The organism is Myxococcus dinghuensis (genome assembly GCF_024198235.1).
Classification (GTDB): domain Bacteria; phylum Myxococcota; class Myxococcia; order Myxococcales; family Myxococcaceae; genus Myxococcus; species Myxococcus dinghuensis.
Window position 1 is genome coordinate 1 of record NZ_JAKCFB010000011.1, and the last position, 57012, is coordinate 57012.

Sequence of the window (57012 nt, forward strand, 5' to 3'; positions counted from 1 at the left end):
CTCCGCCCGCCGTCGTGGCGGAGCCCACGCCCGCGCCCGCCGTCGCCCCGCCGGAGCCCGTGGCGACGCCCGCCGCCGCCTCCACCGCGCCCACGACGGTGGCCCAGGCCGCCGTGGCCGGCAAGGGTGAGCTCGACATCACCTCGCCCGCCCTCTACGGCGAGGTCTGGGTCAACAACCGCCCCTACGGCTTCCCTCCCCTCATCGCGCAGGACATCCCCGCGGGCACCGCTCGCGTGGAGGTCCGCGTCAACGGCCAGGTGAAGCGACGCATGAGCGTCGCCGTCGAGCCGGGCCGCCGCGTCGCCGTGCGCGTGCGCTGACCCACCCCCCAGCGCACCGCGACATCCCTTCCCCGTTGGACGAGGGCCCCCCGCCGCCCACGCCCCGTCCATGTCCCGAGGTCCCCTGAATGCGTCTCACACCCTGGTCTCGTCGCTCCTTGTTGCTGATGCTCCTCGCGGGCGCGCCTCCCGCCCTGGCACAGTGGGAGGACGTCCCGCCGCCCGCGGCCGCCCACCCGCCGCCGGCCGCCACGACGCCCGCCGCGACGACGCCCGCAGAGGGCACCGCGGAGACGCTGCCGCTCGAGGAGGACGCGGACGTGCACAGCCAGGTGGCGTCGTTCGCCATCACCAAGCTGCGGGACTCGCCGGCGGTGGTGACGTCGATGACGTCGGAGGAGATCCGCAACTCCGGCGCCCGCGACCTGATGGACCTGCTGCTGCAGATTCCGGGCTTCTTCTTCGGCGTGGACACGCAGGGCGCGGTGGGCCCGGGCTTCCGGGGCCTGTGGGGGTACGAGGGCAAGGTGCTGCTGGTCGTGGACGGCAAGGAGCTCAACGAGCAGCTCTACTCCACGATGCAGCTGGGCAACGAGCTTCCCATCGAGCTCATCGAGCGCATCGAGGTGGTGCGCGGCCCCGGCTCGGTCATCTACGGCGGCAACGCGGAGCTGGCGGTCATCAACGTCATCACCCGCGGCGTGCAGGGCAGCAGCGACCTGATGTTCGCGGGCACCTACGGGCAGCTCGAGTCCACGAACGGCCACCGCAGCGTGACGCTGTCGGGCCGCAAGGTGTTCGAGTCCGCGCCGGGCCTGAGCGTGTTCGCGTCCGCGTCGCTGGGGCAGGGCCAGCGCAGCGACGCGCGGTTCCAGGACTTCTTCGGCAACACCGCGGAGATGGGGGGCAACACGAAGCTGGACCCCACCACGGTGCAGGCGGGCGTGGGCTACAAGGACTTGCAGTTGAGCGTGCTGTACCAGCGCTTCAACACGTCGGCCATCGTCGCCTATGACGAGGTGCTGGCCGCGCCCGCGAAGACGGACTTCGAGTCGTTCCACGCGGAGCTGAGCAACCGCTTCCGTCCGAGCGACCGGCTGGAGATCATCCCGCGCTTCAACCTGACCATCTCCGAGCCCTTCCGCGACGCGGACCAAGCCTCCGAGTACTACTACCAGAAGCAGGTGCGGCGGATTCGCGGCCGGACGATGGCGCGCTGGGCGGCGCTGGACTGGCTGCAGTTGACGGGCGGCGTGGACGTCGCGTCGGACCAGGGCGAGCTGAAGGGGCCGGCGGGCGTGGGACTCCAGACGGCGTTCGGCGCGGACGAGGAGGAAAGCGTCTCGTACCTGAACGTGGCGGGCTTCGTGGAGGCGTTCTCGGAGAACCCCATCGTCACGGTGGTGGCGGGCGCGCGCTACGAGAACCACAGCGAGTTCGGCAGCTCGTTCGTGCCCCGGCTGGTGCTCCTGCGCGGCTTCGGGCCGTTCAGCGCGAAGGCGCTCTTCAGCCGCGCGTTCCGGGCGCCGGGCATCGAGAACATCAGCCTGGGCGCGGACGTGAAGCCGGAACGGACCACCGTGTACGAACTGGAGGGCACGCTGCGCTTCGGCGAGGGGCACGCGGTGAGCGCGAACGTGTTCGACGTGGCGGTGTCCGACCCCATCATCTACTCGTACGACGCGGTGGCGAACGAGGAGCTGTACCGCAACCTGGGGCGCCTGGGCAGCCGGGGCGTGGAGCTGGACTACCACCTCAAGGGGAGCTGGGGACGGCTGGGATTGAGCTACTCGTTCTACGCGCCGTCGGGCCGCAACGACGTGGCGGACTACCAGGTGCCGGGGCACTCCAACGCCTTCACGGGCATGCCCACGCACAAGGCGTCGGTGACGGGCAGCTTCAAGGTGTTGCCCTGGGTGACGGTGAGCCCCACGGCGGCGCTGGTGGGGCGGCGCTTCGCGGTGGACGTGCCGGATGACGACGGCGTCTCCGCGGTGGAGGAGCTGCCCACGCAGGTGCTGCTCAACCTCTTCGTGCGCGCGGAGAACGTGGGCACGCAGGGCCTGGAGATCGGCGCGGGCGTCTACAACATCACCGGGACGAACTTCCGCATCGCCCAGCCCTACAACGGCGGCCACGCCCCCCTGCCCGTGTTCTCCCGCGAGTTCATGGTGAAGCTCAGCTACCTCTTCGAGCCAGGCTACACCGACCTGGGAGAGTGACGTCCCCGCGAGCCCGGGGACCTCACGCTCCCGGGCCCGCGTCTTCCTTCGCCGCGAGCTTGCGCTCGGTCTCCGCCAACCACTCGCGGAAGCCCTCGAGCTGCGCCTCCCGGTAGGCGGGGTCCTTCCCTCGGATGTCGCCGTCCGAGAGGTAATGGTAGAAGTGCTCGTCCAGCGCCTCGTGGACCTCGGGCGTGGCGGTCTTCAGCCGGCGAATCAGCTCGAGCGACGCCTCCACCCACGGCCCGACCTGCGCCTTCGTCGTCGGGTCGCGCTCCAGCAGCGACCGCACCCGGCGAAGCAGCTCCTCCAAATCCATCGTCGTCGTCATCGCTCCTCCCAGCCGGACCCCGTTTCAGCACGGAGGCGCCGGAGGGACGAGCAGCTTCTTCTCCCGACGCCGCGTGCATTTGGACCACCGCGTCAAGAAGACAGACATCCACGCTTGCTTGCATTCGCGCCGACGTCGCTGGTACTTTCTTCGTCACTCGAACGAACGCGATTCACGTTCGTGACGGAATGACGGTGGGCCCCGGGGGTGTGGGCGGATGGGCACGGCGTGATTCACCGCATTCTCCTCTGACGCAGAACGACGCTCTTGACGCACCGCTCCACGCGGTCCCTGGACGTGTGCGCCTCGCGGTTACTTCGCAGTACGAACGAAGTTTTCCAGCAAGGGAGGGGAAGTCCCATGCAACACCCCAAGCGTTTCGCCTGGTCGTGGGCCGTGGCGGGAGTGGTCGCCGGAGTCACGCTGCTCGGAGCCTGTGATCCGGAGGACGAGGGGAACGACCCCCTCCCCGACGCGGGCACGCAACCCGACTCCGGCACGAAGCCCGACTCCGGCACCCCCGACTCCGGCGCACCGGACTCCGGGACACCCGACTCCGGCGCGCCCGACTCCGGCACCACGCCCGACGGGGGCGGAGAGCCCGACTCCGGCACCACGCCCGACTCCGGCACGCCCGACGCGGGCCCCACCGTGAAGCTGCCCCTGCCGGTGGACGGCACCTGGATTCCCGGCGGCTACATGGGTGACGGCGCGAGCAACCTCGTCACGGATGAAGTCGAGTGCGCCGCGACGCGCCCCGGCACCGGCAAGGGCACCTGCCACAAGTTCACCTACACCGCGGGCGGACAGAACTGGGCCGGCGTCTGGTGGCAGTACCCCGAAGGCAACTGGGGCGACCTGCCCGGCTTCGAGGTCCCGGATGGCGCGTCCGTCCTCTCCTTCTACGCGTGGGGCGCGTCCGGCGGCGAGGTCGTCAAGTTCCTGGTGGGCCTGAGCACGAAGGCCGACGGATTCACCATGGATACCGGCGACATCACCCTCACCGCGGAGCCAAAGGAGTACACAATCGACGTCAGCCGCGTCCGGTATCGGAAGGTGGCGGGTGGCTTTGGCTGGGTGACGGGGGGCAGGACGACTCCCATCGTCTTCTTCCTCGACGACATCCAGTGGCGGTGACCACCCGCCTTCGCTTCCGCGCGGCGGAACGGAGCGTACGAGGACGATGAAAGTGGGAACGGCGGCACTGACGGTCGACGCGGCGGGCATGCGGGCGCAGAACAGCAGCCTGTTGCTCAACATGATCTGGCGCGAGCGTCAGATCTCCCGGGCGGAGATTGCCCGGAGGACGGAGCTCAGCCCGTCGACCGTGTCCGCCATCGTCGCGGACCTGGAGCACTCCGGCCTGGTGCGCAGCATCGGCGCCGGGGTGTCTCGCGGCGGCCGTCGGCCCACCCTCATCGGCTTCCGGGATGACGCCTTCAACATCATCGGCGTGGAGCTGGGCGCCACCCACGTCACCGTGGTCCTCACCGACCTGCGCGGCCGCGTGCGCACCACGCGCAACTCGCCGCAGCAGGTGCGCAACGACCCGGAGGGCACGCTGAAGGCCGTGCGCGCCCTGGTGCAGGAGTGCCTGGACGCCGAGCGCGTGCCCAAGCGCTCCGTGGTGGGCATGGGCGTCGCCGTCCCCAGCCCGGTGCACCCGTCCGCGCCGGGGAAGATGTCGCCGCTCATCCTGCCGGCGTGGCGCGGCTACGACGTGCAGGACGCGCTGCGCGGCACGTTCGACATGCCCGTGTTCGTGGACAACGACGCGAACCTGGGCGCGCTGTCGGAGTGCTACTGGGGCGCGGGCGTGGGGGGCGAGGACCTGACGTACATCAAGCTGGCCACGGGCATCGGCTCCGGCCACATCATCCACGGGGACGTCTACCGCGGCGCCGGCGGCACCGCGGGGGAGATTGGCCACATCGCCGTGGACTCGGCGGGCCCGCCGTGCCTGTGCGGGCTGCGCGGCTGCCTGGTGACGCTCATCGGGTCGGGGGCGCTGGTGGAGCGCGCGCGCGAGCTGATGGGCTCCAAGGGCCGCAAGGCGCCCACCATCCGCGAAATCGTCGAGGGCGCCCGCGCGGGGGACCCGGCCGCGCGCACCATCATCGACGGGCTGGGCCAGTACCTGGGCATCGCCGTGGCGGGCCTGCTCAACCTGCTCAACCCCGCCATCGTCGTGCTCGGCGGGGAGATTTCGTCCGTGGGAGACCTCCTGCTGGACCCCTTGCGCGCGTCCGTGCGCAAGCGCGCGCTGTCCACCTCCATGGCGGAGACGCGCATCGTGACCTCCGCGCTGGGCGACAAGGCCATCGCGGTGGGCGCCGCCACGCTCGTGCTCCAGGCCGCCCTGCGCAGCCGGGCGCTGTTCCCACCCCAACACGTCGGAAGGACTCCTGCATGACGACCCGCCGCCTTCTCCCGTGGCTCGCGGCCCTGGGGGCCCTGGCCTGTGACCCGGCCCGGAACGGACGCGCCGACCCGCCCCCCACCACGGCGCAGCCGTCCCACGCGGACTGGCGGCTGGTCTGGCAGGACGAGTTCGACGGAGCCCAGGGCAGCCTGCCCTCCCCCGAGCGGTGGCAGGCGGACGTGGGCGGCGACGGTTGGGGCAATGGCCAGTACGAGCACAACACGGCCCGGGCGGAGAACGCGTCGTTGGATGGTGAGGGGCACCTGCTCATCACCGCGCGGCGCGAGCAGTACGGCGGCAACGACTTCACCTCCGCGCGCATCAACACGCGCGGGCGCTTCGAGCCCACCTACGGCCGCTTCGAGGCGCGCATCCAGCTGCCCACGGGCAAGGGCATCTGGCCCGCGTTCTGGATGCTCGGCGCGGACTTCCAGAAGGTGGGTTGGCCCGCGTGCGGTGAAATCGACATCATGGAGCACCGGGGGCAGCTGCCCGCCATCGTCCGCGGCTCGCTGCACGGCCCGGGCTACTCCGGCGGAGAGAACCTGGGCGCCGAGCACGTCGTCAGCGGCGGCAAGCTGTACGAGGACTACCACCTCTACGCCGTGGAGTGGGACCCGGAGCGCATCCGCTGGCTGGTGGACGGCGTCGTCTACTTCGAGGTGACGCCGAAGGACCTGCCCGCGGGCAAGCGCTGGGTCTTCGACCATCCCCACTTCCTCATCCTGAATGTCGCGGTGGGCGGCAACTTCGTGGGCCCCATCGACGGCACCACGCAGTTCCCCCAGGTGATGCGCGTCGACTACGTGCGCGCCTACACGAGGGTGGAATGAGCTCCGCGCGCTGGCTGCTCCCGCTGCTGGCGCTGTTCGCCACCGGGGGCTGCGAGCTGGAGCCACGGCCGCGCCCGCCGGGGACGCTGTTCGTCTCCGTCGAGCAGCGCAGCGCGTGGGTGCGCAACTTCAACCCGCTGTTCGCGGGCGCCGGCTCGCGCTGGCCCACGCGCGCGGGCGTCTACGAGTGCCTGGAGCTGTACACGCCCTCCACCGGCGGCTACCAGCCGTGGCTCGCCACCGGCCACACGTGGTCAGAGGACCGCCGCACGCTGCGCTTCACCCTGCGCGACGGCGTGCGCTGGTCCGACGGCCGGCGCTTCACCGCCGAGGACGTGGCGTACACGTTCCAGCTCCTGCGCAAGCACGCGGCGCTCGACGCGGGCGGCGTGTGGCGCTTCCTGTCGGAGGTGCGCGCCGAGGACGAGCACACGGTGGCCTTCACCTTCTCGCGCGTCTTCATCCCCGGCTTCGGGGACCTGGCCGCGCAGCCCATCGTCCCGCGCCACGTCTGGGAGAAGGTCGGGGACCCCGTCACGTTCACCAACCCGACCCCGGTGGCCACCGGCCCCTTCACGGAGGTGAACGTCTTCCGCAACCAGGTGTTCGAGCTGGGGCGCAATCCCTACTACTGGCAGAAGGGCAAGCCCGCCGTCCGCGCGCTGCGCTTCCTGGCCTTCCCCACCAACGACCAGGCCAACCTCGCGTTGGTGGAGGGCGAGGTGGACTGGGCCGGCAACTTCATCCCGGCGGTGGACCGCACCTTCGTCTCGAAGGACCCGGCGCACCACGCCCGCTGGTTCCCGCTGTTCGGCAGCACCGTCTTCCTCTACCCCAACACCACCCTGCCGCCGCTGGACGACGTGCGCGTGCGCAAGGCGCTGAGCATGGCGCTGGACCGGGAGCGGCTCGTCGAGATCGCGATGTACGGCTACACGCGGCCGGCGGACGCCACCGGGCTCAACGACGCGTACGCCACCTGGCGCGACGCGGACGTGGCCGACGACGCGTGGGTGCGCCACGACGCGAAGGAGGCCGCGCGCCTGCTCGACGAGGCGGGGCTGAGGCTCGGCGCGGACGGCGTGCGGCGCCGGCCGGACGGCTCGCCGCTGGCGTTGGACATCGAGGTGGTGGGCGGCTGGTCGGACTGGGTGCGCGCCGGACAGGTGGTGGCGCGGGACCTGCGCAAGCTGGGCGTCCAGGCGCACCTGCGCACGTACGAGTTCGGCGCGTGGCAGGAGCGGCTCCAGAAGGGCGAGTTCCAGCTCTCCATCTCCTGGTCGCTGGACGGGCCCACGCCGTACACCTTCTACAAGTGGATGTTGTCCTCGGCCACGGTGCGGCCGGTGGGCGAGGTGGCGGCGTCCAACTGGCAGCGCTTCGGCGACCCGGAGACGGACGCGCTGCTGGAGCGCTTCGAGGCCACGGACGCGCGCGCGGAGCAGCAGGCGCTGATGGTCCAGGTGCAGCGGCGCTTCTCGGAGACGGCGCCGGCCATCCCCCTGTTCCCCAACCCGTCCTGGGGCGAGGCCAACTCCAAGCGCTTCACGGGCTTCCCCACCGAGACGGACCCGTACGCCCGGCTGTCGCCGCACGCCGAGCCGGACAGCCTGCTCGTCCTCACGCGGCTCGCCCCGAGGAGCCCCTGACCATGCACTACGTGCTCCGCAGGCTCGGCTTCTACCTGCTCGCGGCCTGGGCGTCGCTGACGATGAACTTCGTCATCCCCCGGCTGACGCCCGGGGACCCGGCGACGGCGATGTTCGCCCGCTTCGAGGGGCGCCTGTCGCCGGACGCGCTCGTCGCGCTGCGCGCCGCCTTCGGCTTCACCGAGGCGCCCTGGCACGTGCAGTACCTCACCTACCTGAAGCACCTGCTCACCGGGGACATGGGCCTGTCGTACGCCTACTACCCGTCGCCCGTGACGGAGGTCATCGGCACGGGGCTCTTGTGGACGGTGGGGCTGGCCGGGTGCGCGGTGGTCATCAGCTTCGCGGTGGGCACGACGCTGGGCGTGCTGGCGGCGTGGAACCGGGGCGGGTGGCTGGACTCCGCGCTGGCGCCGGTGCTGGCCTTCCTGGGGGCGTTCCCCTACTTCTGGCTGGCCATGCTGGCCCTGTACCTCTTCGGGTTCGGGCTGGGCTGGTTCCCGCTGCGGCACGCGTACTCGCACGACCTGGAGCCGGGGCTGACGCTCGCGTTCCTGGCGGACATGGGGCGGCACGCGGTGCTGCCGGCGACCTCCATCGTCGTGGCCACGCTGGGCGGATGGATGCTGAGCATGCGCAACACCATGGTGGCGGTGCTGGGCACGGACACGCTCCGGCTGGCGCACGCCAAGGGCCTGCCGGCCCGACAGGTGATGTGGCGCTACGCCGCGCGCAACGCGCTGCTGCCCAACGTCACCGGCTTCGGCATGGCGCTGGGCTTCGTGCTCAGCGGCTCGCTGCTGACGGAGATCGTCTTCTCGTACCCGGGCACCGGCTACCTGCTCATCCTCGCGGTGCGCAACCAGGACTACCCCCTGATGCAGGGGCTCTTCCTCGTCATCACCCTGGCGGTGCTCGCCGCGAACTTCGCCGTGGACCTGCTCTGCCTCTGGCTGGACCCGAGGACCCGCGCCCATGCGTGACGCCATCCGACGCCTGCTCCGCCAGCGCAAGGCGGCGGTGGGAGCCAGCATCCTCCTGGGCTTCCTCGTGCTCGCGCTGGTGGGTCCGTTCTTCGTGCAGGACCCGACGGAGCTGCTGGGCCAGCCACACCAGCCGCCCTCCGGCGCGCACCTGCTGGGCACGACGGGCCAGGGCCAGGACGTGCTCGCGCAGACGGTGGTGGGCGCGCGGGAGACGCTGGCCATCGGCTTCACGGTGGGGGCGCTCGTCACGTTGGTGGGCGCGCTGGTGGGCGTCACGGCCGGCTACCTGGGCCGACGCGTGGACGACGCGCTGACGCTCACCACCAACGTGTTCCTGGTCATCCCCGGCCTGCCGCTGGCCATCGTGCTGGGGGCCTACCTGCCCTCCGGGCCGCTGCGCATGGTGGTGGTGCTCACCTTCGCGGGCTGGGCGTGGAACGCGCGCATCTTCCGCTCGGAGGCGCTGTCCCTGCGCGGCCGGGACTTCGTCGCGGCGGCGGTGGTGGCGGGCGAGAGCCACGCGCGCATCATCACCCGCGAGCTGTTGCCCAACATGGCGTCGCTGGTGGCGTCGTCCTTCATCGGCAACACGCTGTACGCGGTGGGCGCCCAGGTGGGCCTGGAGTTCCTGGGGCTGGGCGACGTGGGCGCGGTGACGTGGGGCACCAACCTGTACTGGGCCGGCAACGACGCGGCGCTCCTGACGCGCTCGTGGTGGATCTTCGTCCCCACGGGCCTGTGCATCGCGCTGGTGGGCTTCTCGCTGACGCTGCTCAGCTCCGCCATCGACGAGCTGACCAACCCCGCCCTGCGCCTGCCGCCCCGCGCGCCCGAGGCCCGGCCCGCCGCCACGCCCGTGCACCTGGCCCCGGAGGCCGGCGCGCTCCTGAGCGTGCGCGAGCTGAGCATCGAGTTCACGACGGAAGGCGGCCTCACGCGCGCGGTGGACCAGGTGTCGCTCGACATCGCCCCGGGCGAAATCCTCGGCCTCGCGGGGGAGTCCGGCAGCGGCAAGTCCACGCTGGGCTCCGCGCTGCTGCGCCTGCTGCCTCCGGCCGCGGCCATCACCCAGGGGCGCGTGTTCTTCGAGGGCGTGGACGTCACCGCGTTGTCGCCCGAAGCGCTCCGCGCTTTCAGGTGGAGCCGTGTGTCCATGGTGTTCCAGAGCGCGATGAGCGCGCTCAACCCGGTGCTGCCCCTGGGCGAGCAGTTCCACGACACGCTGGCCGCGCACGACCGCACCGGTTCGCGGGCCGCGTCCTACGCCAGGGCCCGCGAGCTGCTGGCCATGGTGGGGCTGAAGCCGGAGCTGGTGGACGCGTGGCCGCACCAGCTCTCCGGCGGCATGCGCCAGCGCGTGGGCATCGCCCTGGCGCTCGCGCTGGAGCCGCGGCTCATCGTCATGGACGAGCCCACCACCGCGCTGGACGTGGTGGTGCAGAAGGAGCTGCTCCAGCGCGTCGTCGAGCTGAAGGCGCGCCTGGGCTTCGCGATCCTCTTCATCACCCATGACCTGCCGCTGCTGCTCGCGCTGGCGGACCGCGTGGGCATCCTCCAGGCGGGGAAGCTGGTGGAGGTGGACACCGCGCAGCGGCTGCGCACGGAGGCCCGCCACCCGTACACGCGACTGCTCCTGTCGTCCTTCCCCCACCTGGGCGCGGACGACGTCCCGCCGCCGGCCGCGGACGTGCTGGAGCAGGCGACCGCCACGAACAAACCCGGCCTCGCCGCGCTGCCCGGAGGTCGTCGATGAACACGCCCCTCCTCGAGGCCCGCCGCCTCACGCGAAGCTTCCCCGTGGGAGGCCTGCTGTCGCGCGAGCGGCGCACCGTGCTCCGCGACGTGTCCTTCACCCTGGAGCGGGGCGAGACGGTCGCGCTCGTCGGGGAGTCCGGCAGCGGCAAGAGCACGCTGGCCCGGCTGCTGGCGAGGTTGGACACGCCGGACGCGGGTGACCTCCGCCTGGGCGGAGAGGACGTGCTGGCCCGCAGCGGGCGCGCGGCCTCGCTGGCGTACCGGGGGCGGGTGCAGATGGTCTTCCAGGACCCGTTCGCCTCGCTCAACCCCGTGCACACGGTGGCCTACCACCTGGAGCGCTCGCTGCTGCGCCACCGTCGGGCCTCGGGCGCGGACCTCACGCCCCGGGTGCATGCGCTGCTGGAGTCGGTGGGGCTGACGCCCGCGGAGCAGCTGGCGCGGAGGTTCCCCCACGAGCTGTCCGGCGGGCAGCGTCAGCGCGTGGCGGTGGCCCGGGCGCTGGCGGTGGAGCCGGAGGTCATCATCGCGGACGAGCCCACCTCCATGCTGGACGTGTCCACGCGGCGCGGGGTGCTCCAGTTGCTCAAGGGCCTGACGCGCGAGCGGGGCATCGGCATCCTCTTCATCACCCACGACCTGGCGAGCGCGCACCACCTCGCCGACCGCGTGCTCGTGCTCTACGCGGGCAGCGTGGTGGAGACGGGCCCCACGCGCGAGGTGCTGCGCACGCCACGTCACCCCTACACGCGGCTGTTGCTGTCGGCCGTGCCGGACGGCGCGGACTTCCTGCGCACGCCCCTGCCCGCGCGCACGCCGGCGGGGCCCGCGCCCCCCCTGGGGTGTGCCTTCGCGCCCCGCTGTCCCCACGCCGACGTGCGCTGCCACGACGCGGCGCCCCCCCTTCACCTTCCCGCGGCGGAGCACCTCGTCCGCTGCCACCTCGAGTCCTCGAAAGGAGTCGCTGACGATGCGGCAGTTCCCTCATGACTTCGTGTGGGGTGTGGCCACCTCCTCGTACCAGATTGAAGGCGCCGTCGACGAAGACGGTCGCGGTGAATCCATCTGGGACCGGTTCTCCGCCACGCCGGGCAAGATCGCCGACGGCACCTCCGGTGAGGTGGCGTGCGACCACTACCATCGCTGGCGCGAGGACGTGGAGCTGATGCGGTGGATGGGCCTGAAGGCCTACCGCTTCTCCATCGCGTGGCCTCGCATCCTCCCCCTGGGGCGCGGACGGGTGAACCCGGCCGGGCTCGACTTCTACTCACGACTGGTGGACGGCCTGCTGGAGGCCCGCATCGAGCCGGTCGTCACCCTGTACCACTGGGACCTGCCGCAGGTGCTCCAGGACCAGGGCGGCTGGGCCTCTCGCGACACGGTGGGCGCGTTCGTCGAATACGCGGACATCGTCAGCCAGAAGCTCGGCGACCGGGTGAAGCGCTGGATTACGCACAACGAGCCGTGGTGCATCAGCGTCCTCGGCTACGCCAACGGGGAGCACGCGCCCGGCATCAAGGACTGGAGCCAGGCGCTGGCGGCGGCGCACCACACGCTGCTGTCCCATGGACAGGCGGTGCCCGTCATCCGCTCGAACGTGCGGGACGCCGAGGTGGGCATCACCCTCAACCTGGTGCCCGCGGAGCCCGCGTCGCCCAGCCTGGAGGACCTGGACGCGTGCCGGTCGTTCGACGGCGGGTTCAACCGCTGGTACCTCGACCCGCTCTACGGCCGGGGCTACCCGAAGGACGTCGTCGCGGACCACGTCGCGGCGGGGCGGCTGAAGTCGGACGTGTTGCCGTTCGTGCGCGAGGGCGACCTGGCGGACATGGCCACGCCCATCGACTTCCTGGGGGTCAACTACTACAACCGCGCCGTCCTGCGCAGCGACCGCATCCCCGAGTCGCAGAACGCGCCGCGCACGGTCCACGTCTCCGACGACAAGACGGACATGGACTGGGAGGTGTACGCCAGCGGGCTCACCCGCCTGCTCGTGCGGCTGCACCAGGACTACGCGCCGGGCCGCCTCTACGTCACGGAGAACGGCGCCGCGTACGCCACCGGGCCGGACGCGGACGGCCGCGTGCGTGACACCAAGCGCGTGCACTACCTGCGCACGCACCTGGAGGCGTCGCTCGAGGCCATCCAGCAAGGCGTCCCGCTCCATGGCTACTTCGCCTGGTCGCTGATGGACAACTTCGAGTGGGCGTGGGGCTACCAGAAGCGCTTCGGCATGGTCTACGTCGACTACGCCACCCAGAAGCGCATCCCCAAGGACAGCGCGCACCTGTACCGCGCCGTGGTGGCCCAGAACGGGCTGGATGTGGAGCTGGCCGCATGAGACTGCCCTTCCTCACCCCCCTCCTCGTGGTCGCGCTGCACCAGACACCCGCCCTCGCCGGGCAGGCGGCCGCGCCCACCACGCCCACGGCCCAGCCCGCCGGGGGCCAACCGCAGGTGGCGCCGGTGGAGTCCACCCAGGCGCCCGCCGCGCCGCCCACGGGCGCCGCGCCCCCCACGGCGACGCCCGCCAGCGTCACGCCTCCGGAGCCCACGCCCGCGACCTCCGCGCACCAGCCGCTCACGCTCCCGACGGTGGACGTGCAGGCCGGCACGGAGAAGGCGCTGGTGGCGCGCATCGTCCATGACGACTCGGGCTTCAAGCTCCAGGTGGACGGGCGCGACTTCCTGCTGCGCGGCATGAACTGGGGCTATACGCCCATCGGCGAGAACTACCGGTACTCGCTGTGGAACCAGCCCGACGACTTCGTGCGCGCGGTGCTCAACCGGGAGATGACGCTGCTGCGCGACATGGGCGTCAACTCCATCCGCCAGTTCGACGACATCCCGCCGCGCTGGGTGGAGTACATCTACACGAACTACGGGGTCACCACGGTGGTGAACCCGCTGATGGGCCGCTACGGCGCGACCGTCAACGGCGCGTTCATCCCCAACATCGACTACGCCAACCCCGCGCACCGCAAGGCGCTGCTGGACGAGCTGGCGAAGAAGGTGGAGACGTACCGGGGCGTGCCGGGCGTGGTGCTGTGGCTGCTCGGCAACGAGAACAACTACGGCCTGCACTGGACGTCGTTCGAAATCGAGGCGCTCCCGGGGCCCGGGCAGGAGGACGCCGCGCGCGCGGTGAACCTCTACACGCTGATGAACGAGGCGGCGCGGACCATCAAGGCCCGTGACGCGAAGCACCCGGTGGCCCTGGCCAACGGCGACCTCCAGTACATCGACCTCATCGCGAAGTACGGGCAGGACATCGACATCCTCGGCGCCAACGTCTACCGCGGCCCCAGCGTGCGCGACCTGTTCGAGGAGGTGCTGCGCAAGACGGGCAAGCCGGTGCTGTTCTCGGAGTTCGGCGCGGACGCGTTCAACGCCAAGGAGGGGCGCGAGGACCACCTGGCGCAGGCGGAGTACCTGCGCCAGCAGTGGGAGGAGATCTACACCCAGACGTACGGCCAGGGCCGCGCGGCGAACTCGCTCGGGGGCTTCACGTTCCAGTGGGTGGACGGCTGGTGGAAGATGGGCCAGGAGGCCAACCTCTCCATCCACGACACGACGGCCTCGTGGCCCAACGGCGGCTACGCGGCGGACTTCGTGCCGGGCCAGAACAACATGAACGAGGAGTGGTTCGGCATCTGCGCCCTGGGGCAGCCGGACGACGCGGGCATCTCCCGCATCCAGCCGCGCACGGCCTACTACGTGCTCCAGGCCGCCTTCCGGCTGGACCCGTACGCGCCGGACACGGACCTGGACCGCATCCACGCGCACTTCTCCGCGCTGCGACCGTCGGAGCTGGCGAAGGGGTACGAGTCCTCCATCGCGCTGGCGAAGGCGGATGAGCTGAGCGCGGTGCGCGTCTCCAACCTGCGGCTGGTGCTCGACAGCAGCCTGTCGCGCGGCAGCATCGCGACGACGCGGCCCAACCTGACGGCGTCCGACCACACGGAGTCCATCTTCTTCGACCTGGCGCTCCAGCCGGCCACGGGGGTGTACGGGCGGGCGTCCTTCAACGTGGTGGGCAACGTCGCCACCAACCGCCTCAACAACCTCTTCTACGAGAACCGGGGCAACACGCCCGCGCCCACCACGCCCACGCCGGGCGCGGCGCCCACGCCGGGCGTCGGCGGCGCGCAGGTGACGGGGTTCGACCGCTTCGCGCTCTACCAGGCGGAGTTCAAGCTGGACCGCGCGGACTTCGCGCTCGACGGCTTCTACCGCGTGGGCCACTACCACTGGGGCGAGGAGGGCGACTTCTTCGGCCTGTATCGCGAGGCCAACTACGGGCCGAACGTCGACATCTACCACGGCAACGCGCCGTTCGGCGTCGTGCTCAGCGGCAAGCGCTCGTTCGAGGGGCTGAAGATCGCCGTCGGCCCGGAGCTGTACTGGGGCGCCAACCCGTCCATCGTGGCCAAGTACCGGCACGGCTTCGGGGACATGGCGGTGACGCTGGTGCACCAGGAGGACATCGCCCGGGGCGGCACGCAGACGACGGCCTCCGTCATCCGCGAGCGCGTGGCGCGCCGCACGGCGCTCACCTGGGAGTGGAACAAGGGGCCGCTCCAGCTCGACGTGGGCGGCATCCTCGCGGCGCCGCAGCGCATCGGCGAGGAGTTCACCTGGACGCGCGACACGTCCGGCCCCGGCTACATGGGCACGGGCCAGGAGGTGCTGCGGGACAAGGTCCAGTTCCTCGACACGCTCGGCGCGAAGGCGCGGGCCACGTATGACCTGGGCGGGGGCGTGCGGCTGTTCGCGCAGGGCTCCTTCCGTGGCCTCGTGGCGGACGGCGGTCCGGAGCCGAGCATCGTGCTGACGGGCTGGAGCCTGCGGGAGAGCGGGCGCGGAAACCACTTCGGCGCGCAGGCGGGCGCGGCGTTCCAGCTGGGAACCCTCGAGGTGGCGCCGAACCTCCTGTACCAGAAGCCGCTCATCGGCCCGAACCCGAACATCCCCGACCGGTTCGACCGGGAGACGGGCACGTACTACCCGGCCATCCGCGCGCGCAACGTGCTGGCGGATGCGTTCACGGTGCTCGACAACCGCGAGACGCTGGGCGCGGAGCTGCTCATCACGTTCGACCCGACGCCGGGCACGTGGTTCTGGCAGTGGGACCGGGAGATGCGCGAGGACGCGTTCTTCGCGGCGGGGCTGGACATCGTCTACCGGCGGCAGCCCACGTCGCGTGACGCGACCATCGCCATCCTCGCGGACGGCAGCGCGGTGGCCTTCGCGGGGGCGCCGCCGGCGCGGGACGAGTGGGAGGCGACGCTGCGCGCGGTGCTCAACCCCACGCAGCGGCTGAAGCTGTACGGCACGGCGTTCGTGGGCAGCAGCCTGTCCGCGGGCGAGGACGCGCGGCAGATCCACCGCTTCGGCCTGGACGCGTCGGCGCTGTACGACACGCTGTTGTTGTCCGCGCAGTTCCGGGTGAAGGACTGGGGCCCGTATGACTATCACCGGGTCTTCAACCTCACGTACCCGCTCCAGGTGGGGGGAGACCTGTCCTACGGGCTCAAGAAGCCGGTGCTCGGGACGGTGTCCACGCGCTTCGGTCTGCGAGGGCTGGTGCGCATGCTCGACGGGTATTCGGAGGGCATGAGCGAGACGGCCATCGCGGAGGGACTCGAGGGTCGCGAATACGAGGTGGGGGCCTATGCAATCCTGTCGCTCTGAGGGAGGACGTATGAGGACGTGTCTCCTGCTCGTCGCGGCGCTGGCCCTGTCCGGCTGCTACGACCGCGCGAGCTACGAATATGGCGAGTCGCTGGAGGACCTGACGCTGGCGGTCTACGACCCGACCGTGGGCGTCTACCCGAGCACGCTCGTGCTGGAGGACCCGAACAATCCGTTCGCGGACTCCATGCCGGGCGAGCTGACGAAGTGGGACATCCAGACCCACGCGGGGCCCGTGGCCGCGTTCTACGCGTGGGCGACGGTGCTCGCGCGGGGAGCGTATGGCGAGGCGCAGTACTACACGGCGCTCAACCTGGTCCGCGTGTACCAGAACGGGCTCGCGGCGCAGGAGGACCTGCCGGTGGTGCGGGAGATGGCCATCCGTGGCTACCAGGCCATGCTCGACAACTTCCCGGACGCGTGGGCGTACGACGCGTCGGGGCAGCCCGCGTACGACCTGGCGACGCCGGCCTACAAGGCCATCGTGGAGCTGGGCGGGACGGTCTCGGGAGGCTGGGTGCTGGTGCGGACCTCGAGCGGTACGGACAAGGCGGTGAGGCCATGAAGCGGACCGTGTGCATGCTGCTGCTGGCGGTGGCGTCGTGCCGCCCCGACCCGGGTGACTCCGACTACGAGAACCACCAGCCGACCGACCCGGACGGACCGGGACCGGGAGGAGAGGAGGAGATCCTCCCGGGGCCCTTCCCCTATCAGGCCGGACAGCGGCGCCTGGCGGTGGGCTTCTACGAGGGCGGCAAGTCCGAGGAGATCATCGTCAACGACGTGGACACGCACATCTACCTGTACGAGGGCACGGCCAACATCGAGTCGTCCACGACACGCATCGAGGGCAAGGTGGCTGACCGCGTCGTCCACACGGGCAAGACGTGGCTGGGCTTCGGCATCCACTGGGACACGCCCCACAACCTCGACGCGTGGAAGACGCTCCACGTCAGCCTCAACTCGGCGGACCCGGGGTTCTCCTCGGTGAAGATCGGCATGAGCGACACCAAGGGCATCCAGGTCGACGTGGGGAAGTACGGCTACGTCAACGACGGCCAGTGGCACCACGTGGCCATCCCCGTGTCGGATTTCACGGCGGCGGGCGTGAAGCTCAACGCCATCCAGGCCCCGTTCGTCTTCATCGCGGGCCAGGGCGCCGCGGGGAACTCGCTGCTGCTCGACAACCTGTACTTCACGGTGGACTGACGACGTCGGGCCGGGTGACGCGGCGGCGGATGGAGATGAGCCCGGAACTCCCACTGGAGCGCCGGGCTCTCTCCAACGTGTCGCACGTCGCTACCGGCTCCAACCCACCCCGCCGACATCGCGGCACTCAGCCCTGACGCGGCGCCCTTTCGGACAGGTCAACACTCGGAGACGTACTGACGGTAGGCAGACGTCTGCCCCCAGCTCTCCCACCAGCCACAGTGGCAGCCCCGGCCGCCAATCTGCTCCGAGAAGGTCGCGTCCCGGAAGTACATGATCAACGAATCCGGGCTGCCCGAGCAGTCAGGAATCGCCGCCTCTTGCGAGGACAGGTCCTGGACCTCCTCCTGCTCCACCGGTGCACCGCATCCCACGGCCATACAGGCCATCGCTGCCAGACCACTCACGATGATTGCTCGCATGCATCCTCCGTCGGGGTTGCGGCCGGAATCCTATTCGGAGTCCGCTTCTCCAGAAATACGGCAGAGACCCGCGAACGGGTCCGAGGGATGACGCGGCGCCTCCTCCCACCCGTGGAACCAGAGTGGGTCTACACTGCACCCATGCACCTGGAGAGACACCGTCGGTGGTCCGCGCTCGTGGTCCTGGGAATCACCCTGGCCGGCGCGGCGGGCTGTTCGGATGAGGAGAAGGGGGTGGATGTCCCCAACCCGCTGACGAACCCCCAGGACGGTCCGCCCGCGGGGAACCCCAACGCGGAGGCCACCTGCGCCGTCCCCGCCGAGGCCGGGCTCGCGGACGTCTCCCGCCCCACCTCGGTCGTCGGCACCGGGACTCCGGCGAGCTGCACCTCCGACGCCGTCATCCAGGCGGTGGCCAAGGGCGGCATCATCACCTTCGACTGTGGCCCCGAGCCGGTCACCATCACCCTCGAGCGCACCGCGAAGATCTTCAACGACACGGGGCCGGAGATCGTCATCGACGGCAAGGGCCTGGTCACCCTCAGCAGCGCGGGGAAGCACCGCATCCTCTACATGAACACGTGCGACCAGGCCCAGGTGTGGACCACGTCGCACTGCCAGGACCAGGACCATCCTCGCCTGACGCTCCAGAACCTGACGTTCGTGGACGCCAACTCCAAACCGGAGACGGAGTTCGACGGTGGCGGCGCGGTCTGGGTGCGCGGAGGGCGCCTCAAGGTCATCAACTCGCGCTTCTTCAACAACGTCTGCGCCGACACCGGACCGGACGTGGGCGGCGGCGCGCTGCGCGTGTTCAGCCAGTACAAGAACCTGCCCGTCCACGTGGTGAACACCACCTTCGGAGGGAAGTCCGGATACGGAGGCGTCTGCTCCAACGGTGGCGGCATCAGCAGCATCGGCGTGTCGTGGAACATCCTCAACAGCCTGTTCTCCCACAACCGGGCCATCGGCAACGGCGCGAACCCCGCCCAGCCCGGCACGCCGGGCGGAGGCAGCGGCGGCGCCATCTACAACGACGGAAACACGATGACGCTGTCCCTGTGCGGCACCCGCATCGAGGACAACGAGGTCAACGCCCACGGCAGCGCCATCTTCTTCGTGAGCAACGACCACTCGGGCAACATCCGCATCGACCGCTCCGTCATCCGCAACAACAAGGGCGGCTCCTGGTACCCGACGTACCCGCAAATCTCCAACCACGACGACACGCCCATCCAGGTCACCCAGTCCACGTTCGAGTGACCGTCAGTCCCAGGTTGGAGCACCGAGCCCTGGGGCTGGTGTTGCCGACTATCGGCAACGCCAGGGCGAGTTCACAGGGGGGGAAGAGGAGTCAGACTTCCTCGAATCGACCGCCGAAGATGCCGTTCGCCTCCAAGCCATCTTTGAGCTCCTCATCCACCACGAAGTAGAGGTGGTACCCCCAGAGGCGGAATACGCGAGCATTCCCGATCTTCGACTTGTCGATCCGCAGTCCCATCACGGAGCGATAAGTCCCCGCCTTCTCCGGCATCACATCGTCCTCGGTGAAGTACTGCACCTCCCTGCATGCAGCGTCATCGATACAACGAATCTCGCGCTGGACATTCAGGAGGAAGAAGGGCTTCGACTGTCCTTCGACATCCACGGGGAAGAGCTGCACATCCTCACGCGCCATCTCCCTGAACACAGACGCAACTCGCTCACTGACAATGGGCGTCAGGCCAATCCCGGCGAACTCGATATCCAAAGGCTCTCCGGGCCGATAGATGGGAATGCGGAGTCGCTCGTGCAGTTCGACCGGCTTTCCGTCACTGAAGCACCAGATGTCGTCTATCTCCTGGCCCTGTGCGTCCGTCGGGTCGCCCAGATGCCAACGTCCCTTGACGTACTGATCCGCGCTCAGCTCGAAGAATCGTCGTTCCACGACCTATTTCCCGGTACGGCCCATGACGAGTTGACGCAACTTCGACCCCTCCTCTACGAGATCGCGCGCAATCTTGGCAAGCTCCGAGACCAGGGAGTCCCTGCACTGAGCCTGGCCCCTGCATCGCGCCATTGCCAGTTGGAGCCGACGAAACACCTCGTCGTGATACGCCTGCGGGTGCGGCCCTTCGTGCCCTTTCAAACGGATGAGATTGGCGGGGTCGCTCAGCTTCATCCCCGCCTTGGCGAAGAGCCATTCGAAGCGTGGGGTCCACGGCCCACCATTCGCGTCGGAGACCATGTTCTTGTCCGTGCAGATGTGATGCACGTTGCCCTCGGGATCGCCCTGGATGCCGCCCATGGCGCCCGCCATGCCCCCCCGCAACCTCTCCTGCGCCCATCACGCTCGTGGCGACCGCCGTCGGCGCCAGAACCACGTTCAACACACCCGCCGAGGAGAGGGAGATCGCCCGAACCTCTCCGGCCAGAGCCCCCGCGAGCTGAAAACCTCCTTCCAGCGGTGCTCGACTCGCAGCCTGGGCGAATCCCGGCAGCCTCGGCCCCTGCGCCGCCATGGCGCCCTTTCCACCTAGAGCCGAGAGCGCGACGACCACCAGGACGCGAGCACCGTTGTCTCCCAACACCTTTCCGAAGCGGTGCCCTGCTCGCATCAACTCCTCGATGCTCACCGCATCTCGAGATTCGTCCATGAGCCGCAGGAACCCACGTCCGAGACTCCAGACTGGACCTGTCCCAAGGTACGCAATCAGGGACGCCGTCAACGCGACCGCGACCAACTTCGTCACGGGCTCAGGAGCGACCAGCATCACGAGCGCCGTCCCAATCATCGTCGTCACCAGCGCCCGGAGGGCAGCGGCATTCACCATGCCCTGAATCGCCTCCTCGACCCCTTCCCACACCGTGTCGAGGGCGAAATAGAGCGCCATCATGCGTCGCTCCATGAGCCCGAACGTCATGCCACCGGCAAGCATGTTCAGGCAGCCGAGAACCTCTCCCTGACGCTGGCAGATCCGTTCGTATGCCGCCGGAACGGGCCTCCCCTGCGCCCCATCGACGATTCCTCCATGGGACGCGAGCAGGGTACGCCGGTCATCCCGCTCGGCCTCACTGAAGGCCACGTCGAGTTGCATGTCGAGTACGAGCTGTACGACCGCACGCTTGAACGCGTCTTCGCCAATCTCGACAGGGTCCGACTCAACAGGCGTATACGGAATGGATGCGCCTCGGCCCGTATCGAGATGGACGATACGAGTCGACGCGCATCCGCTCGCAAGCAGCAACAGCGCAAGAACCCCTGATGCTCTCATGTGCCCCCCACTTCGCCCACCAACACCTCGGCAAGCGAGGCGCGGAATAACATCCGGCCACATCGACCTCCAAGTTCACCCACTTGCCATGGACGTCCAAGGTTGAATAATCCACAATGGCCGAAGGCACCCGCCACGGAGACACCTGGGCTTCCGAGCGGGGTCCATCAGTCCCTGGCACCCCCAACCATCGGACTGGACCCGCCAATGGCGACGCTCCAGAATCCCTGCGCCCCTTCACGAGAAAGGCTTGGCCGACAACGCCAGCCCCATCGACAACAGGAACAGCAAGAAGCACCGCCGGAAGGCGCTCGGGCTGATTCGCTCGCGGACCCTCTGCCCCAACCACATGCCCGCGAGCGCGGGCACGAGGGACAGGGACGACAGCCCCAGTTGCTCCAGACGGAACACCCCGTGCGCCAGCAGCCCCGACGCCAACGCCACGGTGGAGACGGTGAACGACAGCCCCAGGGCCTGCACCAGCTCCTCCTTCTCCAGCCCCAGGGCCTGGAGATAGGGCACGGCCGGAATCACGAAGACCCCCGTCGCCCCCGAGATGACGCCCGTGACGAGCCCCATCACCGGCGACAACCAGGCCTCGCTCCGCTCCGGAACCGAGAGGGCCGGGGAACACAGGGCCTGGACCGCATGGACGCTCAAGGCGATGCCCAGGGCCAGGCTCGACCAGGCGGGCTCGACGCTGACCAGCAACCGCGCGCCCAGGACCGTGCCCAGGACGATGCCCAGCATCATGCCGCCCAGGCGACGCAGCAGCGGCACGACTGCCGGCCCCGCCACCAGTTGCCACACGTTGGTCACGAACGACGGAACCACCAACATCCCCGCCGCGGCGGCCGGGGACAGCGTCATCCCCAACAGCCCCATGGCCACCGTGGGCAGTCCCATGCCCGTGACGCCCTTGACCACGCCCGCCAGCGTGAAGATCAGCGCGAACCGAACCAGTGAAGCCTCGTCCATGCGGTGAATAGGAGCCACCCTGGCCACCCGGCACAATGTGGTATTTCCCTCCCAGCCTTCGGATGAGCCGAAGGCCCAGGGAACGGTGACGGCTTGCGGCTCGACCTCGCGGACCTCCAGCTCTTCCTGTGCATCGTGGACGCGGGAAGCATCACGCGGGGCGCCGTCCGGGCGAACCTGGCGTTGGCCTCGGCGAGCGAGCGTCTGCGCAACATCGAAGCGGATGCCGGCGTCCCGCTCCTCGAACGACGTCCTCGTGGGGTCGTCACGACGGAGGCCGGTGAAGCCCTGGCCCATCACGCGCGCCTGATTCTACGCCAGCAGACCCTGCTCAAGGACGAACTGCGGGACTTCGCCGCGGGCGCTCGGGGCACCCTCCACCTCTACGCCAACACCGCCGCGCTGACGGAGTTCCTGCCCTCCAAGCTCGCCCCCTGGCTGGCCAAGCACCCGCGACTGAACGTCGAGCTGAAGGAGCGGACCAGCGCGGAGATCGTCAGGACCATCTCCGCCGGTCTCGCCGAGGCCGGAGTCGTGTCCGATGCCGTGGAACCCGACGGCCTGCGGCTCCACCCTGTCGCACGCAATCACCTGGTCCTGGTCGTTCCCACGGGCCATCGCCTCGCGAGGAGCAAGACGGTCCGCTTCGCCGACGTGCTGGGCGAGCCGTTCGTCGGGCTGTCCCCCGGCAACGCGCTTCAGGAGCACATCGAGGAACATGCCCGAAGCGCCGGCCGCGCCCCGAAGGTCCGCGTCCAGATGAAGACCTTCGAGGGACTCTGCGAGCTGGTCTCGCACGGCATCGGCGTGGGCATCGTTCCGCAGGGCAGCGCCCGGCGCTTGCGCAGGCGCCATGCGTTCCAGACCGTGGGCTTGACGGACAGCTGGGCGCGGCGGCGACTGTGCCTGTGCTTCCGCGACTTCAACCACGTGTCAGCCGCCGTCCAGAGCCTGCTCCGACACCTGGCGGCGGGAACCCTTGGACCGGCGGGACAGGTCGCGGAGAAGACTCGGGAATGAGCGACTTCACGCCCCCCGCGTCCCGGTCCAGCGCCTGGAGCCCTTCGAGCGCCGTCGTGACCTGGATGTGTTCGGGGGAGAGGGCGGCAGCCCGTCCCAGCATCAGAGCGCTGACGTCACCTGCCTCTGGCCAGGCGTCGCCGATGTCCATGCCGGCATCCTCACGAAGCCCGGCAACGCCTCGGCGCGCGTCAGCCACGCCGCGATGCCGGGCGACTCCGAGAGCGGCAACCCGGCCTGGTCCGCCAGACGAACCAACGGATAGCAGGCCACGTCCGCCAGCGTAGGGCGCCCCGACTCCAACCATCGTTCCCCCGTCAGTCGCTGCTCCAGCACCCGCAGCGCCGCGCGGGCCCGAGCCTGCGCGCCGACGAGGTCACATGCCACACCGAAGGCCAGGTGGTTGCGCGCGAGCCCGAGGCCGTTGTGCAACTCATTGGCATCCATGAATAGCCACTGAAGTACCCGCGCCTCCGCCGCCGGCTCCCTCGGCAGCCAGACGTCGGCGCGGTCGTAGGTCCGGGCCAGGTAGTGGACGATGGCGTGGCTGTCCCTCAGCACGACCTCCCCGTCGACCAGCACTGGCACCTGCCCGAGCGGATTGAGCGCCAGGAACTCGGGGTGGCGGTGCTCGCCGATCATCAGGTTCACCTTCTGCTCGCGGTAGTCGAGCCCCAGCAAGGAGAGGAACAGGCGCACACGGTGCGTATTGCCGGACAAGGGAAAGCCGTAAAGGATGCGCGTCATGAGGCCTCTGGGTTCGGTTCGGATGGTCACGACCGTCGCGAAACGCCGTCGACGTCGGGCACTGTGGCGGCGGCGCGAGGACGCGGCAACCACCTCGAAGGTAGTTGCGGGCATCCCCCTCTCAGCCCACGCGGACACGGCGAGGTGACACGTGGCACCGACTCCGCCAGCGCTGTCCGGGCCAGGCCCCGGAGCGGCCTTCGCCACGCAACTCAAGCACTGGCGTCATGCGCGCAAGCTCTCCCAGTTGGAGCTCTCTCTCCGGGCGCACGTCTCACAGAAACACGTCAGCTTCCTCGAGGTGGGGAGGACCCACCCGAGCCGCGACATGGTCCTGCTGCTGGCGCACGTCCTCGACCTTTCGCCGCACGAGCGCAACGTGTTCCTGGAGACGGCCGGCTTCACCGGGACCTTCACCCAGAGCACCCGGGACGACGCATCGATGCGGCCGGTGGTCGAGGCCCTCGACGTCATGCTCTCCCACCTCGACCCGAACCCCGCGTTCGTCGTCGACGGCACCTGGGACATCGTCCGCCTCAACACGGGCATGCGACGGCTCACGGCGGCGCTGGCCTTCGACCCCGCGCCCCTCCAGCGCGTGGTGGGCGAGTCGCGGGCCCGGAACATGATGCGCCAGCTCTTCCACCCCGCGGGCCTGCGTGAGCGCATGGTGAACTGGACGGAGGTCGCCCCGCGGATGCTCGCGCACCTGCGCCGCCAACTCCAGAGCCGGCCGAGCGAGGCGCTCGCGAACCTCTACACCGAGCTGCTGGGATATCCCGACGTGGCGGACCTACCGCTCCCTCCGCCCGACGCCATCGCGCTGCCCCTCGTCACGCCCATCGAGTACGCCCACGGGGCATTTCGGATCCGCCTGCTGTCGATGTGCTCGACCTTCGGCAACCCGCAGGACATCACCACCGACCCGCTGAGAATCGAGTCCTTCTTCCCCGCGGACGAGGAAGCACGTCAGCACCTGCACGCGCTCCAGACATCGGAGAGGAAGCGGTAGCCGTGGTTCACCCCTGCTACCAATAGAAGTCCCCCACGCACATGAAGAGGTGGATATAGGGCTCCGTGACGGTGTCGAGGTTGTCGTAGCGGAATCCCGTGAGGGATTCACAGACATCGACGGGGATGCCGAACCCGCCGGCGTGGGGACTGTCGGAGGGTTGAGCGGCGAGTCGCTTCTGGCGGATGGCCGCGAAGGCCTCCGGCGGGGTGCCACTGACCTGGAGCTCCCCCGGCCCCTCCTTGGGGGCACTGCCCTGAGGGACCAGCACCCGGCTCAGGGCGCGGCCCGCGCCTTCACCCGCTTGCGCTCGATGAGCTCGCGCGCCGCCCTCTCGCTCGACACGAACTCGACGTCACCCTTCAAGCGGCCCGTGTAGTAGAGGCCGAACGCGACGACCTTGGCGCTCGCCATCTGGAGGCGATTGGTCCCGACGTAGATGACGCCTCGCAGCCAGTCCGGGTTGGACAGCTCGCTGAAGTGCTCCCGCGCCGGCTTGTCGATGGTGGACCCGTCGATGTCCAGGACCACGAACAGCGGCCCCTGCGTCGCCACCACCTCCTGCACGATGGCCAGCAACTGCTTCGCGTCCTCCAGCCCCGTGGAGCCGCTGAAGTCCACGAACAAGAGATCGGGTTCCTCGAAGTGCGCCCGATGTGTTCCGAAGACCCATTCACGTCGAATCGTCATGGGAGGCCCCCACCTGGAACTCGAAGAAGCAGCACCAGGATAATGAATGGAGACAAAGCCTCCAATGACCCCAGGGTGTGGGGCACCTGACACCGTGCCCCACACGACCTCGCGTGAGCCGGACGCGCTCAGTCGATCTGCAACCGATAGGGACCGTAACTGAAGCCGCGAGTGGGGTCGATTTTGACCATGATGTGGTGGCTGCCCGAAAGCAGGGGCGTGAAATCTCCCAGGGGGGTCACCGGAACGGGTTGCCCGAGCGGGTCCACCACCTGGACACTCACATTCGACAAGCCAGAAGCCGTGACACGCCATGCTTGTCCCGCCACCAGCTCCGCCGAGAAGACGTCCACATCGAAGGACGATTCCAGCGAGGCATTGAGGGTCTGGGGCAAGGTGATGGCAGTGGCATGCGCCACATCATCCCCGTGGTCATCCACACCAACCCACTCCAACCGGAACTGGTAGGAACTGCCCGCAGTGACGGTGATGTAGATGGGGCCCGTGGCGACAGGGTCGAAGAGGAGTCTCGGCGGCCCACCAAGCTCAAGCCTTCGGACGGGGCCGACTGGTGACTCCAAGAGGGGACCCGACGAGGCGCCGTACAACATATAGAGATTCTGCTCCAGGGCGTAGAAGACGAAGACGTCCTTGTCCTCGTCTTTGTGCCGCCAGCCAGAAACGGTCTGCCCAGGCACCAGGACCGTCGCCCCCTCGTACGTGTCGGCATGGTCGTCGGGTCCCCTGTCGAGGGCTTCGATGATGAACGTCTTCGGCCGACGGGTCGCCGTGCCGTGGAACATCACCTCGAGGGTGTACTGCGCGTCCTCGGTCGCCTCATGGGCCAGGTTTCCGATGCCCGATGATTGGAGCAGTTGGCCCTGCGCGTTCTTGAGCTGGAGATAGGGAGCTCCGGGCGTGCCGCTCTTGGGCAGGAACTGGTAGATGCGACCGGCCTGCACGGGGAAGGAGAAGACGTCCACATCCGCGCGCGTCTCCAGGTGGGCGGAGAACTCCGTGGAGAGAGAGACCTCCGTCGCCGTCGCGGCCGAATCCCCGTGGTCATCGAAACCCAGATCCTCGAAGGCACAGGTATAGGGGCCATCGTGGAGACCGTCATACACATCGACGGAGTAGACTCCAGCGGAGGGTGCCTCGACGGAGACGTGCGTACGGTCGCCCACGACGGAGTACGAGTACTCCACCACCTGGCCCGCACCGTCGCGCAGGAGCAACGAGGGCCCCAGCTGACGGCCCGGCAGCACATCACAAACGAAGCGGTAGACATGGTCCTGAACCGCGACGAAGGTGAAGACATCCCGGTCTGAGCCACCCGACAGCTTGCCGGTAAATGGCGCGGAGGAGGGCGACAACGGCGTGGCATCCTCGACGGAGTCTCCGTGGTCATCCGTCTCGATGAAATCGAGGTGGAGGGTATAGGCCCCCTGGATGGCCACGACCCCTGGCATGAGCGTGCTGACCTCCACGACATAGTCGCCCGTTCGCGTGGCGTTGAAAATGGCCCCCGGAGCGACATCCCCCGTGGCAGTGCCGTTCGGGGTCACGACATTCACCCGGCAGGGAGTGACGACCGTCGATTCGCAACGCACGCGGTAGAAGGAGCCCCGGGACAGGGGCAGGAGGAAGACATCACGGTCGCTCGGGAACTCGAGCGTACCCGAGGCCACGGTCGTCGGTGACCAGGGCGTCGCCGTGGACGCCCGATCCCCATGATCATCCGTGCCGAGGTCGACGACCTGACAGGAATAGGGCCCCATCATTTCATGGTTCGGTGATGCCACGCTGACGTAGGCGGTCTCCTGGGCCTCGACCTTGAAGTACACCCCCATCCCAGGAGGGTTCCAGACATCCACCCGGACCTTCCTCATCTTCTGCGCGTCGTAGTACTGGATCATCCAGCCCACGAGCGGCGCGGGGAACGTGCACTGGAAGCGGTAGTAGTGCCGGGGTTCCGCGGTGAAGGAGAAGACATCCTCATCGAAACCGAAGTCCAAGGCTCCCGTGATGGGCCCAGCCAGGGGAGAGATTGGAGTGGCCGTATCGGGGGTATTCCCATGGTCATCCAAGAGCAGTGGTAAGTGATGAGAGGGGTTTCCAGATGGACTGGAGAGGAATCCCACCCCGAGCGGCTCGTCCGCGCTACTGCCACAAGCACCGAGCAGCAAGACACCCAGACAGGAAAACACGCATCGCATTGACATGAGGCACCTCCACGGGTCATCCAACCTCGTCACGGACTGAGCACAGACCCATGACAATGACTGCGTCGTAAGTCGGGTGGATTCCTGACATCCTGGCCATCCATCTGGTTCCGCCACACAATGCGCTACCGCTCAGAGGAAATCTTCCAGGCCTCCAGCCTTGGATCGAAAATGGGAGCGAATGGGATCCACGGGTCAACCTTCGGTTGACACCTTGGAAGCCACCGTATTAACCGCAAGATCGCTCATGCAAACACTCTCACGTCCCACCCTGCGGGCGCTGGCCCTGCTTTCCCTGCTCATGTCCCCGACGGCCTTCGCGGAGGAGCGGGACGAGCTGAGTCAGGCCTCGGAGAACGACTCCGTGTTCCCGCGCTGGATTGCCCTCTCCGTGCGCGGGGGCTACCTCATGCCGGGCGGGATGATGGAGGACGACGCCGTCTCCCCCGTCTACCTGTACGAGGTCTACAAGGGGCTCTTCGCCGCCATCCTCGAGCCCACCTTCCGGATCGGCTCGCACGTCGAGGTCGGCCCCTGGCTCCAGGTCTCCTACGCGCAGATGCGGGTCCAATGCTCCCGTGACGAGGTCTGTCCCGGCCGCAACCGGCGCTTCGGCCTCCAGGCGAACGTCCACTGGAACGCCCAGGGCCCGTACTCCCCCTGGTTGGGGCTGGCGGTCGGCCATGACCGGTCGTCGTTCTCACTGCCCGACGTGGAGGCCACCTACTCCGGACTGGACTTCACCTTCCAAGCCGGGTTCGACAAGAACCTCGCCGGCCCCTTCTGGGCCGGGCTCTTCATCAGTGGAACGGGCGGCCAGTACGACACGCTGAAGGTGGACTCTGGCACCGAGTCGGCGCAGGGCGGCGTCCGCGGACGCGCCATCCACCTGTGGATCGGCTTCGGCTTCCGCCTGCGGCTGGCCGCGCCCATCCCCGCGCACCAGAGTTGATGGCCCAGGACCGCTCGGCCGTACGGGTCCGACCCGACGTCCCGTGAAATCGCCACCGGATTGCAATCGCCCGCGCCTGCTTCGTAGAGAGGAGGAGTCCGAGTGGGGGAGTGACGGGAGCGCGGAATGCGTCGAGCGGTCGTCGTGATGTTCAGTGCCTGTCTGCTGCTGTGCATGAGCCTCCCCGCGGAGGCGAAGGAAGCGCCCCCCGCCCCCAGGCCGCTGTGGGGGGACCTGGCCCCCGGGCCCCACGCGGTCGGCTACCAGGTGCTCTACCGGTTCGACACGAGCCGCACCTGGGCTACGACCCGCCCCTACGGCAAGAGCTTCACCGCCGACCCCAGTGGCCGGCCCATGCGCATCAGCGTCTGGTATCCCGCCGCCGCCCGCGCCACGGGACGGAAGCTGCGCTTCGAGGACTACTTCCGTGGGGGCTCCGCGCCCAAGGGCTTCCCGGACGTCGAGACGCTCCTCGCCGAACGGGATGGAGCCTCCCACCAGCGCGGCTTCCGTGACGCCTACGCGGCCCTGGCCGCCACGCCCACGGCCGCCATCGCCAACGCCCCCGCCGCCCCCGGCCACTTCCCCCTCGTCCTCACCACGGGAGGCCAGGGCGCCCTGCTCACGACGAACGCCACGCTGGCCGAGTACCTCGCCAGTCACGGCTACGTCGTCGCCACGGTCTTCACGCTCGGGCCGAGCAGCGACGAGCCCTCGCTGGGACTCACCCCCGCCGAGGTGGCCATCACCGTGCGGGACTACGAGTTCACCTGGTCCGTGGTCAGGGCCCTGCCCAACGTGGACCCGTCGCGTCTGGCCATGGTGGGCCACAGCATGGGCGGCAGCGCGGCGGTCCTCTTCGCGATGCAGAACGCCAACGTCGCCGCCGTGGTCGGCCTGGACGGCACCTACGGCTTCCCCCATCCCCCCGCCGACCCCGGCATCCTCTCCGTCACCGAGGGCTACCACCACGCGCCCCGGAAGATGCGCGCCGCCATCCTCGACCTGCGCCGCAAGCAGCCGTGGATCGACCTGTCCGCGGTCCGCTCGTACCACCACTCGGACCGCTACCTCGTGACGCTCAGCCAGATGTTCCACTCCAGCTTCACCGAGGGCTCGCTCCACCAGCGCTTCTCCGGCGAGTTCCCGGCGAATCCGGAGGGGACGACGCCTCGCTCCAGCGGGGAGGGCTTCACCTGGACGTGCGCCCTCATCGAGGCGTTCCTCGACCTCCAGCTCAACGCGGACGCCAGCGGCCTCACCCGGATGAAGGCGGTCGTCGAAGGGAACCCGCGGGCCACGTTCGCGTACGAGCCCGCCCGCGCCGCCCGGCCGCCGCCCTCCGTCGTCCTCGAGCAGGTGGAGGCACGCGGCCTGGACGCGGTCATCGCCTCCGTCGAACAGCTCCGGCGCGAGCTCCCCGACGAGCCCGTCGTCGAGGAGGCCGTCTTCGTCGCGCTCGGCTACTCGTTGCTCGGCCAGGGCAAGGCCGACCGCGCCATCCTCGCCTTCCAGCTCGCCATGTACTTCCATCCGACCTCGGCGAACGCCGCCGACAGCCTGGGAGATGGCTACTCCGCCGCGGGCAGGAAGGACGACGCCCGAAAGGCCTTCGAGCGCGCCATCCAGCTCGTCCCCACCGACCCCGCGCTCGGCAGCGCGGAGGCGAAGTCCGGGCTCCTCGAGGAGAGCACCCGGAAGCTGAAGGCGCTGACGCCCTGAGCCCTCACCCCGCGCGACGCCGAAGCGCGGGCTTGCTCTTCGGGAGGTCCCCCACGAGGGCCTTCCGGTCCAGGGAGACGTCGAGGCGGTGCGCGAGCCACTGCCCCAGGTGGTCCATGCGCTCGGGCGCGTAGATGCCGCGCTCCAACACCGAAGCCCCCTTGGACGTGTGCATCCACAGGGAGAACGTCACCCGCTCGTCCTCCCCCAGCTCCTGGGAGACGTCGCGCCGCACCTCGAGCGACCTCACGCGATGGCTCACCCGCTCGGGGCGTCCAATCCGGTAGCGCACCCGCTCCAGCACGCCTGGCCGGACCTCCCATTCCAACCACGACTGGAAGGAAGGCCAGGCGCTCAAGGCCACCCAGCCCGCGAGCCCCGCCAGGGCCACCGCGAACAGCGGCCCCTCCACGCTCGTGCCGTCGATGCCCTGTCGCCACATCACCCCGGCCGCCGACGCCGCGAACAGGAGCGCCGCGCCACCGCGCATCCACGCACGCTGGCCCACCGCGGCGCCCCGCTCACGCCGGAACACCACCCCACCCCTCGGGAGTGACACGGCCTCGCGCCCCTCGGGCACACAGTCCGCGAGCACCGCGGGCGTCGCGCCCAGCTCCGAGCGCCCACGCAGTCGCTGGTACAGCGCCCTGTGCTCCGACACCGTCCCCAGCGTCGCCAGCTCGACGCGCCTCCCGGTGTGCAGCAACGCCGTCACTCCGCCCCCCGAGCCGTCGGGGAAGGCCGCCACGTCGGCGTACGGCAGATGGTTCACCCGCGTCCACGGCCCCCACCACCGCCGCCACCTCACGCCCTTCGAGTCCATCGCGAGCTGGTCCTCGCAGACGATGGAGCGCAGCAGGAACGTCCCGAAGCGGACGCCCACCCACAGCCATCCCGTCAGCACGGCCGCCAGCAGCAGGCCTCCCAACACCAGCCCCACGGCCGGGACGTTCGTCATCACCATCCGGCCCCCCATCGGCGTGGGGTCCAGCAGCTTCCGAACCACCACGATGAGCACGTCGAGGCCCAGCTTCGCGCCCGCGAAGCCAATGGCACACCAGACGAGCAACACCGCGGAGAAGAACCACCGCCGCTGACCCGGCGCGCGCAGCCGCACCTCCCAGTCCGGCGCCCCCTTTGCGTCGACCATGTCCTGCGCCTCCCCCTGCGTGACCTTCCACCCGCTCGAATGACTCGCATCCCTCTCAGGCATGCGGGCCCCACGCGGAAAGCCTGTCACCTCATTGTCGCCGGAGAAGCGCCGCGCGACCATCCCCTCGCATCCCGCCAGGGAGAGGTCCGACGGACCCCGCCCCCACCGGGCCAGACGCTCAGCTCACGCCCACCTTGCACCCGGGGAGCGCGCTGCGCAGCCGGTCGAGTTCCTCGGGAGGCAGGGTCGTCCAGTACAGGTCCAGCGCCCGCAGCCAGGGCATCCGGAAGAGGACTGGCGGCACCGTCTTCAGCGGCGTGGACTGGAGGTCCACGGACGTCAGGTTGCGGAGCTTCTCGAAGGAGTCCGGCAGCGTCGTCAGTCCCGTGCGGTTCAGGTTGATGGAATCGAGCGAGGCCAGGTCCCCGAGCTCTGGGGGCAGCTCGGTCAGCTCGGGGTTGAACGAGAGGTCCAGTTGCCTCAGCTTCGCGCAACGCCCCAGCTCGGGAGGGACCCGCTGGATGCCCGTCGTGCGGACCCACAGGGACTCCAGTTGGGTGAACTCACCAATCAGCGCGGGAAGGCTGCCCAGCTTCCGGCCGTTGAACAGCAGCTCCTTCGAGTCCCGGGGGAACGCGTCGAACACCGCGGCGGGGTCCTTCCCCTTCGCATTGATGGGGAGCGACGCGCCCTCCAGGTCCGGAGGCTCCACGGGCGAGTCGCCCTCCTCCACGCCCTCCAGCGCGGCGGACACCTCCGCCAGCGTCTCCGACAGCCAGGTGGAGAACGGCCCCAGCTCCGACACCGGCAGGCTGTCCTCCACCTCCCAGACGACCAGGGCCTCGCCGTCCGCGCTCTTCCCGAAGGCGAAGCCGTGGAGGTCCTCGATGTCGTGGGCGGCGAACATCACGAACCCATAGGCATGCGTGCCCGCCTCACGCTCCGCCCGGACGTCCCTCCAATCCCTGTCCGGCACCCCCACCTGCTGGGACACCCCCAACCGCCAGCGCGGAGGCAGCAGGCACAACGTGGACGCCGTCGTCGACAGCCACCGGTAGCCCAGCGCCGTGACGAGCTCCACGTACTCCGGAGGCAACAGCGGAGCGGGGTCGAACCCGGCCGTGAACGGCACCACCCGAGGCTCCAGGTCCGCCAGACGACGGCCCGCCGCCCCCTTCCCCAAGACCTGGACGACCTGCTTCTCCACGCGCTTCCACGACGTCACGAGCGATACGGGCTTCTTGGCCATGAGGCCACCCGTCCTAGCTCCATTCCATGGCACCGGGAAAGCACGCGCTCGAGGGGCAACACGCCTCGCGCCCGAGGCGTGCACCCGGGGTATGAGACTCTCGACTCCTCATTCATCCGACGTCCGATGTCTCCCGGGTTCCACGGAAGGTAGGGTCACCTCCATGCGAAGACGCCTCACCTCCGTCAGCGCGCTCCTGCTCTGTCTGTCCGCCTGTCGCACGGTCCCCGCCGCCGGGCCCGGGACAGCGTGTGTCCTCGCCGCCCGGCCCGACGAGGTCATCGCCGTGGAGGGCACACCGCTGCCCGGTGAGTTGCACGAGGTCTTCGACGTCCCGGATGCCCCCGCGTGGTGGGAGGCCGCGCCCGAGGACGCGGAGCGCCAGCGCTACCGCGAGGACCTGCGCGCGCGCCTGGGTGAACAGGGGCTCGCGCAGCACACGCTCCTGGACCGCTCCCGCGCGCTCTTCGCGACCCGGAAGGACGGGGCCCGGCGCGAGGCGGAGAACAGCGCGCGTGTGCTCGACGGGAGCACCGGCACGGTGGGCCCCAGCTCCTGCCTGGAGTGGCGGCTGTTCCAGCGACAGACGCGGCGCTTCCCCATGCTGTCGCATCCCACCGAGTTCCACGCCTACGTCCTGCGTGGACAGGGGCGACTGCGCATCTACCTCTCCGGCGCGGACCACGTGGGCGGCAAGCTCCGCGCCGAGGTGACGGACCGCGTGGCCGCGGACGTCGCGCGCGGCTTCACGCTCGTGGCGCACCTCCACAACCACAACTTCATGTTCGACCGGGAGCCGGGTGACCGCATGTGGACGACGCCGGAGACGGTGGACGACGTGGGCGGTGGCGTGGCCCCCAGCCTCAGCGACGTCCAGGCCTACCGGGGCCTGCGCGAGTCATTGGGACTGCGGGGCGCGTGGGTGACCAACGGCCTGGAGACAGGGCGCTTCACCGCGGAGGACTTCGACCGGCTGTCCGCGTGGGAGTAGCTCAACGCACCTGGGCGAACACCGGCGCCTCCGCGACGGCGTCCTGCCCCACCCTCACGAAGTACACCGGCAACGGGAACCGGACATCCAGCACCCGTCCCCGGGAGCGCCCCTCGAGGCGAAGCTCCCAATAGACCTCGGTGTCGCCGCGCTTCCAGGTGGACGCCGCCGGCTCCTGCTCCGGGATGGAGAGGAGGAGCTCCAGGGGATGCGCGGGCCCCAGGCGCTCCGCATGGACGTGCCGCGTGCGGGTGTACTCGGAGGTCCGGTGCGTGCGGATGCGGGCCTCGTCACGGTGCTGGACCGTCGTCGTCTTCGCGCGGATGCGCTCGAGCGTGACCGACATGAGGGATATCTCCGGGACGTCGCGTGAGAAGAGGACCTCGAGCCGCGCGGTCTTCCCCATCGCGAGGGGAACCTCGGGGAGTCGCAGCGTCACCGCGCCGAAGTGCCGCCGCCCACGCCAGCGACGCCGGAGCCGCGCGAAGTGCTTCCAGAGCAGGAGCCCCCCGGTCCCGCTCGCGACCCACGCGAGGCCCAGGAACAACGACCGCGCGTCCCCGCGACGCTCACCGAAGAGGCCGTGGACCGACTCGGACAGGAAGCCACAGGTGAAGAGCGCCGCCAGGGCGAACGGCAGCAACGGCCACGCCAGGGCGGACAGCCGATGGTCGTCCGCCTCGGTCTCGAGCGGCCAGTCACGGTCCCACAGCCAGGGTTCGTCCACGTGGTGCCTCGCCATCGCGCGCTTGCGCAGCGACCGCATCAGCCGCGCGAGCCCCCACCCCGCCCACGACAGCAGACCTCCCGCCAGCACCACGAGGGAGCCCTCCTCGGAGGAGCCCATCGCGTCCACGAACTGGACCGCGAGGAGCGGCCCCAGGCAGAGGCTCGTCAGCAGGGGAATGAGGCCCTGATGGTCCGGCGCCTCGGTGCCGGGAGCCGACTCCCGTGGAGAAGACCGCTCACGCTGGGGACCGTCTCGATTGGCCATCCGTCAATCCTAATGCCAACACGCCCCACGCACCCGGGCACCTCGCGCATGCCAGCCGACATTCACCGCCCCAATGGATGACACGCCCCCGAGTCACCCGCGACGTCCTCAAGCCCGCGTCGAGGGCTGTGATAGGAAATGAGCGGCATTTACTTGATTTTCAAGGAAATCAAACATGAACGTCGTGACGAGAAGGGCCGGGGTCCTCCTGTCGATTGGAGGCCTCTGGGCGTGTGGTCCCACGGTGGAGTGGGAGTCGGAGTCCTCCGCCGAGACGGAGGCGCTGGCGCAGACGCAGGAGGCCCTCACGTGCGCGTCGCTCGGGGAGGGCGTGGAGCTCAATGGCTGTCCCGAGCTGTGCGCGCTGGTGAACCCGCTCCCACGGCCCCAACCCCGGGCGAGCCTGTCGCGCAACATCCTCACCACGTCGTTGGACGTGAAGCTCGACACGCTGAGCGCCACGGCCGCCATCCAGGTGGCGCCGTCCCTGGCGACGGGCCTGTCACTGAAGGTGGGGAAGATTCACATCACCGGCGTGCGCAGCCGCTGCGGCGCGCTGAACTACACGGTGCAGGACGGGCAGCTCGACATCGGGATGCCGGTGTGGGCGAGCACCGTGCTCGTCGACTACACCTTCGAGGAGACGCCCGACTTCGACGGCTACCTGCCCACCGGCAGCACGTTCCTGTGGCCGTCCTTCTGCGCGAACCTCTTCCCCTGCCACCCCGCGCTGGCGGACGGCGTGAAGTTCTCGCTGAAGGTGAGCAACGTCCCGGCGGGAAAGAAGGTCGTCTACCCCTCGCGGATTCCGGCGGACGCCCCGGCGTACATGCTGGCGTGGGCCGTGGGCGACTACACCGAGCTGCCGCTGGGCCACACCACCGCGGGCACCCAGGTCTCCGTCTGGCATCTGCCGGGTGAAGCGGCGGTCGCCACGACGGGCACCCTCCACCTGAAGGACGCGGTGGACTTCTTCGAGCGGCAGTACGGCCCGTACACCTTCGGCGGCAAGGTCGGCTCGGTGTCCGCCAACTGGGGCCCGGGCGCGTACGGCGGCATGGAGCACCACCCGTACTGGCACGTGGCGTCGGACGCCATGGACGACAAGCTGGTGCACCAGCACGAGGCCGCCCACGGCTGGTATGGCAACGGCGTCCGCATCCGGTGCTGGGAGGACTTCGTCCTCTCCGAGGGCACCGCCGAGTACCTCACCGCCCGCTCCGTGCGCGCCACCGAGGGCGCGGAGGCCGAGGCCGCCGTCTGGACGCAGTGGACGCGGGAGCTGGAGCGCGCCGTCTCGCGCGGTGACACCTACGCGCTGCCGGACTCCACCTGCAACACCATCGACATCCTCACGCACCCGCTCTGGTCCAACATCCCGTACAAGAAGGGCGCGTTCTTCTACAAGGCGCTGGAGAAGCAGATCGGCACCGCGGCCATCGACCGCGTGCTGTCGCGCTTCTACCGCCGGCACGTCGGTGGCACCGCCCGCATGCAGCAGTTCCTGGACCTCGTGAAGGCGGAGACGGGGCAGGACCCGACGCCGCTCGCGAACGCCTGGCTGCGCGGACTGGGCATCCCCGAGCTGCCCTGACCCCGAAGCGGCGACAGGGGACGGACTCCGCGACGGAGGCCGCCCCCTCCTCTGTCAGCACCTCCCCGGCGCGGAGCGAGGCCGGGGAGTCCGTTCCCCCGAAGTCCCCGGAGCCTCCCCATGCGTCACCCGCGCCTCGCCCTGCTGCTCTGCGCCGCCTCCACCGCGCTGCTGTTCACCCCCCGGTCCGCGGAGGCCCGCCCGCCCGGCCGCAAGTGGGAGAGCCTGGGCGTCATCGGCAACCCGGGCGAGTGCTATGAAATCTGGGTGCGCAAGCACTGGCTCTGGGGCTGGCAGCTCGTCCACGAGCGCGTCCCCTGCCCTGGCTCGGTCGTCATCCGGTCCCCGCTGGGCGTCCTCATGAGTGACGCGCCGGCGTTCGTCGCGATGTCCGCGAACGGCCGCTTCGCCCTGTCCGTGTTCGACCCGACGACGACCGTCCCCATCGTCCTCGAGTCGAGCAGCAGCTACGTCGGACCGGTGCTCTCGTACGGCTCGAACACCGCGGCGCTGGTGAACCTCACGCCGGACGGCGAGCAGACGTCCTCGACGCGCCTCGGGCCGGCGGCCTACGCGCCCCAGGTCCTCGTGCGCGCCTCCCAGAACCTGCCCGCGGTGTTCAACGGCCCCAACCAGGCGGCGCTCGTCACGCTGAGCACGGACTGGAGCCTCGTCCTGGAGGTGCACGCGCGCGTCACCGTCGCGCCCGGCGACTCCTGAACCGCGGGAGCCCTGACGGGCGGCGCCACCTGCTCGCGGCGCCGCCCCTCACGACCTCATCCGCACGACGGCGAGAGCTGGTAGACGCGCACGCCCAGGCTCTCGCCCACGTTGACCTGGCACTGGTTCCCCGGGCACGACACGGGGACGAGCGACGGGGTGGACGACGTCGTCATGCCCACCCACTCCGAGACGTTGAAGCCACAGCCGTTGCGCGCCAGCGGCATGTTCAGCGTGGGCAGGGGCCCCACGGTGTGCAGCATCAGCGTGTTGTCGGAGGCCTCGACGACCGCGTCCACGCAGCTTCCCCCCGGCGTGCAGGAGAAGACGTGGACCCCGGCGTCCCGGGCCACGTCCCGCAGCATCGACGTCGGCAGGCCGGGCGCCGCGGCGTACGCGACCTTGTAGCTCCCGAAGCCATCCGCGACGCGCTTGACGGCGAAGGCCACGTCCGTGCTGCCCGCGTAGCGCGAGAGCATGCGCGAGTCGAGGCAGTTCACCGACGCGGCGTTGGCGCACAGGCCACCGCCGGAGGCGCCCACGTCGACGCGGTACTGGAGCGGGAAGCTCCCCAGGGCGAGGGCGAGGCCGGCGCCATCCGCGGGATACGCGGCCCCATCGACATAGGACGCGGCCGCGAAGTTCGCTCCGGCGGCGCGCCGGGACACCGGCATCCCGAGCGTGGCCGTGAGGTTCGCGTCCGCCGCGTTGCCGTTCCCGTCAATCACGCCCGGCGCGTAGACGTAGAGCAGCGTGCGCCCGCCGCCCGCGAGCTTCTGCTGGATGCGCTGCCTGTCCGCGTCCGAGAGCTTGTAGGCATCCAGGAAGATGGCCAGCCGGAGGTTCGACGTGTCCATCGTCGCGAGGTCGGAGAAGAGGTGGTGCCGGACCGGCGCTCCGACGCGGGAGAGCGACTCCACCTGCGACTGCAGGCTGGCCAGCGCGAACGGGTACGCCAGGTCTCCCCCGAGCCCGTCGAGGGGCTGGTGCGCGACGGACGGTTCGTCCACGAAGACGGCGATCTGCGGGGAGTACGCGCTCCCGGCGCTCGCCACGGACGAGGCCACCGTGCTGGTGTTCTTGAGGGTCGACCAGAGCGACGCGGACTCCACGGGTTGGCTCGGGAGCCCGAACCAGCCCTGCGCGCTCAGGTCGAAGTAATAGAGCCCCGTGCCGTGGATGGCCGCCGTGATTCCGTCCCGGACCATGAGGCGGTTGGTCTCGTCGATGGTGGTGGCGTGCCGCCAGCTCCCGGGAGGCGCGAAGTGGGTCCGGCTGTCGTCCTCGAACTCGAAGAGCTTGTTGCTCATGACGATGGCGTGGGTGGAGAGCTGCGGAGCGAAGCCGAAGCCCAGGCGGCGCGAGTATTCGTACGAGAAGGGCGAGGCGATGATGTCGATGTTCGGGTCACGCAGGAGCTGGCCCAGGCCGTGATGCATGGCGAACGAACGACGCACATGGAGGCCATAGGAGTAGCCGTAGAAGACCTTGCTCAGCGCCTTGCCCCCGGTCGCGGACTTCACCTTCGCCGCCAGCCGGGAGATGGCGGCGACCAGCGTGTTCACCTCCGTGAGGGACGCCTGGACGGCGGCGGCCTTGGCGCTCCCCGCCAGGAAGATGCCGAAGTTCTCCGACATCCTGTTCGTGAGCGAGGCCGCGGGGCTGCCCGAGTCGTCCGGGTAGAAGAAGTTCGAGGTGTGGAGCGAGCTCCAGGGGAGGTCGGAGGTCAGGTCATCCCGACCGCTGACATGGAGCGGCGAATAGAAGAACTCTCCCGCGATGAGGTAGGTGAAGTTCAGGCCAATCACCCGGCCCCGGGTCTCCGGCTCCGCCTCCAGCAGGTCGGCGACCGTCTGGATTTCGACCTCCCGCGAGCTGAGCCACGCCTCGTCGAGACGCCTGTACGGCTTCTGCACCTTGGGCTCCGCCGACTGCGCGCAGAACGCGTTGGCGTCGTAGCGCACGCCCTGGTCGTTGTAGAGCGCCATGTACTTCGCGGACAGGTAGTTCTCCCCGGACGCGCAGGGCCCGAACGCCTCCGCGAGGTCGAAGAGGTCGAACCGGATGAGGAGATACGGGTCGAAGCCGGGATAGGCCTGTCGGACCTTCTTCAACCGGGTGGCCAGGCGCGCCACGGCGCCCGCGCCTCGATAACCGAGCGTGGTCTCCACGATGGGCCGCGCGCCGAACGCCTGTGAACGGGCCAGCTCGCCCAGGCCGAAGTCGATGACCGCGTCCTCGGCCACGCAGTTGCTCACGCAGGACTGCAGGTTGACCATGTAGTGCAACGGGCTGAGCGCCTGGCCGTTGACGGCGATGCGCTTGCCGCCGTCGACGGTGACGATGGAGGCCGAAGGTCCCGTCCAGCTCGTCGTCGACACGGTGTAGGTCGCGCTGACCGGCGCGCTGCTGGAGAACCCCGCGCGACAGGCAACCGCGCGGACGGTCGTCGTCGTGCTGACGGAGAACGGCGCCCCGTACGTGAGCGCCGGAGCGCCGCACCCCGGCGTCGTGGTGTCCAGGGTGTAGTAGAGCGTCGCGCCGGGGGTCGTCGTCGAGAGCGTGACGCTGACCGCGCTGGAGTAGGTCCCGCCGGGCGGCGAGAACTGGGGCGTGGCCGCGGCGAATGCATACGAGGCCGCGCTGACGGGGCTCGTCGTCATCCCGCTCTTGCAGGCGATGGCCTGCACGTTCGTCGCCGAGGAGAGCGCGACGGGGCTGGTGTAGAGCGTGCTTCCGCCGCAGGACGGCGCCGAGCCATTGAGCGTGTAGTAGATGCTCGCCCCGCTGGTGCCCGAGGTCAGCGTCACCTGGATGGGGCTCGAATGCGTCCCTCCATTCGGAGACAGCCCAGGCGCCTGCACCGTCGTGACCACGGGGACCGAGGGAACCCCGGGCACCTGGTCCGAGATGTCCGTGCCGGACGACATGCCATACACATACAAGGGCTGCCCCGGGTACTGGGCGAGGACCGTGTCGGACAGGCGGAGGCTGAAGCGGTGGAGCCCGAGCGAGGTATTGCAGGCGCTCCCGACGGCCGGCTCACTGGTGGCGTTCGCGAGCCCGGCGGCGACGTTCGCCCCGGACGGCCAGGGCGCCCCCGCGTAGACGTTCAGCGCCAGGGACTGGTTGATTCCATACGCGCACGTCCAACCCTCCAGGCGGTAGCCATCGCTCCGGAGGTACACCCCCTCGACGTTGCCCTTCACCTGCCCGTTGTACGGCGCCGAGGGGAGCGCGATGTTCCCGGAGCCCGGGACGAGGTTGTTGATGCCGTAGGCATCCAGGTGCGCGTACGCGTAGAGGGCCTTCCCCGCGTGCTGCTTCATCAGGTACTGCGGGAGCTGGAACCGGAAGCGGTGTCTGTTCAACGTGCTGGCGCAGGCCGTGGAGACGCCTGGCTCCGACACGACATCCGCCCGGACGCCGCCCAGCATCGTCCCGGTGGGCCACGGCGCCCCGACGTAGATGTCCACGTCGACGGACTCCGAAAACCCATACGCACAGGCCCAGCCTTCGGCGACGTAGGTCGTGCTCCTCCAGTACACACCTTCGAGATTGCCGCGCACGTCATTCGCCGCCAGGCCCTCCAGCGCGAACAAGACGAGTGCGACAGCGATGAGACGCTGACTCGAGCGACACATGGACCCTCCAGGAATGTGCCGACTTACTTACTATTCAGATATTGACGCAAGATGGGTCGCTCGCGAGACACGCCCCCGGGTCGTCACGACTGGCGCCGGGTAGGGCCTGACATCCAGCCACACCCCTCCATTTTACTAGACAGTCTTCCTCCACTATAATGGACACCATGGACGTCAACGCCCGCATCGCCCAGCGCGTGCGCGCCCTGCGTGACGACCGGGGGTTCTCGCTCGAGGCCCTGGCCGAGCGCAGCGGCGTGAGTCGCTCGAACATCTCGCTCATCGAGCGGGGGCAGAGCAGCCCGACCGCCGTCGTCCTGGACAAGCTGTCCGCCGCGCTGGGCGTCACCCTGGCCTCGCTCTTCGAAGAGGCGCCCACGAAGACGGCCGCGCCCTCGCCCCTGGCGCGCGCCGCGGACCAGCCCGTCTGGAAGGACCCGTCGTCGGGCTACCTCCGCCGCAACCTCTCCCCGCCCGCGCAATCCCCGCTCCAGCTCGTCGAGGTGAGCTTCCCCGCGAGACAGCGCGTGGCCTACGAGAGCGCCTCGCGCAACAAGGAGATCCACCAGCAGGTGTGGATGCTGGAGGGCGTGATGGAGCTGACCGTCGGCGACGCGCACTGGCGCCTCGAGGCCGGGGACTGCCTGACGATGCGGCTGGACCGCCCCATCGTCTTCCGCAACCCCACCCGCCGGTTGGCGCGCTACCTGGTCGCCCTGGTGACGCTGCCTCCCACCTTCCCTCGGAGGCAGGGATGAGCGACGACCTCCACGTGCGACGGCTCGGCGCCGGGGACGCCTCCACTCGCGTGGAGGCCCTGGCGGACCTGCTCATGGATTGCGTCGAGGGCGGCGCCTCCGTGAGCTTCATGTGGCCCCTGTCCCGCGACAAGGCCGTGGCCTTCTGGCGCGGCGTCGCCGAGGGCGTCTCGCGCGGCGAGCGCGTCCTGCTCGTGGCCGAGGACTCCGGGGGACAGCTCGTCGGCACCGTCCAGCTCATCCTCGCCCTCCCGGAGAACCAGCCCCACCGCGCCGACGTCGCGAAGATGCTCGTCCACCGCCAGGCCCGCCGACGCGGCATCGCGGCGCGCCTGATGGCCTCCCTCGACGACGAGGCCCGCCGCGAGGGCAGGAGCGTCCTCGTCCTCGACACCGTGACGGGAGGCGACGCGGAGCGGCTCTACGCCCGCTCGGGCTGGCAGCGCGTGGGCGAGGTCCCCCGCTATGCCCTGATGCCCGACGGCACCTCCTGCGGGACGACCTTCTTCTACAAACACCTTTGAGTCCCCAGGGCCCGCTGCCCGCAACTCCAAGATTCCCGGCAAACGAGGCCCACCTTGCTCCGGAATCACGGGAACCGGCAGGCACCCAGGTGCCAGCGTTGAGCAAGCTTTGCTAAGGGAGGGCCCATGTCGACCGCACTCCAGACCCGCTCCGCGAGCTCGCTCGCCCACGGCCGCTTCGGCCAGACGCGCTACACGATCCGCCGCAAGTTCTTCAAGCTGTTCGGCGGCGCGTTCCACATCTACGACGAGGCGGGCAACCTCGCGTTCTATTCGAAGATGAAGGCCTTCAAGCTGAAGGAGGACCTGCGCGTCTACAGCGATGAGGAGATGCGCGAGGAGCTCATCACCATCAAGGCGCGCGGCATCATCGACTTCGGCATGACGTACGACGTGACGGACGGCGCCACCGGGGAGCGCGTGGGCGCGCTGCGCCGCAAGGGCCTGCGCTCCATCCTCCGCGACCAGTGGCTGGTGCTGGATACGAACGACCAGGAGGTGGGGAAGATCGAAGAGGACAGCATGGCGCTCGCGCTCGTGCGCCGCTTCCTGACCAACCTCATCCCGCAGTCCTTCACGGGGACGCTGGGCGAGACGCAGGTGCTCACCTTCACCCAGCGCTTCAACCCGTTCATCCAGAAGATCGACCTCGACTTCTCCATCGACGACCGCCGCCTGCTCGACCGCCGGCTCGGCATCGCTGCGGCGGTGCTCCTGTGCGCCATCGAGGGTCGTCAGCAGTAGCGGGACACGGGCCCTCCTCGCGCCAGGGCTAGCGCCTCGGCGGGATGACGTGGCTGCCGTGGCCGAAGAGGACCTCGAGCACGAGGTTCAGCTCCCACAGCGGCCAGCCCTCCTCGGGATGATCCTCGAGGAGGGCGTCCTCGAGCTGGGCGGCGAGGGGCCTTTCGTCCTCGTCCCCCGCGACGGGCAGGCCCCAGGTCGCCCCCAGGGCCGAATTGACGATGGCGGGGCCGATGTACTGGGTGAGGTCCCGCGCGCCGCGGGGAATCTCGCGCTCGCCGCCCGCCACCTGGTCCGGGTTGTGGAGGACGGCCAGGCCCCGCAGGGGATTGCCCTGCTCCATCGGATGCAGGCCCCGCCAGTCGTCCAGCAACGGCTTCACGGCCGTGGCGACGACCTGCGCGTTGGCCTTCCGCCACGCCCCCTGCGCGTTGGAGCGGCCCACCAGGTCCTTCACCACGTCCTCTTCGACGGAATGGCCCTCCGCGTCCACCTTGCCGGTCTCCTGGCGGAGGGAGAGCAGCTCCCGCAGCCGCGCCAGGATGGCCTCCGCGTCCGGGACCTGCTCCGGGTCGAACGGCCGGCCGCGACGGATGCCGTGGAGCGTGGTCGACCGCTCCGTGAGACGCGACAAGGCATCCGTGCTGGAGAGCTGCGAGAACAATCCCTTGCTGACCACGCCGAGCCGCTGCCGCTTGTTGCGGACGTTGCCCTTCCGGGACAGCGACTCCACCTGGTCCGCGTTGCGCAGGTACAGCTCGTCGACGAGGGCCCCCAGATAGCCGGCGCTGCGGTTCGAGGTGATGCGCTCGCGGCGGTCGGGGACCCGTACGTTGAAGAGGTCGCGGTTCATGAACCAGCGGTCCAGGCGCATCCGGTTCAGGTGCTCCTGCTGGATGCGCACCTGCCGGAGCACCTCCTGCTCGTACCGCTCGCGGTTGAATTGCCCGGTGAAGTCGTAGCCCGGCGACTGTCCCCTCGGGTTCTTCTTGAGGGCCTTGGCCTTCTCCGCCGCCGACGGATGGAAGACGAGGAAGGGGAGCGACAGGGGCGACATGGGGTGCGTTCGCGTCGCCTGCCGCAAGGAGGTCACCCCGAGCTTCCGCGCCAGGTCCTCCAACTGCCCGACGACGGGCGCGAGCGCTCCTCCATACGGCGCCTGGGAGCCCTGGGGCACCCCGGTCTGGATGTCACGGACGGAGCTCAGCACCTCGTGGACCCGACGGGCCCCCGCGTGCCCCTTCCCCTGGTTCAACGGCCCCTGGAGCAGCGCCTCGAGCATCGAGTCCAGGGGGATGAGGCGGTGGGTGTAGATGCGCTGGTCCTGGACGAAGAGCTCGCGCACGTCCTCGAGGTCGGCGTCCACCTCCACGCCCTCCTCCCTCGGCTCCAACCGAGACAGCCGGTTGGTCACGTTCCGGCGGATGTCCCGAAGCGTGGACGACCCCAGATGCCCGGCCGCCATCAGCCGCTCCAGCCAGATGGACAGGCGCTCCCGGACCTCTCCGTCCTCGACATAGGCGGTCATCCGCCGCTGGGGGCCCACGCCGATGCCCAGCGTCGACATGTCGAAGGCGTCACTCTCCAGGGGGACCGTGTGCTCCAGGAGGGAGGAGGCCGGGCCTGCGCGAGTCACCCGACGCCCCGGGTCCACTCGGGGCGCCTCCGCCCCGCTACTGCGTGCAGTAGCGGATGGCCTCCAGGAAGTGCCCTTCCTCCGAGGACGTCATGTAGAAGAGGCCCACGTTGTGGGGCCCGAGCTTCTCCATCAGCACCCACTGCGCGAACACATGCAGCGGCAGGGAGCCGGACTGCCAGGTCCGCTCCGTGGGCTCGAGTCCGAGCTCCTGGGTCCACAGCCGGCCCCAGTAATGCACCGTCCCGCCCTCGTCGGGCTCGGTGACCTTGGCCAGCCACCCCAGCCTCAACGCGCCGTCATCCGCGAGCGCGGAGAACCAGGGCACCTGCCCCGACGGCAGCTCCGCCCAGGTCTGGGGCTCACCGCCTTCGAACAGGCCTCGCATCACCTGAATCCTGCTCGGCCCCCCGGACGTCGCCCGGGAGCGGAGCACGAGCGCGACCGACTCCAGCGGCGTCCCCGCGACCTCCCCCAGCTCCACCAGCCTGGGCAGGGGCTCCTCGGAAGTGGTGAAGGAGCGCTCCTCCCCCACCGGGTCCAGGTCGGCGTCGAAGCGGCGCAGCCGCACCCTGTTGCCCGCGAGCCCCGGCAGCTCGTCACTGATGGCGACGAGCAGCTCTCCGTTGCGCAGCCACAGGAGGCTCGACGGCCTGGGAGTGATGTCCATGGCGCTCGTGAAGAGGACCTTCGGCGCGACGAGCACCTCGCCCCGCGCGTCCGTCACGGTCCCCATCACCTCGTGTCCCGGCGCCCCCCCGGTGCCCGTGCGCCAGGCCACCGCCAGCCGGTTCCCCTCCGTGTCCACCGCCACGCGCGAGGCGCTCTCGTCGGAGGCCCGCTCCAGGAGCGGGTACTCCACGATTCCACCACCGGGCAGGGGATGGGGGCCGCCCTCCGCGTCGAGCGGCACGAGGTAGCCCCGCAGCGGCGGAACCCCGGGCGTCGCCACGGTGGCGTAGTACAGCGCGGGCCCGTCCACCGTGCGAACGAGCCGCGAAGTACGGACCAGCCCCCCCGCTGACTCCGTCCGCGTCCAGGGCATGGGCACGCTCGACGAGCCTCGCAAGGTCAGGAGCGAATCCAGGCGGAGGACGCGCGCCTCGTCCGGGGAGTCAATCACAGACACCAGGACCGCATCGTCCGTCCGGAGGCTGGAGACGAACCCGTCGGGGATGGGCTCGGCCAGCTCGGCGATGCGGCTCCAACCCGACGGGTCCGTCACCCCGTCACAGTCGTTGTCGAGCCCGTCGCAGCGGGTCTCCACGGCTTCGTAGTCCTGGCCATACGAGCGCGCGGTGCAGACCGGCTCGTAGACCCCGTCCACGAGCGCCCGCTTCGCCCCCGCGCACACGCCCAGGGACTTCTCACAGGGCGGCCCCTGGGTCCCCCCGTCCTCCTCGCTCCCGGCGTCCGTCCCACCATCCTCCACGCTCCCCGCGTCCGTGCCCGCATCCGGGAGGACGCCGCCGTCCTCGACCGTTCCCGAGTCCCGCGTGGCCCCCCCGTCCTCGACGACCTCCGTCCCCGAGTCCGGCGTCGCCCCCTCCTTCTTCGGGTCCGAGGAGCCACACGCCACGACCCACACCCAGACGACGAGCCCGGCCCCCCACCGCACATGTCTTGCATTCATGCGGCACACGTTCGCATGAGACGCCGACGCGAAGACAACCTCCGTCATCGCCATTCGGTGACACGAACAACTTCCTGTCTCACTGTGACATCCGGACCACGTCTCACGAAAAATGGAGGCTCAGCGCATCTCGTGCTGTGTGATTCCAGACAACGCCCGGGGACTCAGGCTCCGCCGCGCAGCCACTGCTCGAGCTGCTCTCGCTTCTTGCCCCGGAGGCCCGTCCGCACGCTCAGCTCGTGCATGGGCCACTGCGTCCCGATGCGCTCGGCCGCGAGGGCAATCCAGGCGGGGAAGCGCGCCGGAGGGCACGCGCCCATCCCCAGGTCGTCCTTGCGGAGCCCTCCACTGTCGAAGTGCGTCCTGCGCACCCCCTGGACGCCGTCCTCCGAGGTGGACGCGGAGAAGCGAAACCAGATGGGCGCGCGGCTGTCGACCATGATGTGGCAGTGATGGAAGTAGTGCACCGACTGGTCCGCGTGCCGCTGCCCTTCCGCCAGGGAGGCGCTGAACCAGAAGACCTCCAGGTCGCCGAACCCCAGCTCCCGCGCGAGGTCGAGCGCGGGTGAACGGGCGCGACGCGATTGGAGCAGCGCCGCCGTCCGCGTGAACAGGTCGTCCATCGCCGGCGTCGAGCGCGCGTGGGTCCGCAGGTCTTCCAGGCGGTCCAGCTCCCACCCCTCGGTCCGCACCGCGCGTTCGACGAAGGGGATGAGCGCATCGAGCGAGGCCTCCGAGGCATCGGCCGTCAGCACCGCCAGCATGTCCAGGGGCACCTGCTCACACGCCACGACGGTGGTCTGGATGGCCTGGAGGAGGACGGGGTCGCCCGCCACGCCCTGGAGCTTCGCCTTGCGCTGCTTCGAGCCCCAGCCGTAGGTCGTGTCCAGGTCGAGCGAGCCCTGGAGCGCGGCCTTCCATGCGGCGCGGAGGTCCTCGTCCGGGGCCTCGGCGTCGACGGCCTCCCGCAGGAAGAAGAGCCGGGGCCGGCGGTCTCCCGAGAGCTTCTCCAGGATGACCCGGATGACCGGCACGGGGAGCTGCTGGCAGTTGCGCGCGAAGGACCAGAGGGAGGCTCGCGGGTCCCGGGCGAGATGGAGCGCGGCGCTGGCCGCCAGCTCGGGGTCCACCTCCTCCGGAAGCGCCTTGAGCGTCTTGATGAACGTGGACCAGTCCCGGTCCGGCTGCCGGAGCACGGCCTCGATGTCTTCCAGCGAGCGGCGACGACCCATGTTCCCTGTCTACCAGAACGGGGGAGTCCTCAGCTCAGGCCCCCGCCTCCCACCCACCGCGCGAGCCGGTCCCAGCCCCCGTCTCGGACACTCGTCGTCAACTCCATCCCGCCGAACTCCCAGCTCGTGCCGAACCGCTCCACGGCCCGGGCCAACCAGTCCGGCAACTCGAGCGGGTCGAGGAGCCCCGACCCGAGCGAGTCCGCGCAGAAGTCCTCTCTCCTGGGCGTTGCATCGAAACGACACAAGAAGTGCCGCCAGTCGTCATACGTCAGGTAGCACTGGAACCAGTCCGCGGCGCGGCTGTCGACGGCGACATGACATCGCAGACGACAGGACCCGCTCTCGCGAGTCATCGTCTCGCGGCTCTGGACGCGGAGCTCGAACCAGAAGACCTTGCGTTCTCCGAAGCCCAGCTCGCGAGCGAAGGCGAGCGCGGGTGAGCGGGCGCGCCGGGCCCGGAGCAGGACGTTCGCGCGAGCGAACAGGTCGTCCAGGGTGGGCGAGGCACGGGAGAGCACGCGCAGCGCGACCAGGGAATCGAGCGCATCGCACTGGGTCTCCATGGCACACTCGAAGTGAGGGATGAGCGCATCGAGCGAGGCGTCCGAGGCATCGACCGTCAACACCGCGAGCATGCCGCTGGGGACGTCCTCGCACGCGACGGTCGTCGTCTGGATGGCCTGGAGGAGGACCGGGCGACTCGCGACGCCCAGGAGCTTCTCCTTCACCGCTTTCGTGACCCTGCCCTTGAACGCCTCCACGACCATCAGTCCCTGGAGCGCCATCCGCCATGCGGCGCGGAGGTCCGCTTCCGAGGCCGCGGGGTCGACGACCTCTCGCAGGAAGACGGCGCGGGCGGAGCGCTCCCCCTCGAGCAGCCCGATCACCCGCTGGATGGTGGGCGCGGGCAACTGCTGACAGCCCCTCCCCACGGTCGAGCAGTCACCCCAGGTCGCTCGCAGGAGGGACACCACGAGCTTCGCGGCCCGGTCCGCGTCGACGTCCGCGGCGAGCGACCGGAGGCCCTGGATGACCGCGTCGCGGTCACGCGACAGGCCCAGGACCACCGCCTCGAGCAGCTCCAATTCCTGGCTGCGAGCCATGCTGCGGAGTCGCTCCTCTGTGGCGGACGCTCCGCCCGCCGTCCACGCGGGGGCGACGGGACGGACCTCACGTACCGCCTCGGTAGACCTCAGTAGAAGAGAAGGGAGCGCACGGGAGAAGTCGCAAAGAGCGGGTAGCCACTGCCCAACTGTCCCTCGGAGTTGAACCCCCAGGCCCACACGGTGCCGTCCGAACGCAGCGCCAGGGAGAACGAGTCCCCCGCCGCCACCGCCTTCGCGATGAAGGGGCCCGTCCATCCGGGAGCCGGCACGAAGACAGGAGACAGGGAGAAGTCCTCCAGCGAGGCGAGCGACCCCAGCTCCCCCGCTGAATTCGTGCCCCAGGCGAACAGGCGCCCGTCCGGGCGGCTCGCCAGGGTGTGGTAGACGCCGGGCGCCACCGCGCCTCCGTCGACCCAACCCAATACCCCCGTGGGGGTGCGTCGGGGCTGCAGCGTCCCATCCCCCAGTTGGCCCTGGTCGTTGTATCCCCACATCCAGAGCGAGCCCAACCCGCCCACCGCGGCCGAGACATCACTCCTCGCGCCGATGGACGTCACGCCGGCAATGCTCGGGACGACGGCCGGGAGCGGACGCGGCGTCCACGTGCCGTCCCCGAGCTGCCCGTACTCGTTGTCCCCCCAGGCCCACACCCTGCCGTCCACGCGCAGCGCCAGGGAGTGCGCGCGGCCCGCCGCCAGCGCCACCACGCCGTTCAGCCCCACGACCTGCACCGGCGTGAGGCGCGTCGTCGTAGTGCCGTCCCCCACGGCACCTCGGGCGTTGAAGCCCCAGGCCCACACCGTCCCATCCGAGCGGAGCGCGAGCACGTGCGCATCCCCCGCCGCCACCGCCACCACGCCGTTCAGCCCGGCCACCTGGCCGGGAAGGCTGCGCCCCTGACGCGTCGAGTCCCCCAACTGCCCCTGGCTGTTCGAGCCCCACGTCCACACCGTCCCGTCCGAGCGCACCGCCACCGAGAACGCACCGCCCGCGGCGAGGGCCCGCACGCCCGACACGTTCCACACGCCCGCGGGATGGCCCCGGTTGAGGACCGTCCCGTCCCCCAACTGCCCCTGGGCATTGCTCCCCCAGGACCAGAGGCTCCCATCCGCGCGCACTGCCAGCGCGTGCGCGTGACCCACCGCCACCTGCGTCACGTTCCACAGGTCCCGGACCTCCGCCAGCTCCGGGCGCAGATGTCCCGTCCCGTCCCCCCGGACGCCGTAGGTCCCGTTCCCCCAGGCATACAAGGGCCCCTCCGCCAGCAACGCGAACGAGTGCCCGCCTCCCGCCACGACGGACGCGACGCCCGACAGCGACGGGCCCGTCGAGGGCACGTTGCGCGCGACCCGCGTGCCGTCCCCCAACTGGCCTTGGGAGTTGTCGCCCCAGACCCGGACCGTGCCGTCCGCGCACACGGCCAGGGAGTGACCGCCGCCGGCCGAGACGGACACGACGGGGGCGATACCGGACAGCCGCAGGGGCGTGGCGCTGTGAGGCATCATCCAGGAGCCGACCCCCAGCATGCCCTGGGTATTGGAGCCCCACGCCATGACGCCGCCGTCTCCCAGCAACGCCAGCGAGTGGTACCGGCCCGCGGAGATGGACACCACGCCGAGCAAGGCGTTCACCACCACGGGCGTCGACCGGTCGAGCTGGGTGCCGTCCCCGAGCTGACCGTCGTTGTTCCAGCCCCACGACCACACCGAGCCGTCCCGGCGCAGCAGCACGGAGTGGTTCCCGCCCGCGGACACCACCGCGCCCTGGCCGATGCCGGCGACCAGTCCGGGCGAGGAGCGCGACTGGGTGGAGCCGTTGCCCAGCTTGCCGAAGCTGTTGTTGCCCCACGACCACACCGTGCCGTCCGCGCGAACCGCCAGCACGTGGGCTTCACCGGCGGACACGGACACCACGCCGCTCAGGCCCGGGACCTGTCCCGGTTGCGACCGGGACGTCGTGTTCCCCGTCCCGAGCTGCCCGGAGTCGTTGAGCCCCCACGACCACACCGTGCCGTCCGCGCGCAAGGCGAGGGAGAAGCGCGAGCCCGCCGCCACCGACACCACGTCCGTGAGCCCCAGCGCCCGGACGGGCGTGACGCGTTGGACCTGCGTGCCGTCCCCCAGCTCTCCTCGAAGGTTCGCGCCCGAAGCCCAGACCGTGCCATCCGGCCGGATGGCCAGGGTATGGGTCCCGCTCGCGGCCACGCGCTGGTGGGCCGACGCGAGCGAAGGCGCGTCCGGCGCACGCGCGGGCAGGGCCTCCACGGACGAGGCCCCACACACCAGGCCCACGAGAAGCCACAACGCCATGCACCCGACCCCAGGCGCATTCCCTCTCATCATGTTTCGCATGTCTGAACTCCCAGCCCCCGAGAAACGACACACGGCGACCTGGAGTCATGCGTCCGGTCACCGTGCGGACACCGTAACGGACGTCATCCAGACATTCTCGGAATCAACCTCGCGCGTCAGTCGTTGAGCGCGTCCGGTTCAACACAGACAGGTCGTGCCACGAGGCGGCCCCCGCGGAGGCGGGCGCGGCCGTCATCCCAGCCGCGAGGGGACCTCGCCCCAGGGCTCGTAGACGCCGATGGGGACATCGGAGTCCCCGATGTTCAGCACGGTGCTGGGCGGCACCCCCAGCTGGCGGAGCTGCTGCTTCAGGAAGCGGACAGCCTCCGGCACGCGCTCCTTCGCCACCTCCACGTCGACGATGGACACGCCCCCGCCCGTGCCTCCGCCCGTCACCGCGCCCAGGCCCGACGCGGCCAGCGCGTCCTTCAACGGCACCGCCACCGCGTCGCGACCGCCCAACCCCGACCGGGCCAGGTCCTGCGAGTTGAACATCACCTCGATCATCTGGGAGTCCATGGCGGCCGCGGGCGTCGAAGGGCCCCCTGAAACAAGGCGGCCTCCCGCGAGATGGTAGTCGCATCCACGCACGCAGGCACCCCTCCCCACCCCGCACGACCTCGTACTGTCATCCACTCTGGCCCGCAGTACATGAGTTTCCGTGAAGTCCGCGTTGGTTCGATTCACACCCTGGATGAAGGTCCCTGGACTCGTGGTCCGCCGTGGCGGGGGCCGGCGCGGAGTCCGCGCGCGAGCGCACGCGCACGATGTTCGCCACCGGCAACGACACGGACCACCGCGCCGCCTTCCGCGCGGAGGACCCCACGTCCCTCGACATGGTGGGGCTCGCGCTGAGAGGTGAGCGCAAGGCTGGAGACAAGGCCGTGAAGCGGTTGTCCCTGCACGAGTAGGGGCGACGGCCGCGCGTCAGCGGCCATTCCAGCGCGCGTCCCCGGCCTCGGCGGTGACCAGGATGCGGATGGCGGTGATGGCGGACCCGACGTCCACCGGGTCGCCCGTGAGGGCGTCGCGGTAGAGGAAGAAGTTGCCGACGCGGACGATGGCGTGGGCCAGCGCGTCCAGGGTCAGCGCGGGGCGGATGTGGCGCTCGCGCACGCCCTCCTCCAGCGCCGCGACGATGCTGGCCGCGCAGCGCGCCTCCACGCGGCTGCTCTTCGACATGAGCACGCGCATGGCGTATTCGGAGTCCTGCTGGATGAAGCGGCGCAGGGGCGCGTCCTCGACGATGAGGCGGATGAGCCGCTGGGTGACGTCCGCCACGTAGACGGGCCCCTCGCCCTTCGCCTGTCCCCGGGCGGTGGCGAGCGCGGCGTCGAAGCGCGAGGAGAGCACCTCGCCGTAGAGCAGCTCGCGCGTGCCCGCCCAGCGGAACACCGTGGCGCGGCTGACGCCCAGCGCCGTGGCCATCCGGCCGATGTCGAAGCGCTCCCCCGCCTCCCACCACGCGAGCGCCAGTTGGAACAGGTCCCTCGGCGTGGCGCGCGAGGGCTCCTCCATCCTTCGCGCCAGGGGCGTCTGGCGGGCCTCCCGCGCGGAGGCTGCGGACCGGGCGCGGGGCTTCGCGCTCCGGGAGGCATGGCGGGAGGGCTTCGTTTTCGCCCGGGGCGACCTCATGCCGCGGCACCCAGCATCTTGCGCCGCCGCCGCCGCGCGCCCGCCACCAGCAGCCGCTGGTAGAGCGTGGGCAGGATTCGCTGCATCAGGTCGATGAAGACCGCGTCCCCGCCGATGAGCTGACGGCGGCGGTTCTTGCGGATGGCGGCGTAGATGTCGGCGGCGGCGCGCTCGGGCGTGGTGACGAAGGACTTCTCGAAGTCCTTCGTCGAGCGCTCGTCCGTCCACCCCGGACGCGGCGTCACCCGCGCGCTGCGCGCGATGTTCGTCTTGATGCCGCCCGGATGGACACACGTGACGCCGATGGTGCCCGGGTCCACCTCCAGCTCCTGGCGCAGCGCCTCCGTGAAGCCCTTCACCGCGAACTTCGCCGCGTTGTAGGCGCCCTGCGTGGGCACGCCGATGAGGCCGAAGACGCTGGAGACGTTGACGATGTGGCCCTCGTCCACCGCCTTCAGGTGCGGCAGGAAGGCCTTGGTGCCGTACACCACGCCCCAGAAGTTGATGTTCATCAGCCACTCGAAGTCCTCGTACCGGGTGTCCTCGATGGTGGCGCCCAGGGCCACGCCCGCGTTGTTGATGACGAGGTGGACGGCGCCGAACTCGCGCGCCACCGCGTCCGCCCAGGCATGCACCTGCTCGCGCTTCGCCACGTCCACCGTGTCCGCCCGCACGCGCACGCCCAGCTCCCGACAGCGCGCCTCCGTCTCCGCCAGGCCCTGGGTGTTCACGTCCGACAGCGCGACGTCACAGCCCTCGCGCGACAGCAGGACGGCGATGGCGCGGCCGATACCCGAGCCCGCTCCGGTGATTGCCGCGACCCTTCCCTTCACCGACTTCATCCGTTGACTCCCTTTCGCGCCCCGCCCGACGGCAGCTCGTCGAGCATCCGGCGCAGCAACGTGGCGACCTCCACCATGGCAGCCCGGCAGGCCCCACTCAGTCCCGTCATGTTGGCGAACGCGTGCACCAGGCCGTCGAAGCGACGGTGCGTCACCGGCGTCCCGGCCGCGCCCAGCCGGACGGCGTAGTCCTCCGCCTCGTCCCGCAGCGGGTCGAACCCGGCGGTGACGACGAGCGCCGGCGGCTGCCCGGCGAAGGAGTCGAACCGGAACGGCGAGACGCGGGGGTCCCCGTTGCGCTCGACGCCGCGCATGTACTGCGCCTGATACCAGTCGATGTCCGCGCGGGTGAGGAAGAAGCCCTCCGCGAAGTGCCTCAGCGACGCCCGCTCCACCGTGCGGTCCAGCGCGGGATAGAGCAGGAGCTGGAGCGCGGGGCGCGGCGTGTCCTCGCGCGCGGCGAGCTGGGAGATGACCGCGGCCAGGTTGCCCCCCGCGCTGTCGCCGCCCACCGCCACCCGGGACGGGTCCGCGCCCAGCGAGGCCGCGTGCGCCACCGCCCAGTGGAACGCGGCGCGCGTGTCCTCCAGCGCCGCGGGGAAGGGATGCTCGGGGGCCAGCCGGTACTCGATGGAGAGCACGTGGACGTCCGCGTGGCGGCACAGGAGCCGGCACGCCGGGTCGTGTGTGTCCAGGTCCCCCAGCACGAAGCCTCCGCCGTGGAGGAAGACCAGCAGCGGCCGGGGCGTCGCGCCCGGGGTCGGCGCGTAGTGCCGCGCGCGGAGGGGGCCCTGCTCCGTCTCCAGCACGAGCGCGCGCACCGCGCCCACCGGCACCGCGTCCCCCGCGTGCACGAGCGCCTCCCGGCGGAGGTCGCGGCGCGCCCGCTCGGGGCCGCCCGCGGACTTCGGGCCGCGCCCCCGCCGCTCGCGCAGCGAGAGCAGGAGCTGCACCTCCGGGTGCAGGCTCAGCCCGTCGTGCTGGACCGGAGGCCGCCCGGACAGGAGGACCTGGAGCGCGGGGGGCAGACCGAAGAGCAGCCGCGCGGCGCGATGCTCCAGCCGCTCCAGCATCGACAGCGGGGACTCAGCCATGGACCACCCGGGTCACCCGCGCGAGCGCGGTGGCGGGGCCGCGCGTCCGCCGGGCGATGGCGTGGTACTCCGACGGCTCGAAGCGGGCCACCCGGTGCTTGAAGGCGAAGGTCAGGCCGGGCCACAGCGTGGAGTTGCGCCCCGTGGCGTCCATGTACCAGCTGACGCAGCCCCCCTGGCTCCACACCGTGCCGCGCATGCGCTCGTCGAGGTCCCGCACGTAGGCATCCTGGGCCTCCTGCGTGGGCTCCACCGCGGCCAGGTTGCGCCCGTCCAGGAAGCGCAGCGCGTGGAGCACGTGCGACAACTGGCTCTCCACCATCAGGATGACGGAGGTGTGTCCCAGGCCGGTGTTGGGCCCCAGCAGCATGAAGAAGTTGGGGAAGCCCGCCACCGTCGTGCCCAGGTGCGCCTTCATGCTGCCCGCCCAGTGCTCGGACAGCGTGCGCCCGTCCCGGCCCCGGATGTGGTGGGCGAAGGGCGCGTCGGTGATGTGGAAGCCCGTGCCGAAGATGAGCGTGTCCACGGGGTGCTCCACGCCCTGCTCGGTGACGAGGGAGTGCTCGCGCACCTCGCGCACGCCGTCGGTGACGAGCCGGACGTTGTCCCGGGTGAGCGAGCGCAGGTAGTCGTCGGAGATGAGCACGCGCTTGCAGCCCATGGTGTAGCGAGGCCGCAGCTTCGCGCGCAGCGCCGGGTCCTCCACCGACCGCTCGAGGTGGCGCAGCGCGCGCCGCTGCGCCAGCCGGATGAGCCACGGGTGCAGGAACGCCAGCCCCGAGGCCTCGTACGTCGAATAGAGGAACGCGCGCACGAGCCACCGCGCGCCGGGCACGTGGGTGTAGAGCCACTTCGCCCAGCGGGTGATGGGGTGGTCCTTGCGCGGCATCACCCACGGCGGCGTGCGCTGGAAGAGCACCAGCTGGCCCACCTGGGGCTGGATGGCCGGGACGAACTGGATGGCGGACGCGCCCGTGCCCACCACCGCCACCTTGCGGCCCTCCAGCGGGTACGCGTGGTCCCACCGCGCCGAGTGCATCACCTTGCCCTGGAAGCGCTCCAGCCCGGGCAGCGCCGGCAGCAACGGGGCGCCGAAGGCCCCCGCGGCGAAGATGAAGACGTTCGCGGTGAAGGCGCCCTCGGACGTCTGGAGGCGCCACACCTGCGCGTCGTCGTCCCACCGCGCCTCCTCCACCGTGTGGTGGAACCGCAGGAAGGGCCGCAGGCCGAAGCGCTCCACGCAGTCGCGCAGGTAGGCGTGGATCTCCCCCTGGGGCGAGTAGGCCCGGGACCAGCGGGGGTTGGGGACGAAGGAGAACGAGTACAGGTGCGAGGGCACGTCGCACGCGCAGCCGGGATAGGAGTTGTCCCGCCACACGCCGCCCACCTCGCCGGCGCGTTCGAGGATGACGAAGTCCTCCTGCCCCTCCTGCCGGAGCCGGATGGCCATCCCCAGGCCGCTGAAGCCGGCGCCGACGATGACGACGTGGAAGTGGCCTGACTGTCGAGGGGACAAGGGGGGCCTCCAGACCGGACTGACTCGCGCGCGCCCGCCGCCGCCACCCGCACGACACCCACCTAGCATGGCGCGCCATGCGTCACTTCGCAAATTCGACGCATGCGCGCCATGGGAGCGCCCGGTGTCGCGGCCCGCACGGGGCGCGCCGGGGCGGCTACTGGCCCAGGTGCTCGAGGAGCGTCTTCAGGCCGATGCCGATGAGCACCAGGCCGCCCAGCACCTCGAGGCTGGTGCCGAAGCGCTCGCCCAGGCGTCTGCCCGCCCAGGCGCCGGCCACGGAGAGCACGGCGGTCGTCACGCCGATGACGCCCGTGGACACGAGGATGTCCAGCTCCAGCGCGGGCAGCGTCGCGCCCACCGCGAGCGCGTCGATGCTGGTGGCCACGCCCAGCGTGAGCAGTTTGGGGAGGGGGATGCCGGTGGCGGGGCGCGGGGCCGCTTCGTCGTGGGAGAAGGCCTCCCAGAGCATGTGCCCGCCCACCGCGGCCAGGAGGCCGAAGGCGATCCAATGGTCGATGGAGGCGAAGCGCGCGAGGATGGCCTTGCCCCCGAGCGCGCCGGCCAGCGACATGCCGAACTGGAACAGGCCGAAGGTGAGCGCCAGCTTGAAGACGTCCGCGGGGCGGGCGCCCCGGATGGCCATGCTGCCCGAGACGGCGGTGGCGTCCATGGCCACCCCGAGCGCGATGAGGAGCAGCGTCATGGGCGCCTCCGGTTCCGCGCGTCACCGCGCGGGGGCCGCTATTCCTTCTCGATGTCGCGGTCCCACAACTGCACGCGGGTGTTCGCGTCCGTCAGCCGCCGGGTGAGCTCCGCGGCGATGGCCACCGAGCGGTGCTTGCCGCCGGTGCAGCCCAGGGCCACGGTGAGGTACGCCTTGCCCTCCTTCTGGTAGCGCGGGAAGAGGAAGCGGCACAGGTCCACGACCTTCTCCAGGAACTGCTGCGTCTCCTCGCGGTCCAGCACGTAGGCGGCGACCTTGGGCACCTTGCCCGTCAGCCCCTTCAGCTCCGGGACGAAGTACGGGTTGGGGAGGAAGCGCACGTCGAGCACCAGGTCGGCCTGGGGCGGCACGCCGTAGCGGTAGCCGAAGGACATGACCGACAGGCTGGGGCCGGCGGCGGGCTCCGGGCTGAAGCGCGCCTGCACCATGCGCTTGAGGTCGTGGACGTTGAGCACCGACGAG

General features: G+C 70.1%; 48 protein-coding genes and 2 pseudogenes (1 of these 50 only partly in view). 25 read left to right on the forward strand and 25 right to left on the reverse strand.

The features are described 5' to 3' along the window. Together LZ198_RS16725 and LZ198_RS16730 are read left to right on the forward strand one after the other, a co-directional pair. A pseudogene (locus LZ198_RS16725) lies at positions 1–323 on the forward strand (PEGA domain-containing protein); the annotation flags it as partial. Between the two features lie 89 nt (positions 324–412). Beyond that, on the forward strand, positions 413–2506 hold the full coding sequence (locus LZ198_RS16730) for a TonB-dependent receptor plug domain-containing protein (protein WP_253972977.1): 2094 nt from the start codon (positions 413–415) through the stop codon (positions 2504–2506). Between the two features lie 22 nt (positions 2507–2528). Here LZ198_RS16730 and LZ198_RS16735 read toward each other — a convergent pair whose 3' ends face one another. Then, the gene (locus tag LZ198_RS16735; protein ID WP_253972978.1) at positions 2529–2837 is read right to left on the reverse strand and encodes a hypothetical protein; all 309 of its coding nucleotides are present in this window, start codon (positions 2835–2837) and stop codon (positions 2529–2531) included. 360 nt (positions 2838–3197) lie between these two features. On the opposite strand from LZ198_RS16735, the gene LZ198_RS16740 reads away from it, so the two are divergent. Genes LZ198_RS16740 through LZ198_RS16790 form a run of 11 tightly spaced genes read left to right on the forward strand, consistent with a single transcriptional unit; the run spans position 3198 to position 17385 of the window. Beyond that, the gene (locus tag LZ198_RS16740; protein ID WP_253972979.1) at positions 3198–3974 is read left to right on the forward strand and encodes an ICP22 family protein; all 777 of its coding nucleotides are present in this window, start codon (positions 3198–3200) and stop codon (positions 3972–3974) included. 46 nt (positions 3975–4020) lie between these two features. Beyond that, complete coding sequence (locus tag LZ198_RS16745; RefSeq protein ID WP_253972980.1) at positions 4021–5250, forward strand: ROK family transcriptional regulator; 1230 nt, start codon at positions 4021–4023, stop codon at positions 5248–5250. Beyond that, the gene (locus LZ198_RS16750) at positions 5247–6092 is read left to right on the forward strand and encodes a glycoside hydrolase family 16 protein (RefSeq protein WP_253972981.1); all 846 of its coding nucleotides are present in this window, start codon (positions 5247–5249) and stop codon (positions 6090–6092) included. Before LZ198_RS16745 ends, LZ198_RS16750 begins: the two co-directional genes overlap by 4 nt. After that, entirely contained in the window at positions 6089–7741 is a 1653-nt protein-coding gene (locus tag LZ198_RS16755) for an ABC transporter substrate-binding protein (RefSeq protein WP_253972982.1), read from the forward strand. The genes LZ198_RS16750 and LZ198_RS16755 overlap by 4 nt, the downstream gene beginning before the upstream one ends. Before the next feature lie 2 nt (positions 7742–7743). Then, positions 7744–8724: an ABC transporter permease gene (locus tag LZ198_RS16760; protein WP_253972983.1), complete on the forward strand. Its 981-nt coding sequence runs from the start codon at positions 7744–7746 to the stop codon at positions 8722–8724. Beyond that, positions 8717–10480, forward strand: coding sequence for a dipeptide/oligopeptide/nickel ABC transporter permease/ATP-binding protein (locus LZ198_RS16765; RefSeq protein WP_253972984.1), 1764 nt, complete (start codon positions 8717–8719; stop codon positions 10478–10480). Before LZ198_RS16760 ends, LZ198_RS16765 begins: the two co-directional genes overlap by 8 nt. Beyond that, positions 10477–11472 (forward strand): ABC transporter ATP-binding protein, encoded by a 996-nt coding sequence (locus tag LZ198_RS16770; protein WP_253972985.1) that lies wholly within the window; start codon positions 10477–10479, stop codon positions 11470–11472. The genes LZ198_RS16765 and LZ198_RS16770 overlap by 4 nt, the downstream gene beginning before the upstream one ends. Then, a complete protein-coding gene (locus LZ198_RS16775) occupies positions 11453–12823 on the forward strand; it encodes a GH1 family beta-glucosidase (protein WP_253972986.1) in 1371 nt (456 codons plus the stop codon). Before LZ198_RS16770 ends, LZ198_RS16775 begins: the two co-directional genes overlap by 20 nt. Then, on the forward strand, positions 12820–16176 hold the full coding sequence (locus tag LZ198_RS16780; RefSeq protein ID WP_253972987.1) for a glycoside hydrolase 5 family protein: 3357 nt from the start codon (positions 12820–12822) through the stop codon (positions 16174–16176). Before LZ198_RS16775 ends, LZ198_RS16780 begins: the two co-directional genes overlap by 4 nt. Before the next feature lie 10 nt (positions 16177–16186). Continuing rightward, positions 16187–16741 (forward strand): hypothetical protein, encoded by a 555-nt coding sequence (locus LZ198_RS16785; protein ID WP_253972988.1) that lies wholly within the window; start codon positions 16187–16189, stop codon positions 16739–16741. Next, positions 16738–17385 carry a hypothetical protein gene (locus LZ198_RS16790; protein ID WP_253972989.1) on the forward strand — a complete coding sequence of 216 codons (648 nt, stop codon included), beginning with the start codon at positions 16738–16740 and terminating at the stop codon, positions 17383–17385. The genes LZ198_RS16785 and LZ198_RS16790 overlap by 4 nt, the downstream gene beginning before the upstream one ends. Positions 17386–17543: 158 nt before the next feature. Here LZ198_RS16790 and LZ198_RS16795 read toward each other — a convergent pair whose 3' ends face one another. Further along, complete coding sequence (locus LZ198_RS16795; RefSeq protein WP_253972990.1) at positions 17544–17807, reverse strand: hypothetical protein; 264 nt, start codon at positions 17805–17807, stop codon at positions 17544–17546. A gap of 141 nt (positions 17808–17948) precedes the next feature. Here LZ198_RS16795 and LZ198_RS16800 point away from each other — a divergent pair, with 141 nt between their 5' ends. Next, positions 17949–19070, forward strand: a complete 1122-nt coding sequence (locus LZ198_RS16800) for a hypothetical protein (protein ID WP_253972991.1) — start codon at positions 17949–17951, stop codon at positions 19068–19070. Positions 19071–19161: 91 nt separating this feature from the next. Here LZ198_RS16800 and LZ198_RS16805 read toward each other — a convergent pair whose 3' ends face one another. The 3 genes and pseudogenes from LZ198_RS16805 to LZ198_RS16820 all read right to left on the reverse strand — a co-directional run bounded on the left by LZ198_RS16805 (position 19162) and on the right by LZ198_RS16820 (position 22039). Beyond that, a complete protein-coding gene (locus LZ198_RS16805; protein ID WP_253972992.1) occupies positions 19162–19734 on the reverse strand; it encodes an imm11 family protein in 573 nt (190 codons plus the stop codon). A gap of 3 nt (positions 19735–19737) precedes the next feature. Continuing rightward, positions 19738–21061: pseudogene (locus LZ198_RS43655) on the reverse strand (AHH domain-containing protein). 237 nt (positions 21062–21298) lie between these two features. Then, positions 21299–22039 carry a sulfite exporter TauE/SafE family protein gene (locus LZ198_RS16820; protein WP_253972995.1) on the reverse strand — a complete coding sequence of 247 codons (741 nt, stop codon included), beginning with the start codon at positions 22037–22039 and terminating at the stop codon, positions 21299–21301. A 93-nt stretch (positions 22040–22132) separates the two neighbouring features. Here LZ198_RS16820 and LZ198_RS16825 point away from each other — a divergent pair, with 93 nt between their 5' ends. Further along, entirely contained in the window at positions 22133–23059 is a 927-nt protein-coding gene (locus tag LZ198_RS16825) for a LysR family transcriptional regulator (RefSeq protein ID WP_253972996.1), read from the forward strand. Positions 23060–23161: 102 nt separating this feature from the next. Here the strand turns inward: LZ198_RS16825 and LZ198_RS16830 are convergent, their stop codons facing one another. Further along, positions 23162–23806 (reverse strand): glutathione S-transferase family protein, encoded by a 645-nt coding sequence (locus LZ198_RS16830; protein WP_253972997.1) that lies wholly within the window; start codon positions 23804–23806, stop codon positions 23162–23164. Between the two features lie 151 nt (positions 23807–23957). Here LZ198_RS16830 and LZ198_RS16835 point away from each other — a divergent pair, with 151 nt between their 5' ends. Beyond that, positions 23958–24818, forward strand: a complete 861-nt coding sequence (locus LZ198_RS16835; RefSeq protein ID WP_253972998.1) for a helix-turn-helix domain-containing protein — start codon at positions 23958–23960, stop codon at positions 24816–24818. A gap of 16 nt (positions 24819–24834) precedes the next feature. On the opposite strand, the gene LZ198_RS16840 is transcribed toward LZ198_RS16835, so the two are convergent. The 3 genes from LZ198_RS16840 to LZ198_RS16850 all read right to left on the reverse strand — a co-directional run bounded on the left by LZ198_RS16840 (position 24835) and on the right by LZ198_RS16850 (position 27523). Further along, positions 24835–25089, reverse strand: a complete 255-nt coding sequence (locus LZ198_RS16840; protein WP_253972999.1) for a hypothetical protein — start codon at positions 25087–25089, stop codon at positions 24835–24837. Between the two features lie 5 nt (positions 25090–25094). Further along, on the reverse strand, positions 25095–25508 hold the full coding sequence (locus LZ198_RS16845) for a hypothetical protein (protein ID WP_253973000.1): 414 nt from the start codon (positions 25506–25508) through the stop codon (positions 25095–25097). 128 nt (positions 25509–25636) lie between these two features. Further along, positions 25637–27523, reverse strand: a complete 1887-nt coding sequence (locus tag LZ198_RS16850; RefSeq protein WP_253973001.1) for a hypothetical protein — start codon at positions 27521–27523, stop codon at positions 25637–25639. Between the two features lie 454 nt (positions 27524–27977). Between LZ198_RS16850 and LZ198_RS16855 the strand changes: the two genes are divergently transcribed. Next, a complete protein-coding gene (locus tag LZ198_RS16855) occupies positions 27978–28682 on the forward strand; it encodes a hypothetical protein (RefSeq protein WP_253973002.1) in 705 nt (234 codons plus the stop codon). A gap of 126 nt (positions 28683–28808) precedes the next feature. Further along, entirely contained in the window at positions 28809–30404 is a 1596-nt protein-coding gene (locus tag LZ198_RS16860) for a poly(ethylene terephthalate) hydrolase family protein (RefSeq protein ID WP_253973003.1), read from the forward strand. A gap of 4 nt (positions 30405–30408) precedes the next feature. On the opposite strand, the gene LZ198_RS16865 is transcribed toward LZ198_RS16860, so the two are convergent. Both LZ198_RS16865 and LZ198_RS16870 read right to left on the reverse strand, forming a co-directional pair. Beyond that, entirely contained in the window at positions 30409–31554 is a 1146-nt protein-coding gene (locus LZ198_RS16865) for a hypothetical protein (protein ID WP_253973004.1), read from the reverse strand. Positions 31555–31735: 181 nt separating this feature from the next. Further along, entirely contained in the window at positions 31736–32806 is a 1071-nt protein-coding gene (locus tag LZ198_RS16870; protein ID WP_253973005.1) for a leucine-rich repeat domain-containing protein, read from the reverse strand. A gap of 163 nt (positions 32807–32969) precedes the next feature. On the opposite strand from LZ198_RS16870, the gene LZ198_RS16875 reads away from it, so the two are divergent. Continuing rightward, the gene (locus tag LZ198_RS16875; protein WP_253973006.1) at positions 32970–33797 is read left to right on the forward strand and encodes a hypothetical protein; all 828 of its coding nucleotides are present in this window, start codon (positions 32970–32972) and stop codon (positions 33795–33797) included. A gap of 1 nt (position 33798) precedes the next feature. Here LZ198_RS16875 and LZ198_RS16880 read toward each other — a convergent pair whose 3' ends face one another. Continuing rightward, a complete protein-coding gene (locus LZ198_RS16880; RefSeq protein ID WP_253973007.1) occupies positions 33799–34791 on the reverse strand; it encodes a hypothetical protein in 993 nt (330 codons plus the stop codon). A 175-nt stretch (positions 34792–34966) separates the two neighbouring features. Here LZ198_RS16880 and LZ198_RS16885 point away from each other — a divergent pair, with 175 nt between their 5' ends. Both LZ198_RS16885 and LZ198_RS16890 read left to right on the forward strand, forming a co-directional pair. Further along, a complete protein-coding gene (locus LZ198_RS16885) occupies positions 34967–36385 on the forward strand; it encodes a M1 family metallopeptidase (protein ID WP_253973008.1) in 1419 nt (472 codons plus the stop codon). 120 nt (positions 36386–36505) lie between these two features. After that, positions 36506–37105 (forward strand): hypothetical protein, encoded by a 600-nt coding sequence (locus LZ198_RS16890; protein ID WP_253973009.1) that lies wholly within the window; start codon positions 36506–36508, stop codon positions 37103–37105. A 56-nt stretch (positions 37106–37161) separates the two neighbouring features. Here the strand turns inward: LZ198_RS16890 and LZ198_RS16895 are convergent, their stop codons facing one another. Then, complete coding sequence (locus LZ198_RS16895) at positions 37162–40749, reverse strand: chitobiase/beta-hexosaminidase C-terminal domain-containing protein (protein ID WP_253973010.1); 3588 nt, start codon at positions 40747–40749, stop codon at positions 37162–37164. 167 nt (positions 40750–40916) lie between these two features. Between LZ198_RS16895 and LZ198_RS16900 the strand changes: the two genes are divergently transcribed. The 3 genes from LZ198_RS16900 to LZ198_RS16910 all read left to right on the forward strand — a co-directional run bounded on the left by LZ198_RS16900 (position 40917) and on the right by LZ198_RS16910 (position 42775). Continuing rightward, positions 40917–41507: a helix-turn-helix domain-containing protein gene (locus LZ198_RS16900; RefSeq protein WP_253973011.1), complete on the forward strand. Its 591-nt coding sequence runs from the start codon at positions 40917–40919 to the stop codon at positions 41505–41507. Beyond that, positions 41504–42031 carry a GNAT family N-acetyltransferase gene (locus LZ198_RS16905; protein WP_253973012.1) on the forward strand — a complete coding sequence of 176 codons (528 nt, stop codon included), beginning with the start codon at positions 41504–41506 and terminating at the stop codon, positions 42029–42031. The genes LZ198_RS16900 and LZ198_RS16905 overlap by 4 nt, the downstream gene beginning before the upstream one ends. Positions 42032–42157: 126 nt before the next feature. Then, entirely contained in the window at positions 42158–42775 is a 618-nt protein-coding gene (locus LZ198_RS16910; protein WP_253973013.1) for an LURP-one-related/scramblase family protein, read from the forward strand. Between the two features lie 28 nt (positions 42776–42803). On the opposite strand, the gene LZ198_RS16915 is transcribed toward LZ198_RS16910, so the two are convergent. From LZ198_RS16915 to LZ198_RS16940, 6 genes are all read right to left on the reverse strand, one after another. Next, positions 42804–44342 carry a polymorphic toxin type 15 domain-containing protein gene (locus tag LZ198_RS16915; protein ID WP_253973014.1) on the reverse strand — a complete coding sequence of 513 codons (1539 nt, stop codon included), beginning with the start codon at positions 44340–44342 and terminating at the stop codon, positions 42804–42806. 106 nt (positions 44343–44448) lie between these two features. After that, positions 44449–46044, reverse strand: coding sequence for a putative metal-binding motif-containing protein (locus LZ198_RS16920; RefSeq protein WP_253973015.1), 1596 nt, complete (start codon positions 46042–46044; stop codon positions 44449–44451). 164 nt (positions 46045–46208) lie between these two features. Further along, positions 46209–47276 (reverse strand): hypothetical protein, encoded by a 1068-nt coding sequence (locus LZ198_RS16925; RefSeq protein WP_253973016.1) that lies wholly within the window; start codon positions 47274–47276, stop codon positions 46209–46211. A 29-nt stretch (positions 47277–47305) separates the two neighbouring features. Then, the gene (locus LZ198_RS16930) at positions 47306–48382 is read right to left on the reverse strand and encodes a hypothetical protein (RefSeq protein WP_253973017.1); all 1077 of its coding nucleotides are present in this window, start codon (positions 48380–48382) and stop codon (positions 47306–47308) included. Between the two features lie 89 nt (positions 48383–48471). Next, positions 48472–50694: an RCC1 domain-containing protein gene (locus tag LZ198_RS16935; RefSeq protein WP_253973018.1), complete on the reverse strand. Its 2223-nt coding sequence runs from the start codon at positions 50692–50694 to the stop codon at positions 48472–48474. Between the two features lie 234 nt (positions 50695–50928). Beyond that, positions 50929–51255, reverse strand: a complete 327-nt coding sequence (locus tag LZ198_RS16940) for a hypothetical protein (RefSeq protein ID WP_253973019.1) — start codon at positions 51253–51255, stop codon at positions 50929–50931. Positions 51256–51458: 203 nt separating this feature from the next. Here LZ198_RS16940 and LZ198_RS16945 point away from each other — a divergent pair, with 203 nt between their 5' ends. After that, complete coding sequence (locus LZ198_RS16945; protein WP_253973020.1) at positions 51459–51647, forward strand: DUF2000 family protein; 189 nt, start codon at positions 51459–51461, stop codon at positions 51645–51647. A gap of 16 nt (positions 51648–51663) precedes the next feature. Here LZ198_RS16945 and LZ198_RS16950 read toward each other — a convergent pair whose 3' ends face one another. The 6 genes from LZ198_RS16950 to rapZ form a co-directional block, all read right to left on the reverse strand. After that, entirely contained in the window at positions 51664–52254 is a 591-nt protein-coding gene (locus tag LZ198_RS16950) for a QsdR family transcriptional regulator (RefSeq protein ID WP_253973021.1), read from the reverse strand. A 113-nt stretch (positions 52255–52367) separates the two neighbouring features. Further along, positions 52368–53213, reverse strand: a complete 846-nt coding sequence (locus tag LZ198_RS16955) for an SDR family NAD(P)-dependent oxidoreductase (protein ID WP_253973022.1) — start codon at positions 53211–53213, stop codon at positions 52368–52370. Continuing rightward, positions 53210–54307 carry an alpha/beta hydrolase gene (locus LZ198_RS16960; protein ID WP_253973023.1) on the reverse strand — a complete coding sequence of 366 codons (1098 nt, stop codon included), beginning with the start codon at positions 54305–54307 and terminating at the stop codon, positions 53210–53212. Before LZ198_RS16960 ends, LZ198_RS16955 begins: the two co-directional genes overlap by 4 nt. Then, entirely contained in the window at positions 54300–55823 is a 1524-nt protein-coding gene (locus LZ198_RS16965; RefSeq protein WP_253973024.1) for a flavin-containing monooxygenase, read from the reverse strand. The genes LZ198_RS16960 and LZ198_RS16965 overlap by 8 nt, the downstream gene beginning before the upstream one ends. A 157-nt stretch (positions 55824–55980) precedes the next feature. Further along, positions 55981–56529: a manganese efflux pump MntP gene (locus LZ198_RS16970; protein WP_253973025.1), complete on the reverse strand. Its 549-nt coding sequence runs from the start codon at positions 56527–56529 to the stop codon at positions 55981–55983. Positions 56530–56567: 38 nt separating this feature from the next. After that, positions 56568–57012, reverse strand: the 3' portion of a protein-coding gene (gene rapZ / locus LZ198_RS16975) for an RNase adapter RapZ (protein WP_253973171.1). Its footprint extends 398 nt past the window's final position; only the last 445 of its 843 coding nucleotides appear in the window; the start codon falls outside the window, past its right edge — the gene reads right to left on this strand; it ends in the stop codon at positions 56568–56570.

Coding starts and splice junctions, on each gene's coding strand:
- LZ198_RS16730 (WP_253972977.1), top strand. CDS start 413: ATGCGTCTCACACCCTGGTCTCGTCGCTCCTTGTTGCTGATGCTCCTC.
- LZ198_RS16735 (WP_253972978.1), bottom strand. CDS start 2,837: ATGACGACGACGATGGATTTGGAGGAGCTGCTTCGCCGGGTGCGGTCG.
- LZ198_RS16740 (WP_253972979.1), top strand. CDS start 3,198: ATGCAACACCCCAAGCGTTTCGCCTGGTCGTGGGCCGTGGCGGGAGTG.
- LZ198_RS16745 (WP_253972980.1), top strand. CDS start 4,021: ATGAAAGTGGGAACGGCGGCACTGACGGTCGACGCGGCGGGCATGCGG.
- LZ198_RS16750 (WP_253972981.1), top strand. CDS start 5,247: ATGACGACCCGCCGCCTTCTCCCGTGGCTCGCGGCCCTGGGGGCCCTG.
- LZ198_RS16755 (WP_253972982.1), top strand. CDS start 6,089: ATGAGCTCCGCGCGCTGGCTGCTCCCGCTGCTGGCGCTGTTCGCCACC.
- LZ198_RS16760 (WP_253972983.1), top strand. CDS start 7,744: ATGCACTACGTGCTCCGCAGGCTCGGCTTCTACCTGCTCGCGGCCTGG.
- LZ198_RS16765 (WP_253972984.1), top strand. CDS start 8,717: ATGCGTGACGCCATCCGACGCCTGCTCCGCCAGCGCAAGGCGGCGGTG.
- LZ198_RS16770 (WP_253972985.1), top strand. CDS start 10,477: ATGAACACGCCCCTCCTCGAGGCCCGCCGCCTCACGCGAAGCTTCCCC.
- LZ198_RS16775 (WP_253972986.1), top strand. CDS start 11,453: ATGCGGCAGTTCCCTCATGACTTCGTGTGGGGTGTGGCCACCTCCTCG.
- LZ198_RS16780 (WP_253972987.1), top strand. CDS start 12,820: ATGAGACTGCCCTTCCTCACCCCCCTCCTCGTGGTCGCGCTGCACCAG.
- LZ198_RS16785 (WP_253972988.1), top strand. CDS start 16,187: ATGAGGACGTGTCTCCTGCTCGTCGCGGCGCTGGCCCTGTCCGGCTGC.
- LZ198_RS16790 (WP_253972989.1), top strand. CDS start 16,738: ATGAAGCGGACCGTGTGCATGCTGCTGCTGGCGGTGGCGTCGTGCCGC.
- LZ198_RS16795 (WP_253972990.1), bottom strand. CDS start 17,807: ATGCGAGCAATCATCGTGAGTGGTCTGGCAGCGATGGCCTGTATGGCC.
- LZ198_RS16800 (WP_253972991.1), top strand. CDS start 17,949: ATGCACCTGGAGAGACACCGTCGGTGGTCCGCGCTCGTGGTCCTGGGA.
- LZ198_RS16820 (WP_253972995.1), bottom strand. CDS start 22,039: ATGGACGAGGCTTCACTGGTTCGGTTCGCGCTGATCTTCACGCTGGCG.
- LZ198_RS16830 (WP_253972997.1), bottom strand. CDS start 23,806: ATGACGCGCATCCTTTACGGCTTTCCCTTGTCCGGCAATACGCACCGT.
- LZ198_RS16845 (WP_253973000.1), bottom strand. CDS start 25,508: ATGACGATTCGACGTGAATGGGTCTTCGGAACACATCGGGCGCACTTC.
- LZ198_RS16855 (WP_253973002.1), top strand. CDS start 27,978: ATGCAAACACTCTCACGTCCCACCCTGCGGGCGCTGGCCCTGCTTTCC.
- LZ198_RS16860 (WP_253973003.1), top strand. CDS start 28,809: ATGCGTCGAGCGGTCGTCGTGATGTTCAGTGCCTGTCTGCTGCTGTGC.
- LZ198_RS16865 (WP_253973004.1), bottom strand. CDS start 31,554: ATGGTCGACGCAAAGGGGGCGCCGGACTGGGAGGTGCGGCTGCGCGCG.
- LZ198_RS16870 (WP_253973005.1), bottom strand. CDS start 32,806: ATGGCCAAGAAGCCCGTATCGCTCGTGACGTCGTGGAAGCGCGTGGAG.
- LZ198_RS16875 (WP_253973006.1), top strand. CDS start 32,970: ATGCGAAGACGCCTCACCTCCGTCAGCGCGCTCCTGCTCTGTCTGTCC.
- LZ198_RS16880 (WP_253973007.1), bottom strand. CDS start 34,791: ATGGCCAATCGAGACGGTCCCCAGCGTGAGCGGTCTTCTCCACGGGAG.
- LZ198_RS16885 (WP_253973008.1), top strand. CDS start 34,967: ATGAACGTCGTGACGAGAAGGGCCGGGGTCCTCCTGTCGATTGGAGGC.
- LZ198_RS16890 (WP_253973009.1), top strand. CDS start 36,506: ATGCGTCACCCGCGCCTCGCCCTGCTGCTCTGCGCCGCCTCCACCGCG.
- LZ198_RS16895 (WP_253973010.1), bottom strand. CDS start 40,749: ATGTGTCGCTCGAGTCAGCGTCTCATCGCTGTCGCACTCGTCTTGTTC.
- LZ198_RS16900 (WP_253973011.1), top strand. CDS start 40,917: ATGGACGTCAACGCCCGCATCGCCCAGCGCGTGCGCGCCCTGCGTGAC.
- LZ198_RS16905 (WP_253973012.1), top strand. CDS start 41,504: ATGAGCGACGACCTCCACGTGCGACGGCTCGGCGCCGGGGACGCCTCC.
- LZ198_RS16910 (WP_253973013.1), top strand. CDS start 42,158: ATGTCGACCGCACTCCAGACCCGCTCCGCGAGCTCGCTCGCCCACGGC.
- LZ198_RS16915 (WP_253973014.1), bottom strand. CDS start 44,342: ATGTCGACGCTGGGCATCGGCGTGGGCCCCCAGCGGCGGATGACCGCC.
- LZ198_RS16920 (WP_253973015.1), bottom strand. CDS start 46,044: ATGAATGCAAGACATGTGCGGTGGGGGGCCGGGCTCGTCGTCTGGGTG.
- LZ198_RS16925 (WP_253973016.1), bottom strand. CDS start 47,276: ATGGGTCGTCGCCGCTCGCTGGAAGACATCGAGGCCGTGCTCCGGCAG.
- LZ198_RS16930 (WP_253973017.1), bottom strand. CDS start 48,382: ATGGCTCGCAGCCAGGAATTGGAGCTGCTCGAGGCGGTGGTCCTGGGC.
- LZ198_RS16935 (WP_253973018.1), bottom strand. CDS start 50,694: ATGGCGTTGTGGCTTCTCGTGGGCCTGGTGTGTGGGGCCTCGTCCGTG.
- LZ198_RS16940 (WP_253973019.1), bottom strand. CDS start 51,255: ATGGACTCCCAGATGATCGAGGTGATGTTCAACTCGCAGGACCTGGCC.
- LZ198_RS16950 (WP_253973021.1), bottom strand. CDS start 52,254: ATGGAGGAGCCCTCGCGCGCCACGCCGAGGGACCTGTTCCAACTGGCG.
- LZ198_RS16955 (WP_253973022.1), bottom strand. CDS start 53,213: ATGAAGTCGGTGAAGGGAAGGGTCGCGGCAATCACCGGAGCGGGCTCG.
- LZ198_RS16960 (WP_253973023.1), bottom strand. CDS start 54,307: ATGGCTGAGTCCCCGCTGTCGATGCTGGAGCGGCTGGAGCATCGCGCC.
- LZ198_RS16970 (WP_253973025.1), bottom strand. CDS start 56,529: ATGACGCTGCTCCTCATCGCGCTCGGGGTGGCCATGGACGCCACCGCC.